Consider the following 57,671-nt stretch of genomic DNA (forward strand, 5'->3'; position numbering starts at 1 on the left):
CAAGCCACATGAACATGATGTTTTCACGAACCGCTTTCGCGATTTGGCGAGAAGAGTAAATGCGCTGTGTGTAGGCATAGATGATGACTTTCATGAGCATCTTGGGGTGATAGCTATCCCGGCCACCCCCGGGATAAGCTTTCGTGAAGAGATTCATATCTAAACGATTGACTGCGTCGTTGATGACGCGAACGAGATGATTTTCGGGGATATCTTCCTGCAAGTCCATTGGCCAGGACAGCTGATCCATGGTATATTCTTTATACATAAGAAGCCTCTCTTTACTTAGAATGGGTGGGTGGTACCTCCATTTTAACAAGGGTTGGCTTCTTTTTGTTTGAGCAATTTATGAACAGGTTAAGGGTAGACGGAGCATTTAAATGATTCTGGAGAAGCGTCAGCGTTCGTTTTTGTGAAGGGATCCCAACCTTACCTCGTTGATTCAAAGGAATCCCTGAGCAATGGCGATCGGAAGAACATTTAAATGAGCAGTATACTGTTTAACCCAGATAAAAAAAGGGGTATCCCATCGTCATTTTAATGACTTATGGGACAGCCCCTGATCAGTCTAGGTGACAGTGAACAATGCGTAGAATTACCGCGTCAGAGGGATCCTCCATTTGAGGCGGAAGTCCGCCCGCTCATCCCAGGTTGTGCCGCGCCGCGCCGCATCGAACAAAGGCTCGATATATGGCGCGAGCTCGCCATAGCTTGGCGTTGCCGCTAGCGCTGCGGCGACGCCATCAAGACAGCCGACGAGTTCGGTGCGATCACCGGCATAGAAAGCTTCGACATACCGCTCTTCCAAAGCCGGGATGTGTGTAAGTGTTAACGTTTCGCGAGCGCATAAAAGCGCCAGAGCGAACGCCGCTTTAGCTGCTGCCGGAGAAACGAGCCAGCTTGGCAGTGTGCGGTATTCGAAGCCGCCGTGCGGCTGCAGTCGAAAATCGCCAAGCACGCCGTAACGGGGACGACGCCCTCGTCCGGCGGGATCTTCTACTAACGCCAGCGGAAGTGCAGCATAGCTATCTAGCAACCGCAACAGCCGCGCGGACAAAGGCACACCGCTTATGTGAATATGCCCGCCGAGCGCCAAGCCTGGAACGGGCATTGCGCCTGCAGCCCAGCGAAGCGTGGGATCGCTTATACGAGACAAGGCGCGAAACAGCAATTGACGCACATGGTCCGCGAGTAAAGCCGGATGCTCGGCAGGCTCCGGGCGCAGCTCAGCTACAGGATAAACTATTCTGCGTCCAATCCTTAGCGCATCGCTTCCTGCCGCCCCGCCAGTCCCTTCTCCTAAAAAGCGCGAAGCCGATGCAATTCGTCCATCAGGACGCACCAGAACGAATTCCGGATCCGCGCCAATTTTAATGCCGCCGGATCGCTTGAACGCATTGTCAGCTGCAACTTGCTGGGCAAAGTGTCGCAGCGCATTGACTATCGTGGCGCTTCCGCATATCGCAGCGCTCAAAGGACGCGCATTACGCACTGCTGCTCGACCATCTGCACCTAAAGCGACTTCAGCCTCGCCAATGTCGAGCCCGATTGCGTACAGTCCGCTCGTCGCTGCCTTGACGACTCGCCGCAGAGCCGCATCTTCCGGCCACTGTATATTATTCCCGCTAGTCCGCTTCGAGCGTACTAATGCCTCATCGTAATATCGTCCTAGCGGTCTAGTCATGGAAGCGGAAAGCGGCCTTCCATGTCGATCAATTCGCGTGATCGCAAGAGGTTCCAAATGAAATAGGACGACGCGATAAATTCGCTCGTCCTCTCTGGCTTCACGCGCCAAACCCGCGAATTGCCAGCGTCTCTCTTTCTCGGCAGCTTTCATAGCAGCAGCTTGTGCCGCACCTTCATTTACGAGCAGCACGCCCCGGAATCGTGACGGATCGAATGGTTTCAGGTGCGTCATGACGACTACTGCATCCCCCGGCACAACTTGCCTATAATCGCCAAATGAACTCCCCGAGGATTCAACTATTGTTCTGTTTAGCGTCGGGTCCACGCTTACCCGCTCGAGCCGTTCATAACGGCCATTCCATATCCATGTCGCAGCCATCGCCGCCACCCTCTTACTTAGCCGATATCCGCCATATTCTAACTCAAACGCCACATACAGCCTACAGCCTCACAATAACGGAAAAAAGTTCCGTTATTCCACCCGCTTTAGCTGCTTCACGCCAAATAGCGGAACTTTCTTTAACTTTCTTCCGCTATTCTCACGCCTACTCGCCAAAATCCACTAACCTTACCTCGCGCCGCCCGAGCGCTAACAGCCCAATTAAACAAAAAGAGGGCTTTCGCCCTCGAATTTGCCGCATAAGCAGCATAAAGTAAAGTACAACAGCGGAACCGAGAATTAGATTTCGTCATCCAAAAGTTCAGGATCCAAATCCTCGTAGTCGCCATCGCCGAGATTGAAATCAAGGTCTTTGACATCCAGGCCGTCCGCACCGCCCGGGAATACAGCAACAAACACCTTCGTCTCGGCAATCATTTCCACCGCATATTCGCGTTCAACGCGAATCGTTACGCCAGTGCCGCTGCTCGAGATGTTCGCCTCGATGCAGTTTGGCTCTTGGATCGCCTCGGCCGACACTTCCTCCGTGGATGCGCGATGCCGCGGGTCTACATAAGACAGCGGAACATGCTCAACATAATGTACGGATTCTTTTGCTACGTCCGTTTGCGAGTTTTTACTGTACGAATACCAAATGTTGACATCGTAAGTACCGATTACCTCAATGCCGTCGCCCGATCGAACCGCTTCATATTGATGGTTGATAATCCATGCGCCCAAAATGCTGGTCGGATGATGAGGCGGGGTTACGGTATGGGTTACAGTGGAAAACTTACGACCTTTGCCGCAGACAGCTTTCGTTATTATTTCTCTGGCTTGAAGCTGTTTATCTGCAATAGTCATCGATTTAACCTCCTCCATACAATCATTCATTTAAAGTGTATGCAGGACATTCGTCTAGGGTGACTGTTTCTTTTCCCGCGCCGCAACGAATTTTTTCCCTCTTTATTCTATGTCTGCCCCTGGTCCAAAATAACTTTTCTTTTTTTCAGCTTTTTTGCCACATCCAAATAGCGTTCCAGCTCATGCATCAGCTTTAACAAAGCGGCTCGCACTTCAAACTCTTCTCGTGTCCGGGGCAGCTCCGTAGCCTTAAATCGCTGCTCTAACGACAGCAGTTTCTTTTCCGTCAGCCCGGTATACACTTCGGACTTTACGTCCTCGGACAGCTGCTCCATCAGCTCAGCGATCAAATCATTCTGCGGCCAGCGCTCGAATACGAACGCGAGCTCCACAAGCATTTGCTGGATGAGCTCCAGCTGCTGCCGCCTCATTTCGAAATAATTGAGCCAATACAGCTCCTGCCCCCAAAGCCGGTTTTCCCGGTTCAGCACCGACCTGCGCGCGCCCTCCTCGATCGCTTCATGGGCTTCAAGAAGCTCGCTGCCGTTCCAAATATGAGAAGGATCGCGAAGCGTCAGCGCCATCTCGGAAAATATCGTATCGAACCGCAGTTCGACATAGTCCTTTAACCCCTCCAGCAGATGCTTGTCCTTTGGCATGTAAATCAAATTAATGACGGTAGCCCAGCCCAGACCGGCGAACAGAAGCATAATCTCGTTGCCGATTATATCGGCGGTTACCTCTTCTCTGCCGAACAAATGAAAAACAATTACCGCGCTGGTCACAATGCCGTCCTTCAGCTGGAAACGGGAGAGCACCGGGAATGTAATCAGAATAAACAAAGCAACTGCCCATATATGAAAGCCGAACACCGTAAAAATGAGCGAGGCGAAAAAAAGTCCCAGCACCGAAGCGACAAACCGGACTAAAGCGCTTCTCAGCCCTTTCAGCCGGCTCACTTCAACGCCGAGAATCGCAAGAATGCCGGCGCCGAGCGGCGGTTCCAGTCCGAAATAGACTGCTGTGTAGATCGCCGCAATCGTCGCCAAAGCTGTTTTTATAATTCGAATCCCCATACGTCCAAATACCTCATTTGAATGATAAAATGGCAAGATTTTGCGAAGCAACTAAATCTTCAAGACCATCCTACCGTTCTCTCCAGCCATTCGTCAACTTTCGCTCAAGCGCAGCAACGAGTTGATACATGACGGTAGCGACCGCCGCGATGACTAGCAAGCTCGACAGCACGAGCGTAAAGTTAAACACTTGAAAACCGTATATGATTAAGTAGCCAAGGCCAAGCTTTGCTACGAGAAACTCCCCTACGATAACGCCAACCCACGCCAGACCGACATTGACTTTTAAAGCGGATATAATGACCGGGAAGGATGCGGGCAAAATAACGAGCCGAAACAGCTGCGCCCTGCTCGCCCCGAACAGCCTCACAACCTTGATGTATCCTTCTTCGATCTCTCGGAACCGGTTATATATATTAATCGTCGTAATGATCACCGTAACCGACAACGTAACGGCAACGATGGACATGAACCCTGGCCCGAGTCCAACAATAAATATAGGGCCGAGCGCCACCTTTGGCATACTGTTCAGTACGACTAAATACGGATCGAACACGCGCGATAAAAACGGAAACCACCATAGCGCGGCCGCTAGCGCCGTCCCTAGCAAGGTGCCGAGCGCAAAGCCGAGCGCAGTTTCCGATACTGTCATGCCGATATGCGGCCAAAGCGAGCCGTCCGCCATCGTCCGCCATAGCTGCCGCAGCAGCTTGGTCGGGTAACTGAACAGCAGCGGATCAATCCAACGGTTGCGTCCTGCCGCCTCCCAAAGCGAGACAAAAAGAACAAGAATCGCAATCTGCGTTGCGCCGACAGCTGCCGTCAGCCGCTTTGCTCTTCTTTTGAACCGGATGTGAAGCTCTGCCATCCAATCCGCGCGCTTGCCCTCACTCATCGCCCGCCAAACCTCCTTCCGCAGCGTCAAGCTCTGCCCACAATCGGTCAAATACCGATTGGAAGCCAGGCAGCCTGCGTGCTTCCATCGGTGAAGCCGCGCGAATGTCGTCCGGCACGACGAGCTCGGCAACGATGCGTCCGGGGTTCGCGGCAAGCACGATAACCCGGTCGCTCATCGCGGCCGCCTCCGCCAAATCATGCGTGACAAGCACCGCTGTTTTGCCAAGCTTGCGCAGCGTCTGCTGCACTAAATCCTCAAGCTGCAGCTTAATGTGCAAATCAAGCGCCGAGAAAGGCTCATCAAGCAGCAGCACATCCGGCTCCGTCGCCAATGTCCGCGCAAGCGCTACCCGCTGCCGCATGCCGCCGGACAACTCATGCGGATAGCGGCTGCCGGAGCCCGGCAGCCCTAGATCCGCAAGCAGGCCGTCAACCTTTTTTAGCGATAATGACGACTTCGTTCCGTTAATCTCCAGACCAAGCGCGGCATTGTCGCGAATCGTCCGCCACGGAAACAAAAAATCCTGCTGCAGCATATATCCGACTTTCGTCGATGGCCCCGACACCGCCTCTCCGCCAAGCATGACGTTCCCGCGCGTAGGCGGAATCAATCCCGCAAGCATGCTTAGAATCGTCGTTTTGCCGCAGCCGCTTGGGCCAACCAGGCTGACGAATTCACCGCTTTGCACGGAAAGTTCAAGCTCCTCGACGGCAAGCGATGCGCCTTTGTCGTTGACATAGACATGAGAGACGCCGAGCAGCTCCAGCATCCGATTTCCGTCAGCCATTGCAGCACCTCCAATGCCTTATTTGCCAGCCGATTCGATCGCTTTTTCCGCGAACGTATTGTTCACGATTTTATCGTGACCCGTTTTTTCTTTCAGCTCGCCTGCAGTTGTCATTACATCAAGCAAATTGTTCCATTCGCCCTCGTCGATGATCGGATCTGTCGCATAAGAGCCTTGCTGTTTATAACGGTCGATCGAGCTGATCAAAATGTCCTTATCGACGTTCTCGAAATAAGGAGCAACGACTTCGGCAATCGTCGCAGCATCGTTTTGCTCAACCCACAGCTGCGCCTTATGGACAGCGTTCGTAAACTTTTGAACTGTCGATTTGTTTTTATCAATAAAGCTTTGCTTCGTCATAAATACGGTGTAAGGCAAATGTCCGCTTTCAACGCCAAACGATGCGACAACGTGGCCTTTGCCTTCTTTTTCGAAGATGGATGCCGTCGGTTCGAACAATTGCACATATTCGCCTGTTCCGGAAGCAAAAGCAGCCGAAATGTTGGCGAATTCAATGTTCTGAATCAGCTCGAGATCCTTATGCGGATCAATGCCGTGCTTTTTAATTGCAAACTCACCGGCCATTTGCGGCATGCCGCCTTTTCTTTGTCCGAGGAAAACAGTCCCTTTCAGCTTATTCCAATCAAAATTGTCGTCCGCTTCGCGAGCGACAAGGAATGTGCCGTCCGTTTGCGTTAATTGCGCGAAGTTGATAACCGGATCATCCGCACCTTGCTGATAGACGTAAATCGAAGTTTCCGATCCTACAAGCGCCACGTCGATCACGCCGGACAACAGCGCTGTCATCGTCTTATCGCCGCCCGCTGTCGTCGTTAATTCAATGTCGAGTCCTTCTTCAGCGAAAAAGCCTTTCTCGATCGCCACATATTGCGGCGCATAGAACAGTGAACGCGTCACCTCGCCGATTTTCACCTTCGTTTTCTCTCCGCCGCCGTTGCCGCAGCCGGCCAATACAGCCGTTGTCAGCAAGACAAAAGAGAGCAGCAGCCCCATCCACACCCGTTTGCCCATGTCCATTCCTCCCGTTGCATTCTTTTGTTAGTTGGTACTCCAGCCTATGCACGGGCGCGCCCAGAGGTGATTAAGTCTCCGTTGGGGATCCGCTGTTATCGGTTCCTGCCGTTCTTCGTTCCATACCTTCGATAACAAATCCGCGGAAATTTAAAAAAGAACATCAAAAAAGCTGTCCTCCGCCAGGGACAGCTTTTTCTCAAATCCAACTATTAAAGCTTATAAATCTCCTTATACTTGTTCTCCAAGTAATTCACCAGATGCTGCGGATCGAGCGGTTTGCCGGTAATGCTGCGGATCAGCTCCGACGGCGTTCTCATCTTGCCGTATTTATAAATTCGCTCCGACAGCCAATCCTTGATCGGATGAAGCTCGCCGCGGCCGACCAGCTCCCAGAAGCCCGGCAGCTCTTTCTCCATCGTATCGGCGATTTGTGCCGCGTACATGTTGCCGAGCGAATATGACGGGAAATAGCCGAACATGCCGCCGGACCAGTGCACGTCTTGCAGAACGCCTTCTGCATCCGAAGGCGGTGTAACACCCAAATATTCCTTATACTTGTCATTCCAGACAGCAGGCAAATCAGCCGCTTTCACGCCTTCATTGAAAATGAGCTTCTCAATCTCGTAACGAATAATGATGTGCAAATTATAAGTAAGTTCGTCTGCTTCAATACGGATCAGCGAAGGCTGAACGACGTTAATGCCGCGATAAAACTGCTCGACTGGAACGTTCAGCTGCCCGGGGAATCGCTGCTGCAAATCGCCGTAATACCGCTGCCAGAACGGCTTGCTGCGGCCGATTACGTTTTCCCAGAATCGCGATTGCGACTCATGGATGCCCATCGATGTGCCTGTGCACAGCGTAGTGCCGATCAGCTCAGGCCTAATATTTTGCTCATACAGCGCATGGCCGCCTTCGTGGATTGTTCCGAACAGCGCGCTTGTCACATCGTCTTCCAAATATCGTGTCGTAATCCGCACGTCCCCCGGATTAAGACCGGTAGCAAACGGATGTACGCTCTCGTCCAGCCGGCCCGCTTCAAAATCGTAGCCCATCTGATTCAAAATAAATTTGCTGTAATCCTTTTGCGCTTCTTTATCGTAAATTTGCCGCAGGAAGGATGTATCCGGCTGATGCGGCGAAGCGGCAATCGCAGCTGCAAGCGGAACCAGCTGCTCGCGAAGCCCGCCAAATACGCGGTCGAGCTCGGCGGTCGTCATGCCCGGCTCATACTGATCGAGCAGCGTGTCATATCGGGTAGCTTTCGCGCCCCAAAGATCAATAAATTGCTGCTGATAGCCGATGACTTTCTCTAGGAAAGGCTGGAAGCTTGCAAAGTCGTTATTCGCCTTCGCTTCCTCCCATTTATTTTCCGTCTGCGCTGCAAGAACGACATATTCCTGATAAAGCTTTTGCGGAATTTTTACACTGCGATCATAGTCTATGCGAGTTTCGGTTACGAGCCGCTGTTCGATCTCGGAAAGCTCGGCATATGTTCCCGTTTCCTCAAGAGCCGTCAGCCACTCGCCCAGCTCCGGCGATGTCGACAGCTTGAACATATCGCCAGACAGCATGCCGATCGCCTCCGAACGAGAATCCATTCCTTTGCGCGGCGCGCCTGTCCTCAAATCCCAATACAAGACGCCAAGGGCCTCTTCATAGCTTTTCACTTTGCGAACATTTTCCAAAAATAACGGAAGCGTTTTATCCATATGTACAGTCATCGCCCAACCGCCTCTCTCTATCATTTGTTGTTATATTTTCTAACATGAACTTTTCTTCCTATCTTGATCTTACCTGCAACTAGTCGTATAATCAACTTTAGCTGTTTGGCCCCGGTGGTCGCAATTGCTTGAAAGCGAGGACTATTTCGATGCATATTTCATTCTCTAAAGCAGCTGTTGCCTACTTGTCGCCCTATCTGTCTAGCGGCGAGAAGCAATTAAAGCTGCTGCATGACACCGAAGGCTGCGGATGCGTTATGAGCGGTGTTCCCGCCCTTCAGCTCGTTCAGGAATCGACGGTTGACGATCGAATGGCGGAAGGCGATCCTTTCCCTTTTCTATACGAGCCTCGGCATGAAGTTTTTTTCGAGCCTGAGCTGCGCATCGATTATAGCTCGGATCGCAATGCGTTTAGCTTGAAGAGCGACAGCCAAATCTATACGCTGAATCTTCGTTTCATTAAGTCTTAGTCAGGATCTGGAGGAGAGAGATAACTATGAATAAACTGGAGCAAGTACTTAGCCACAATAGCACATTTGTAGAAAACAAAAGCTATGAGCAATATCTCACCACAAAATTCCCGGATCGCCGGATGGTTATCGTCACTTGTATGGACGCTCGCCTGACCGAGCTGCTTCCTAAAGCGATGAATTTGAAAAACGGCGACGCTAAAATTATTAAAAGCGCAGGCGGCATCGTTACTCAGCCATTCGGCAACCTGATGCGCAGCGTGCTTGTCGCCGTGTACGAGCTCAAAGCGGACGAGGTGTTCGTTATCGGCCATCACGATTGCGGCATGACGGGCATTAATCCGGAAACCGTAATCGGTCATATGATCGAACGCGGTATTCCGCAACAAACGATTGCTACGCTTCGCAATTCCGGCGTTGATCTTAACCGCTGGCTGACTGGCTTCGACAACTTGAAGGAAAGCGTGGAGAAGAGCGTCAGCATCGTGCGCAATCATCCGCTTCTGCCCTCCAACGTGCCGGTTCACGGCTTGACGATCCACCCGGATACCGGCGCGCTTGACTTGGTTGTTAACGGATATAATCAGCTGCGCTAAGTATAAACGGCTGAAGCCATCTAGTGGCGGCAACAGCAATCGTTTCGCGCAATAACAAAAGGAGCCTCCGCAAGCGCTAGACAGCGCCGGGACGGCTCCTTTTTTTCAACTCCGCAGCTGCCGCTCTTGCGGCAATGACATCGCTGCGGTCGCGAAGCTTATGACGATGGATGACAGATTCGGCAATGTCGGTCGATGATACTCCCCAGACGAGTCCGTATTCCCCGCATAATCGCCGGCATTCCGTTTCTACTTCCGGATCGACGATCTTTAAATCGAGCTCTTCGTACTCGACGGCTTTATTCGCAATCAGTCGCTCCTGCCGATTTTGCAGCTTTGCGAGCAGCATGGCTCCGTCCAGCCCTAACGAAGCCAGACCCGACGGGTTGAGCCGTTTCAGCGCATTCGCATATATTTTACGCGCGCCTGCAGAATTGCCCCGCCGTAAATGATAATGGCCGACAGCCAGCTGGATCAGGCCAACCCACAACTCCGAACGCGGATCATCCGGGTGCTCCTTCCAATACTCCTCGAGCAGCTCATGGCATTCAAAAAAATCACGAGTCGCATGGTATTCCAGCAAATATCGGAAATATGCATTAGGATAGCGTTCAATCACGACACGTTCCCCCCGCAAATGCAAATATTTTTGAAACCTTTGTTAATAATAGCCGTAAAAGAAAAGGATAGCAATGAATGCACCACACAATTCGCTAGGAGGAGAAGTTGCAATGAAGAAGGGGTTACTTGTAATGCTCATTATGACGCTGTTTCTGACGCTCGGTTTCGGCCAGGTAGCAGATGCGGCGAAACGAGGCGGCGGCTTCAAATCGCCGAAGCAAAGCTACACGCAAACGCCAAAGAAATCGGCTTCCGACGATGTCAGCAAGACAAGTTCCGGAACGAAAGCAGGCACAGCCGGTACGGCGGCGGCTACGAAGAAAAGCTTTGGCAGCAGCTTTATGAAAGGGATGCTGGTCGGCGGCTTGGCAGGCTTAATGTTTGGCAGCTTGTTTAGCGGTATGGGCGCACTCGGACAAGTATTTGGCTTTTTGATCAATTTGATCGCAATCGCAGCACTCGTCATGATTATTGTCGCTGCCTTTAAATATATCCGCAATCGCAAACCGGATACGCGGAGACCGTATTAATGATCCGCATTTATACGGACGAAATTATTAACGCCGTTTGCCTTCACATGGCAGATCGCCGCGGCGTGAAACCTCAAGATGTGGAAGTACAGCTTTCATGGGAAGAGGAATACGGCTTCACCGCAGAAGTTTGGGTTAACGGGCGCAGTCAGTATTTAATTGAGGCGAATTTGCTCGAAGCGATCGAGCAGTACATGTACACGCAGTACAATCGCCGCGTGTTCCGCTCCAACATTAAACTGGATGCGGACGAGGAATTTTGGGCCGATATTGCCGAATGATAAAACCGGCTATCAGAATGATTTGGAGATCATAACGTTAAAAAGGGCAACCGCCCGACAGCCGAATGATTCGGCTGCCGAAACGGTTGCCCTTTTTTTTGCTATGCGCGTTTAAATGCAAGCACGCCGTTCACGCCACCGAAGCCGTACGAGTTCGACACGGCCGCTTCTGCCCTGGTTTGTCTGGCGTGCCGCGCGACGAGATCAATATCAGCGGCAGGATCGGGCTCGTCGAGATTGGTAGTCGGCGGGAGCCACTCATGATACAGCGACAGAAGCGTAATAGCCGCCTCTATCGCGCCTGATGCGCCGAGCGGATGGCCGTACAAGCCCTTCGTTCCGCTTACGGCGACCGGACGGCTGCCGAACACGCTGCGAATTACGATTGATTCCGTTACATCGTTAAGCAGCGTCGAAGAGCCGTGCGCATTGACATAGCCAATGTCGCCTGGCGACAGTTCCGCACTGGCCAGCGCCATCCTCAGCGCTCTTGCCGCCTGTGCCCCGTCCGGGAGCGGCGCGCTCATATGGTAAGCGTCATTCGTCAACCCGAAGCCTGCCGCTTCACCGTAAATAACGGCGCCCCTTGCACGTGCATGATGCTCGGCTTCAATTACGAGAACTGCCGCTCCCTCGCCCATGACGAAGCCGTCGCGGTCGCGGTCAAACGGCCGGCTTGCGCTGGAAGGCCGTTCATTGCGCGTCGACATTGCCCGAAGCATATCGAAGGCGCCAAACGATAGAGGCGCTAGCGGAGCTTCCGAGCCGCCTGCGAGCATAACGTCGGCCTCCCCGCGCTTGATTGCTTGCAGCGCGCGGCCGATTGCCACTGCGCCGGATGCGCACGACATTGCGTTCGTCTCGTTCGGTCCGTTGAAGCCAAACTCCATCGCCAGGTTGCATGAAGCCGCCCCGCCGAACACCGAAAAGCCAAGCGTCGGCGATACGGAGCGAAAGCCGCCGTTGTAAAACTGGCCGCATTGCTCTTCAGCGAATGCGATGCCGCCGAGCGCGCTTCCCATAAAAATGCCTGCCCGCTCTGGCTCGACGCTATCCGCCGCTAGTCCGGCATCCTGAAGCGCCAATCGTCCGCTCGCTACAGCCAGCTGTGAGAACCGATCCATGCGATGCGCTCTTTTTTTGTCCATATAGTCCTCGGCTCGAAAATCTGGAATTTGTGCGGCAATTCGGCTTCGCAGTCCTTCTGGAGTAAAACGGTCAATCGCCTTTACAGCGCTATTCCCCTGCCGAACGCCCTCCCACATCGCAGACACGCCATTGCCGATCGGAGTTACGCACCCGATTCCGGTTACGACCGCTCTAATGTTGCCCATATAGTGTCGATGCCTCCTTTGTCCATTCCGAATTCTCGATTGGTTCTCTATACTCGTTAACCTCCGTATGCTCCGCGAGCCTGACCTTACGGTCGCTTATCGCCAATAGCTCCGCATGCTCGGCATGACGCTTTAGTCCTTGCAGCGTCCGCTGCGCGATGGCATGTACGAACAGTCTGCCGATAATACCGGCGGCCAGCCTGCGGCCGAAAGGCGGCTGGCGCCAACGGTGAACGATGGATACGATGACGGAATTATCTTGACTGGCATCTTCCCTCTCGAGCCGCCATTCTACCTCCATTCCGCGCGTTACCCCCCGCACATGCAAGTATTTTACCAACCGGCGCGACTCGTTCACTTCCATTTGGCTTGTCCATCGTACAGGCCATCTGAGCCGATTGAACGGCCTTACCGCTGCCATCTCGACGAGTCCGTTGTTCTTGCTGCTGTCTCCTTGCCTAAAAGTTACGCTCCGGTAATGCGACAGCAGCTCCGGCCAGCTTTCCACCTGTTTGGCAAACTGGAATGCGGTATCTGCCGAACATTGCATTGTAATTTCGTTATAGGTGCGCATCATCAATTGTCACCCTTCCATTTCGATTACATATCCTCTTACAGCCTGACGCAGTCGCCAATTGACTCAGCAAGCCTTGTCGTCAGCATTCGCGAAGCGCCGATCGCTCGCATGCTTGTCCGAAGCAGCCATTCATGCCGGCTCGTCCCTTCTATCAGCTTTTGCATTCGCAGCGGAGCCGCGAACTCGTAGTTCCGCTGCCTCTCGTAGCGATGTAGCGGCGCAAAGCTTCCAGTCCGCATCGCTTCGATCAGCGCATCCGCAGCGAGCTCTGCGCTTCTAACCGCGCGATAGAGCCCTTGACCGGTCATCGGATCGAAATAGCCTGCCGCGTCGCCAGTAAGCAGCAAGCCGTCATATCGGTTGCTTTGGACAATGCGCTCGAAAGGGCCGCACGTCAATACCTCCCCTTCGATTTCAGCCCCGGAAAATCGCTCTCGCAGTTCGGCAATTCGCTGTGCTTGAGCCATCAAGAAGCCGTTTTTGCCAATCTTCGCCGACTCCAGCAGCTGATTGCTTCTGAGCGCAATCGTCATATTGGCTTGTCCGCTGCCTATAGGCGCCAATCCGATCACCGTATCTCCAGTCACAAACAATTCTACTTTGCCGTTCAGTCCTTGAACGCCTTTTATCCTCGCCGTCATTGCCGCTTTGCGCAGCTTGCCAAAACCGCTTAACTTTGCGCTTCGGGCCATTGCCGAACGGATGCCGTCAGCTCCCGCTACATAACGGGCGCTTATTAATAGCTGCTCGCCGTTATGGAGTCTTGCCGCTGTGCCGATGACACGATCATTTTCCCAGAGCAGCCTTTCCGCTCTGCACCGATCCTCGAATTGCACTCCCGCATCGCACGCCTGTTGAACGAGCCAATAATCGAGGCTCTCTCGTCGAATGCCGATGCCTGCGAGACCTGCAGGATATTCCGCTTCAAGCGTCACGCCGCCGCTGTTTAACCGCCAGCCTGACAGCATTTCGAACGGAATGGATGCGGCATTCAGCAAGCCCCTGAAAGAAGCAAGCTTTCCGTCACCATACAATTGACTTAATCGATTAACCGCGCCTGGATTTAACGACTCGCCGCAAGGCTTCCTTCTCGGAAAAGCTGCCGCATCCAGCATGAGCACATTCGCCCCTTGCAGCGCAAGCAGCCTGGCCAGCACGCTGCCGGAAGGACCTGCGCCAACGATGACCGCATCATATGTCGAACGCCTGCCTGTCATCGCCCCCGCTCTCCGTAACACGCAATGGCGATCCGAAACGGAAAATGCCGCTTAACGACCGCATCGACACCCGCGCTGCGAACGAGCTGCGCAGCTTCATTCGCAGTATAAGACCGCTGTACAGACAGCGGTCCGTCATGCTTCGTTACTGGACTGCGCCAGACGTAACGGGCCAGCATCTTGGCAGCGGCGAACGCAAGCGGATGACGTACCAAATCGGTGATAACCCAGCCTGCTCGCGCAACCCGGTTCATCTCCTGCAGCAGTTTGACAGCCGCTTCATCATTCATGTGGTGAAGCGCCAAATTGCAGAACGCGATGTCAAAGCTGCCGTCTTCGAAAGGGAGTGCCGTGCCGTCCGCCTGCTTCACATTGACAGCTGAGTCACCCTCCGTTCTTCGCGAGGCAAGCTCGACGATGCCGGGATGCGTATCGACGCCGGTAATGGAAACTGCCATTCCATTTTTCCGGTATTTTGCCGATAAAGCCATCGGAATGTCCGCCAGTCCCGTTGCAACGTCCAGCATCCTGATTTCGCTTATATCCCGGCCAATCTCGCGAATCATTCGATCCAAATGAGCAAATAAAGCGGGGTTGCCGCCCAAATAACGGTTGACGTTCCAAACCTCTCTCAAGCTGATTTCCAATTCCTCCGGCTCTACATATATGGAGCTTTCTTCGTTGTCGAGCCATTCCTTGGACATTGCCCGAATCATGCTTCAAACCTCCAGTCCGTGCATCATCGAAGTTATTGTTATTGTTTTCCACCTTTTTTATCCGCTTATATCCAAAAACGCTGGAAACATTTGTAGCCGCCGAAAATGCTCCATTTCGCCGCAACCTCTCGCAATCTAGCGCGTCTATTAAATGACAGCGAATAGGAGAGTGATGAAAAAACGTGAAGATGAGGAAATGGACAACGATGGTGTTGGCGTTGCTGACTGCGCAATCCTTGGTTTTATCCGCCTTTGGGGGAGACGCCGCATCAGCTGCCGGAAGCATGACCAAATACCGTGTCTATCAAAACGACAAAGCGCTCAGAGAATTCTCGACAGAAAACCAAGCAATCGCATATGCACAAGGGTTCGAATACAGTCATGTCGAGACCATTACGGGCCGCGGCTGGGTATGGGATAATTTCCCTCGCTACAAAATTTATCAAGGCGGCAATTCGAACGCGAAATGGGAATACCGCTCCTACGAACAGGCTCTTGCAGCAGCAAAGTCGATGAATTACGTACATATCAGAGATTTGGAAAAACCGGGCTGGATCTATCAATCGTATGCCAAGTATCAGCTCTACCAAGGCGACAATACCTATGCCAATTGGGGATTCACAACGATTGCCGCAGCGAAAAAAGAAGCGGGAAAGTGGACGAATTCGCATATCATCGAGCTTTCCTCCAATCAATGGGTGTGGGATAACGTCTCTGACGCGCAAGAGAAGAAGCTGCGCGCAGGCAGCGCGGTCTATCAAATTGAAGTTGATGGAGCCAAAGCGGAAAACACGAAAAATTACGCCTATTTATTCGATGCGATCAAAGCTTCCGTCAATGTGGCGAACAGCGTGGTCATGAATACGAAGACGAACAAAACTGTCCATTCCAACGTCGCCGGCTACACGGTTCAGCAAAGCGGCAAGCCGATCAAAGCTTTTGTCTCTCTAGAAAAAGCTATTCAGTACGCGAACTACTACTCTAATTCTGAAATTGTCTACAAAGGATCCGTCTGGTGGACGAACGCCGCTTATCTGTCGGTCTATCAAGGCGACAAGAAGCTAAAAAGCTTTCATTCCCGTGAATCTGCTGTATCCTACGCGAGAGGATACTCGAATAGCTACGTACAAACGGCTGAAGGCCGCAAGCTATGGAGCAATACGAAAAAACTTATTTACCTCGGCTGGAACGGCACATCCGGCGCATCAACCATCATGGGACATGTTGCCGACACGCAAGGTCTCGATATCGATTCCCCGTCCTGGTTCGAGCTGACGGCTGCGAACGGCCTGTTGAGCAATAGATCGGACCCTGCCGTCGTAAAGTCTTTGCGGGAGCAAGGCATTAAAGTAATGCCGCTCGTTCATAACCAATTCGACAAAAAAATGACAAGCGAATTTTTGGCAAACGCCGATGCGCAGACAACGTTCATAAACGGTCTGACAAGCTGCTTGACCGATATAGGAGCATATGGCGTAAATCTCGACTTTGAGGAGGTTGCCGGCACGGATCGCGCCGCTTATACTGCCTTCGTCAAAGCGTTGGCGGAAGCCGTCCATGCGAAGGGCATGAAAATTTCGATCGACTTGCCGCGAGGCAGCACGAGCTGGAACCATCAAACGGCTTACGATCACGCTGCGCTTGGCGATATCGTCGATACGATTATCATTATGGCTTATGACCAGCATTGGAGCGGCAGCGATACGCCTGGACCGGTCGCCGGTCTGCAATGGACGGAGGACGGACTCTCGCAATTTTTGTCCTACGGCATTCCGCGCAGCAAGCTTATGCTTGGCATTCCTTTTTACGTTCGCGAATGGAAGCTTGACGGAAATGGCAAGCTCGTCGGCAACCGCGCGATCTACATGAAGGAAATCCCTCAGCTCATTACGGACACCGGGGCGATCGGTACGCCTGATCCTGACTCTGGCTTGATGAAGTTTACGTATGTGAAGGACGGCTATACGTACCTCTTCTGGGCGGAAACAGCCCTGACGATTCAAGCCCGCATTCAAATTGCGAAAAAATACGATATTGCCGGCGTCGCCGCATGGCGTCTCGGCTATGAGAGCTCAGACCTGTGGACGATGATGCTCCGCAATAAATAAAAGGGTTGCTGCCCGTCAGGGCAATGTCATTAAGTTAAGGCGCAGGGTTAAAAATCATGAACAAGAGCAGGTTATCGAAAAGATAGCCCGCTCTTTTTTTTGCACAAAAAAGAGAAAGAGGACTTGACAAGTAGTTGGCAACGCAGACCCTTTGAAACACGATGAGGTTTCGCCGATGAACGAGTACGCCAATTCGCTAAAAAACACGCTGACTTCCCTCAACAGCAACATGAGAACACTAATTCTTGTTTGTTGGTGAGGAGGAGTTGCATCCCTCAGGAAGAGTGGCGCAGAACAATAAATGGACTGTACGAAAAGTACCGTAAATCAGTTTCGCCTTAGCAAGGATACGCTGAACCTTACCATAAGAAACGGCGAATTTTTTTGGGTGGAATGCTGGAGCCTGTTAAAGCGTTTAAGTAGTAGGGGTTGGGCGGAGGTCGCACGACCCAAAACATTATTCGGCTCTTAAAAAGGAGAATTTGATAACATTGAAGAAGTGATATTGAACGGAATGAATGATCAAGCCTATTGAAGCTCTTGCTACATAAGAATGGTAAGCACGCAAGGGAGGAAAGATTTTTTTGAGGCCTATAAATGTAAATCTTCGGCAGGAGCATACTGCTGTTATTAATAAACTGATCGAATATATCGACGAACATATTGAGAAGCCTTTAGAATTAAAAGATTTGTCGGAAAAGGCCTTGGTTTCCCCCTATCATCTTCATAGAGTTTTTAAGTCTATTACAGGGGAAACAATACACGCATATGTAAACCGTATACGACTTGAAAAAGCGGCAAGCAAACTTAAACATTCGGAGACGATTGATGTTAGTGAGACGTCCAGACAATGCGGGTTTTCCTCGGTATCCATTTTCTCTCGTTCTTTCCGAAATCATTTTGGCGTTTCTGCTACTGAGTACCGTAAAATGTATTCGATTAATAGCAAATCACGCAAAATTAATAGCAAGAATAATCAACTGCAATCAACATGGCTCGCCTACAATAAGGGTGGCGCCAATGATTTAGAACTGGATATCACAATAAAAAGGATGCGGCCCTGCTACATTGCTTACATCCGAACGAATGGGAGGGTTCTGGAGAAAACATTCGAAGAGAATCGAAACCACCTTGAGACGATGGGAGCGATTTTCGACTGGGCCCGTCAGCATTCGCTCTGGAATCCACCTTTGACATCACTTTTAAGCATTGAGTATCAAGACCCGAGTGTATCTGGTAATAAATATATGCGGGTGGATTGTGGACTGACCCTTTTGAAACCGATTGATTCGACTGGTGAAGTCGGGTGCCGCCTTTTCGCTGGAGGCCAGTACGCAGTTCTGCGTATATTTGACACTACTATGCATGCTAGAGAAAGAGTAAAACAATTTTGGGAAGACTGGCTGCCAAATAGCGGTTTTTATTATACCAGTCAGCCTGTAATCATTCTTCATCAAAATAATCCTTCATGGGAACCTTCATATCGGTACTTTGTCGATTATGCAGTTCCTATTAGTCCAAAACAGTATCCGGGGAAGAATCTTTCACATTATCGTGAGGAAATGAGAACGCCGCCTCCCCGTCCCGATTTGCCCAGGTTAACCCAACTATTTGAGGAGGAACGTCCATGAATCTATTTTTTAACGGTAAGGTTGTCATCTGGCTGCATGTCAGAAATTTTGAAGAGGCAGTAGAATGGTATAAGGAATATCTTGGGCTACCGCTGGCCGATAACATGGGGGATATCGTTTTTTTTCGTTTAAACGACGATCAAACGAAGCTGGCTCTTGTAAAATCCGATCTGGAAAATCCGAAAACTCACGCAGTCCTCGACCTGCAGTCGGACAATATCAAAAAGACATATCAGTTACTTAAAGGACGAGGCGTTAGGGTAGACGATTTGGACAACCCTTACTGGGTTTACCATGAATTTCACCTCTATGATCTGGAAGGTAATAAATTGAAAATCCATGGGTTTTCGAATGACTCAAATGAACACGCTTAGATGAAATGTATCTGAAGCACATCGCCGCGGCGGTTTCGCGCCTTTTTCATGCCAATAACGCTGCCTCGCAGCGTTATTCCACTGCTTCGGCCCTGCGCCGCGGTTATAACGCTTTGCCACAGCGTTATTTCCTCTATCGCGGCGGTTTCGCGCCTTTTTCATGCCAATAACGCTGCCTCGCAGCGTTATTTCACTGCTTCGGCGCTGCGCCGCGGTTACAACGCTGTGGCACAGCGTTATTTCCTCTATCGCGGCGGTTTCACGCCTTTTTCATGCAAATAACGCTGCCTCGCAGCGTTATTTCACTGCTTCGGCGCTGCGCCGCGGTTATAACGCTGTAGCACAGCGTTATTTCCTCTATCGCGGCGGTTTCGCGCCTTTTTCATGCCAATAACGCTGCCTCGCAGCGTTATTCCACTGCTTCTGCGCTGCGCCGCGGTTATAACGCTTTGCCACAGCGTTATTTCCTCTATCGCGGCGGTTTCGCGCCTTTTTCATGCAAGGCTACGTGCCGCAAAACGTCCGGTAGGGCAAATCCGGCGGTTCCGGCAGCACGGCAAATTCAGCATGCCCAGACGCATGCGCATACGGATTCGCCAGTGCCTCCAGCAGCCGATCCATCACGCTGTAATCGCCTTGCTGAACTGCGGCCGCCAGCGCTTCCTCTACCCGATGGTTGCGAGGGATTACCGCAGGATTGCTCGCCCGCATCAGCTGCTGCGATTGCTCCATGCTTTGCGGCTGCCTGCCTAGCCTTGCTTTCCAGCGCTCCCGCCAATCGGCGAATTCAGGCGCTTGTTCGAGCTGCGTTTCCGTCTCCCGATCGAAGGAAAGCGCGATAAACGTGTTCGTATAATCGGCATGATGCTGATGCAGCAAGCCAAGCAATCCGCCAATGAACGCCTCATCCTCAGGCTCTACATTGAATATGCCTAGCTTTGCCCTCATGCCCGTCAGCCAGCTCTGTTGGAACAACCCGCTAAACTCTGCTAGCGCGTCTTCCGCCAGCTTTACGGCTTCCTCATCATCCTCGTGAAGGATCGGCAGCAGCGCTTCGGCAAAACGCGCCAGGTTCCATACCCCGATATAGGGCTGGTTGCCATACGCATATCGTCCGTTGCTGTCAATGGAACTGAACACGGTTGACGGATCGTACGCATCCATAAATGCGCAAGGACCGTAATCAATCGTCTCCCCGCTGACAGCCATATTATCGGTGTTCATCACGCCGTGAACAAAGCCGACGAGCTGCCATTTCGCGATCAAATCCGCTTGCGCTCGAATCACCCGTTTCAACAACGCCAAATATCGATTGTCTTCATCTTCAGCCGCCGGAAAATGGCGTTGCAAAGCATATTCGGCAAGCGCCTCCAGATCTTCTTTCATCCCCCACTGCGCTGCATACTGAAACGTGCCTACACGCAAATGGCTAGCTGCAGTACGGACAAGCACCGCGCCGGGAAGCGCCGTCTCGCGCATGACCGCCTCTCCTGTGGATACGACGGCTAAACTTCGCGTCGTCGGAATGCCCAGCCCATGCATCGCCTCGCTGATGATATACTCGCGCAGCATCGGCCCAAGCGCCGCCCTGCCGTCGCCGCCGCGGGAATAAGGCGTCCGCCCCGATCCTTTATAGGCAATATCGATCCGCTCGCCGCTCGGCGTAAGCTGTTCGCCAAGCAGCATCGCCCGTCCATCGCCTAGCTTCGTAAAATTGCCGAACTGATGGCCCGCATAAGCTTGAGCCAATGGCAGCGCGCCTTCCGGAATCGCATTGCCCGCAAAAACTTGCGCCCCCTCTTCCGTTTCCAGCGCCTGAGCATTCAACCCCAACGATTGCGCTAATGCATGATTCAATCGAACAAGCTTTGGCGAGCGTACGGGCACAGGATTTTGTCTGGCAAAAAATATTTCGGGCAGCGCCGCATAACTGTTATCGAAATGCCAGCCGGCTCCTTCAAGTTTTGTATGATTCATAGTGTGCTCCTCAATTAATTAAAGTCTCTTCATGCTTCTTACGCTTCCCTTTTCGCCATGATGTCATAAACCAACAACCCCACAACATGAAAAAAAGAGGCAGCGTAATCCAAAATTGGGTTGCGTAGAACAGCCAGCCGTCGATAAACAGCCAATCGCCTGAATTCGTAAAAGGGCTGCACAAAATAAAGGATAATATTTCAAGGCTGAATGCTGCAATCATCATACTTGCAATGATCTTATGCCTATGTCGATATGCCATGAAAATCGACATTAGAAAAACAACCTGCAATGCTAATTCAAACACAAACAACCCAGCATTCATTCGTTTGCCCTCCGGTGTTAGCCTTTAAATGCAGGCATTAAATCAAGAATACTAGCTACTTATTCAATTGTACAATAAAAGGCCTCATTTGCATCCTCGTACCCGTGAATTAAAGCATGACGTAAAATCTGAAACATTGTATACTTGTATACAAGATACATATTATCAACTTGGCAACTTAAAGTTGCCAGACATGAAGGGAGATTTTTTTCGCCAATGAGCCAGAAAAAACGTTTTAATAACGACTGGTTTTTCGTTAAACAACCTTTGCTTACCGAATATGACGCCGTTGCTTCAGGAAGCTTTGATTGGCAAGCCGTAACCTTGCCTCACGACTGGCTCATCTATGACGCCAACAATTTGTACGAGAACGGTCAAGGCTGGTACCGTAAACATTTCGTCATCGACGAAATCGCTCCAAAGACATTAACATCGCTCCGTTTTGAAGGGGTCTATATGAACGCCTCCGTTTATGTAAACGGGCAATTCGCCGGCGAATGGAGGTACGGCTATTCGACCTTTGAAATCGATATTACGCCTCACATAAAACCGGGATCTAATGAAGTATACGTTCAAGTTATTCATGAGTCCCCCAACTCCCGATGGTATTCCGGTGCAGGCATTTACCGTTCCGTATGGCTAGTCCGCCGGCCTGATACCCACCTTGTTGCGGACGGCATCTATATTTCGGCTGTTAAATCTGAAGAAAGCTGGAACGTCGAAGTAGAGGCCGAAATCCGTTTTACCGAAGGCACGGGTTCCGAATACAAGCTTCGCCATAGCCTCTTGGATGCATCCGGCAGCGTCGTAACCGGCAGCGAAACGGACGTCTCGTTAAGCGCATCCGGTACAATAAACGCGAGCTCCACTCTCGCTGTTTCCGCTCCTCAGGTGTGGGATATTATCAATCCAGTCTGCTACTGGCTGAATACCGAACTCTTAAAGGACGGTGCGGTTATCGACGCGGAAACGGAACGGTTCGGCTTTCGCACAATCGAATTTGACAGCCAAAAAGGCTTCTTCCTTAACGGCCGCCATGTCAAATTAAACGGCGTTTGCCAGCACCATGATTTAGGCTGCCTCGGAGCGGCCGTAAACAAAACGGCGCTTAGAAGACAAATCACGCTCTTGCAGGAAATGGGTGTTAACGCAATTCGCACTGCGCATAACATGCCGGCAGTTGAGCTGATGGATTTAGCCGATGAGATGGGCGTATTAATCGTTTCGGAAGCTTTCGATATGTGGGAACGGAAAAAGACGACCTATGACTACGCCCGCTTTTTCTCTGAATGGCATGAGCGAGACGTTGCAAGCTGGGTTCGCCGGGACCGCAATCGCCCAAGCATGCTCATGTGGAGCATCGGCAACGAAATCTATGACACGCATGCCGACGAACGCGGCCAAGAAATCACCGTCATGCTGCGCGATCTCGTACTCATCCATGATCCGAAGAAAAATGCATATGTGACGATAGGCTCCAATTATATGGCTTGGGAAAATGCGCAAAAATGCGCCGAGCTCGTTACTATTGCCGGATACAACTATGGCGAAAAACTGTACGAGCAGCACCATAACGATCATCCGGACTGGATCATTTACGGAAGCGAGACCGCCTCTACCGTACAAAGCAGAGGCATTTATCACTTCCCGCTGGCGCAGTCCGTCTTGGCCGATGACGACGAGCAATGCTCGGCACTTGGCAACAGCTCGACCAGCTGGGGAGCTAGAAGCACAGAGGCCTGCATTATTGCTGACCGCGATGCGACCTTCTCGCTCGGACAGTTTTTGTGGACCGGCTTTGATTATATCGGAGAACCGACCCCTTATCATACGAAAAACTCTTACTTCGGCCAGATCGATACAGCCGGCTTCAAAAAAGATTCCTTCTATATTTATCAAGCGGAATGGACGAGCTACAAAACGAATCCGATGGTTCATATTTTCCCGTACTGGGATTTTTCTGAAGGCCAATTAATCGACGTACGGGTTTGCTCGAACGCGCCGCGCATCGAACTGTTTTTCAACGATGTATCGGAGGGAACTTTCGATATCGACCATGTGAGCGGCCAAAAGCTGCTAGGCGAATGGCGCATCCCTTATACCGAAGGCACGCTTCGGGCAGTCGCATACGATGAGCACAACAAGCCGATTGCGACCGATGTTCAAGCGTCCTTCGGCAATGCGGCTGCCGTCGTATTAACGCCTGACAAGCAAACGATCTCAGCCGACGGCGAGGATCTTATTTTTATAGAAATCTCCGCTGCAGATTTGCAAGGCCGTCCGGTCGCCAATGCCAACAACCGCATTCATGTTGCCGTTGAAGGTCCGGGCCGTCTTGTCGGGCTCGATAATGGCGACAGCACCGATTATGATTCGTACAAAGGAACGCATCGGCGGATGTTCAGCGGCAAGCTGCTGGCCGTCATTGCGAGCACCGCGGAAGCAGGCTCCATTGTTGTTAGAGCAGCCTCCAATGGGCTGACAGCCGGAGAGCTTACGCTTAATGCTGTTGAAGCGGATGCACCCGAAGCGAAAGGCGAAGGCTATTCCCTATTTGCTTTTACAGAAACCGAGCATACGGAAACGGCTGACAACGAAATTCCGGTGCGCAAGCTCGAAATTGTGTGCCCGCAGGGCACAACGTTTTCGCCGGACAACCGCTCGCTGCCTGTCAGGGTCAACCTGCATCCGAGCGATGCAACCTATCAAGACGTACAGTGGCGCCTTACGAATGCGGCAGGCGTCGACACCAACATTGCCACAATCGAGACAAACGGGCACGAAGCGGTCATCTCTGCGCTTGGAGACGGTGACATTTATATACGCTGCGGAACGACGAACGGCGCGGATAAAACGAAGCTGTACTCCCTGCTGGAGCTGAAAATCGACGGCCTCGGATACGCGCACCTAAATCCGTATTCGTTCGTCTCCGCAGGCAACCATAACGATGCAAGCAGTAAAAACTTGACGAACGGCAATGAACGGGGCGTCGCTACGGCTAGAGACGGCGAAAGCTGGATCTGCTTCGACCGGATGGACTTCGGCAGCTTCGGCTCCGATGAAATTACGCTGCCGATCTTCTCCTTGGACAGCGAGCAATTTCCGCTTGAGATTTGGAAAGGCACGCCGGGAGAAGAAGGCGCCGAAATGCTGACGCGCGTGACCTATCATAAGCAAACGATATGGAATGTTTATCAGGAGGAAACGTACCGTCTGCCTAAACGTTTGACAGGCGTTACGTCGCTTACTTTTGTGTTGAAGCGAAAAATCCATCTGAAAGGGTTTCAATTCAAACCAATCCAAAAAGCATATGAGCGTTTGAGCAGCATTGACTATAGCCAAATTTACGGAGATTCCTTCACGCTTTCCGATGGCGCAATCGAACATATCGGCAACAACGTTTCGATCGTGTACGAGGATATGGATTTCGGCGTGACGGGCAGCTCAAAGCTCGTTCTGTGCGGGCATTCGCCGCTGGACAACAATACGCTGCATATTATGTTCAACAGCCCTCATGGGGAGTCCAAACAAATTGTCGAGTTCGCCTATTCCGACGGCTATTGCGAACGGGAATTTGAACTGGAGCGTATAGCCGGCCCGCAAAAGGTGACGTTCATATTTTTGCCAGGCAGCCAGTTTGACTTCAAATGGTTTCAATTTGTGCAAGACTAACGGATTGCACAGCCCCATCCAGCCCCACGATATAAGCGGGTCCCGGAAGGGGCTTTTTCTTATCCTTGTTATTACAGCGGCAAAAACAGCGAAAATCGGCTCCCTCTTCCCAGCTGCGAGCTTACTTTGATATAACCGTTCTGTTCGCTTATTATTTTTCTGGCTAAGTACAGGCCGATGCCGACACCTTCTGTTGACGAAGCGTTATCCCCGCGATAAAACCGTTTGAAAATCGCATTAAACTCCCGCTCCTCCACGCCAATCCCTTCATCTTCAATGTCGATACGGACAAAGAGCTCGTATCGGGTTACCGCAATCGTAACTTTCCCGCCTTTTCGCGAATATTTGATCGCATTATCGAGAAGGTTGCCGATCGCTTCGCCGGTCCAACGCGCATCATGCTTGAGCAATAGACTCTTTTCACCTTGCAGCAGCAGTTCTATCTCTTTGCTTTCAGCTAGCAGATATACCTCCTTCAACGCGGCAAGTACGGTATCGACGATATCCTGCTTCTCCAGGCGGATCGCAATAATGCCGCCTTCCAAACGAGACATTTTGATTAAGCTTTCCATTTGCCATGTCAGCCGCTCGGCTTGCCGCATCAGCACATCCGTAAATTCCTTTCGTATGTCCGAAGATAAATCTGGATCCGACAATAAGGCCAAGTACATATTTAAATTTGCCAATGGCGTTTTTAATTGATGCGCGATATCAGAAATGAGCGATTTAATTTCATCGCCCTCCTCTTTATACTTCAATTGCCTCGACTTCATCGTCCTTGAGAGCTGTATGACCTGATGCTGCAGCTTGGAGAGCAAACTGTCCTCATAAGCAGAGAACAGCTCCCGCTCCTCCAAATCGCTAAGCGACTGGATCGTCTGCGACAGCTTCTGTACAACATCGGACATTTTACTTCGGACAGACCATGTATAGCCAGCAAACAGAACGGCTATTGCTGCAGCAAAGACAGCCGCCGCAGCCCATACGAGCCCGCTGGCGCCGAGCCGCCATAATACAATAAAAAACAGGCTGCATGCGATCGCATACAGCCCCGAGCTAACCGCAACGATGCGGATCATCGAGCTTTTCATTCGTCACTCTCCCCACGTATAGCCAATACCGAATACGGTTTTAATAAAGACAGGTTTTTTAGGATCATCCTCTATTTTACTCCGCAGCCTCTTGATGTTGACGCTAAGCGTGTTCTCGTCAACAAAAGCGCCGTCTATATCCCACAGCTTATCGAGCAGCATTTGGCGGGTCAGCACCTGCTTGCTGTTCTCCGTCAAAACCGCCAGCAGCTTGTACTCCGTTGCCGTTAGCTTTACTTCAACATTGCCTTTATATGCTTTCATTTTATTATAATCAATCTCAAAATCTTTATAGGCAAATCGATTAATACGATTATCCGCGCTCGCGCCTCCTCTTCGCAGCACCGCCATGATGCGCTGCGACAGCACCGCTATGCTGAAGGGCTTTGCAATATAATCGTCAGCTCCGGCTTGAAAGCCCTCGATCATATCGGGCTCCGCATCTTTCGCTGTCAGAAACAGTATCGGCAGTTCCGAGTATCGGCGGATTTCCTTGCATAGCTCCAGCCCGTTCCCATCCGGCAAATTAATATCGAGTATGATCAGATCAGCTTCTTCATTGCCGAATGCACGCAGCCCTTCTTGAGCGGAGTAAGCTGAAACTACATCAAAGCCTTGTTTCTTTAGCGCAAAGGTTAATCCTTCATTCAGCGGCCGGTCATCTTCGACGATGAGCAGCTTAGCCATCCCAAACACCTCAATTCCATTATGCGGATTCACGCAGCCTATCCACGACAGTAAGCTTTCTCGATTTATTATACGCGATTAACGGGACGGTCAAGCAAACGAGAAAGGCGACTGCGAAAGTGATCAGCAACGGCATTGTCGGAAATGTATAAATGGCATAATCAGCTTCTTGGCTGAATAGCCAATAGGCGCCATAGCTGATTAGAGTCCCCAGCGTCGAAATAAGCGCCAGCGAAATGACAGCGTAGCCCGTCCCTTCCAATAGAAGCATTTGTTTAACCTGATTGCGAGTCATCCCGATACTCTCCATGACTGCAAGTTCGCGTTTTCGGACAAACACGCTCGTATACATCGTTCCAACAAAGTTCAATAGTCCGATGAGCGCCAAAATGAATGAGAGCGCTCCGCCGCCAATATAAAATACGGTCTTCGCCGATTTCATGATTTGCGCCCACTGCCATTTGGAAGTCAATTTCAACTCGCGGTCTCCATTTACGAGCGAATCCAGCTTTTTCCCCACTTCCGGCCAATTCTTTTTGTCGACGGACAACGCCAGTTTGTAAAGTGCCGGATCTTTAGCCGCTTCCTTAAGCACCTTATCGCTTACATAAACGTTCGGAGCTAACCCCATCACCGATACCGAGTAATGCGGAGGAGCGAAGCCGCCGATTTCGAGCTCTCGGACCTCCTCACTGCCCGGCATTTGATAACGGAATCGCTCGCCGAGCGAAAAATCGTCCGCATTGCCTTCGAGCAAAGCAATTTCCCCTTTCTCGAATCGTTCAAGATCGATCGGCTCTGCCAATTCGGCATTCATTTGTTCGATGGACTTGCTGTCCAATCCGATCATCCTAGACCCGAACAGCTTCATCTCTTCGATTTGCTTATCGGTTGGACGTTCGGATCCCGTCATTCGAGAAAAGGAATCGACATGCTTGCTGAAAACAGCAGGCTCATAATCAAGCTCGGCCTTTTCCAAATATACGGCGCGGGTTTCCTTGACGCCTTCTAATTCTCGTATAGTTTGAACCATTTGATCAGTCAGTTTATGCCGTTTCGCTTCATCTTCTTCCCATAAGGCATCATCATTTTCCAGCTGGAAATCATCTTTGACATACTGCTCGATAAAATTGTCCGTATTCATGCTAAGAATAAGCGTGTTTATCGTCAGAAAGGTGGTTAGACCAAGAAATAAAGACAATAAGACAGTAAATGCACGTTTTCGGTCGCGAAATATGTTGCGAAGCGCCATACGATGCACCTTTGCTCCATGCCGCCCCTTTTTCGTCGAGCCCCGTTCATACTTGGATGCTTCAATCGGCGAGATGCTTCCCGCAATACGCGCCGGCTTCCGGTATCCAGCCCATGTCGTCAACCATGCAAATAACGCAGAGCCCGCAAAAATAACCGGATGGAACGAAATCTCGGTACCTGTCTCAATCGCCGTCGTCCCAATTGCAAGCGGAACAATGAAAAATGAAGTGAGCGCTCCCGCGGCAAGCCCGATTACAATGCCGATCAGCGCCAATCGGCGGGCTTCGCCGTTGACCATTTGCTTTACTTGCCTGCGTGTCATGCCGATTGTTTTCAACAGTCCGTAAAATTTCGTTTTCGTTGTAACGGAAATGTAGATCATATTGTAAATGAGCAAATAACCGCTAAACATCACGAAAATAATGAGACCGACGATGCCGGCCATTGTTGTCCAATCGGACGCTGAATTGCCGTCATCCGGCGCAAATATATACGGTTCCTGCTCTTGTTCTAAGTTCAAATCGCGCTTTAATCGATCCATCAGCTGTTCGGCATTGCCGTCATGAAATGACACCGATGCAACGCTGTTTGCCGAACCGGCGTATTCTGCAGACGCTGCGAACTGCGGCGAAACCAGAATAGCGCCGGGCTGATCCATTCGAAGCTGGGAATAGTCATTGTACCAGCCGATAAGCGTAAATGTTCCCGTCATCGTCTCTGACGCCAGTTCCCCGTCGCCCGCTAGCCTTTGATAGGTAAGAGGCAGCGTCATGCCTGCTTTGGGCTCTTTAATGCCTAGATGCTCCAAAATCCAGGTCGGAATAATAACTTCATCGGCTTTTTCCGGATATCGCTCGGCATTCATGCCCAGAAGTGGAGCTCTCATTTGCTTCCATTCCACATCATCATATAGATACATCGCCGCTTGCCAGTCGTTTGCCTCTTGCTCCGGCGGTACAAGCGAACCTATAATCTTATTGGTTCCGGCATGCTCGACATAAGACAGCTTCTTTAGCTCCTCCAGCTGCTTGCTCGTCGGGTTCGAAAATGCAGCATCCGCCGTCGTCCCGATCAGCTTCATTTTTTCTGCTTCAAATGATTTCATTGTGCTCATTCCGATACTAAAAACGGTTGTAAGCAGCCAGGTTGTAAGCACGATCGCCAAAATGATAATGGCATTGCCGGATCGGTTCGCCTTTAAGCTTCGATTGACTAATTTGCCTATAATCGCCTTGTTGGTATTAGAAAACATCATTTCGTATTCCCTCCAACCACTTTTCCGTCCCCAATGCGGATCGTTCGATCGGCAAGCTGCGCGATTTCTTCATTATGGGTAATCATCACAATCGTCTGATTGAATTGTTTGCTCGTCAGCTTCAATAAGCCCATTACATCTTGGCTTGTACGGCTGTCCAGATTGCCGGTCGGCTCGTCCGCCAACACAATAGACGGCTTCGTTATCAATGCTCTAGCGATCGCAACGCGCTGCTGTTGACCGCCTGACAATTGGTTCGGCAGCTGATTCAGTTTGTCTGCGATGCCAAGCGTCTTTACAAGATGATCCAAATAGCCGGTGTCGACTCTGTTGCCGTCCAACTCGATTGGCAATACGATATTTTCGTACACATTAAGAATGGGCACGAGATTATACTGCTGGAATACGAAACCGATTTTGCGTCTGCGGAAAATGGTCAATTCGTCGTCGTTCATTTCAAAAATCGATTTGCCGTCAACCATTACTTGCCCGGCTGTCGGCCGGTCAAGGCCGCCAAGCATATGGAGAAGCGTTGATTTTCCGCTTCCGGACGTTCCGACGATCGCAACAAATTCGCCCTCGGCGATTTCGATTTCGACGCTATCGAGCGCTGTCATTTCATTTGGCTGTTTGCCGTATTTTTTAATTAGGCTAGTCGTCTTTAACAGGTTCATTATTTCGTGCTCCTTCGGCTTAGTTTTCATGAATAAGCCCTATTTTAACCTCCGTTTCTTACAGCCTCGTGACAAAATAAAATCCTCTCCCTGAATGCAATATTCGCATTCAGGAAGAGGATTAGCGGTTATATCAGTTTATGCTTGTACCACTCTTCCCCTCTGAACCGCCACATAAAGACGGCTCCGCGTATGCCCCATTCCAGATTCATTGCAATCCAGACGCCGAGAATGCCCCATCCGAACGTAATGCCGAGCACATACCCGAGAATGACGCGGAACAGCCACATGGTCAGCATGGAAGACGTCGATGTGAAGCGGGCATCTCCTGCGGCTCTTAATGCCGAAGGCAATATAAAGCTGACCGCCCACAACGGGATTTGAACGATGACCGTAATAATCATAAGCAGAAAAATATCGTCTGCAATTTCAGCCGGCGGGCTAAATATCCCGACTAACGGCGCATAGAACGGCATAAGCAGTACACCAGTCAACACCATAAATGCGGAGCCAAGCCATAGAAAGGAACGTATAAATTTGCGGGCATCCTGTATATTTCCGCTGCCGATGCTTTGGCCAACGACCGTCACGATCGTCAATGACAACGCAGACGCCGGAATTTGAAAAATCATAATTAAGGTTCCGGCAATCGCATTCGCCGCGATAGCATACGTGCCAAGACCGACGATAAATACTTGCGTCAACAGCTTCCCGCCGTTGAAAAACATTTGCTCAGCCGCGAACGGCAGCCCGATAAACATAATTTTGCGCAGCATTGACAGCGGGATGCGAAACAGATCGCGGATGCGCAAATGCAGCGTCGTATCGATTTTGAACAAATAATAAAGCGCGCAAGCGGCGCCGGCGAATCTGGCGATATTAATCGCCAGCGTCATCCCCCACACGCCCATATCGAGAACCTGGATATACAACACGTTAAGCAGCATGTACAGCACGTTCATAATAAGGGACAAGAAAAGCGATACTCGGCTTTTGCCTATGCCCCTAAGCGCGCCGCACACCGCCTGCACAACCGCTAGTCCCGCGAAAGAAACAGCGCTGCCGATCAAATAGATTTTGGCGCTATGCAGCACATCAGGAGAAGCCGCTCCGAACAAAATGCGCATGAGCGGGCTGTGCAGCGCAATGATGAGCACCCCGATCGCAATCGACAGCAACGTTACGGAAACGATGCTTCCCGACGTTGCGCGGGCTACCATCTGATCGTTGCCGCTTCCCTTGTACTGTGCGACGACGACCGTTCCTCCCGTTGCCACTGCTATAAACACATGAATAAGAAAAATATTTAACGAGTCGACCATATTAACGGCACTGACAGCATCTACGCCCGACGAGCTGATCATGGCTGTGTTCACTAAATTCAATCCAATAATGAAAGCCTGGTCGATAAGTATAGGCAGGAATAAGGCATACATTTGGCGATAATTCATCGACTCGCCGGAAAAATATCGATTCAAATAGTGCTGTGTCCTTAGCTTAAGCTGCGTCAAATGATCACATTCTTTTCGAAGTAGTTGGAAACGGATACCCTATTTAATCACTTGAAGGGTACTACTGTAAGCGGATTCTGTCAAATCGGCAAACGGGCAAAAAACAGAAGGATTGCCAGCTATTCGCCGCGCAATCCTTCTGTCCGATTCTATTTGAGATTTATTCGCCTTTTACAGCATGTCCAACCATATTTTAAGCGCCGTTGCCATAATCAGCACCGCTAAAATGACCTGCAGCACTTTCGTATTCATTTTTTTGCCGGCCGCTGCGCCAAGCGGCGAAGCAATCAGGCTTGCGACAACCATAATAATAGCCGGCCAATATTCGACCTGACCCGTCGTCACTTTGCCGACGGTGGAGCCGATTGATGAAATGAACGTAATCGCAAGCGAGGAAGCGATTGTCATGCGGGTCGGTATTTTCAATACGACGAGCATAATCGGAACGAGCAGAAACGCTCCCGCCGCGCCGACAATTCCGGCCCCAAGGCCAACAACGAGCGCTAGTCCCGCAGCAAGCCCTTTATTGAATTTCACTTGATCCAGCGGTTTCTCGTCAATCCCTTTTTTCGGGATGAACATCATGACGGCGGCAATTGACGCGAGCAGGCCGTAAATAATATTGATGCCGGATTCGCTCATCATTTTCGATCCGAAGCCGCCGACAAAGCTGCCGATCAAGATCGCGCCGCCCATATAGGCGATCAATGTTTTATTTAAATATCCGCCCTTGCGGTATGCGAACACCCCGCCAATCGTAGCAAACAGCACTTGTACGGCGCTGATGCCGGAAACCTCATGCGCTGTGAATGCGGCAAGGCCGAATAACGGCGGTATATACAGCAGCATCGGATATTTAATGATGGATCCGCCGATGCCAACCATTCCGGAAATATAAGATCCAATGAAGCCGATTAGAAAGATTACAACGATATACGTTAAGCTTAAATCCATACGCGCCTCCCCCTTCTCTGTTGATTATCTATTGTTAGCGGACGGCGCAGCGATTCGGACCGATTTCCATTTCGCGCTGCTGTTCTTCGTTCGGTGTAATTTTCCCCATATTCGTCTGGCGAATTTCAACGTAAGCGTTCGGCTGCGGCGGCAAATTTTTTGTAACCGTTGTTCTGAATTGCTCCTCATCCTCCACGTTCAGTCCGTGGTTGGTCGCATAGAGCTCACCCAGCTTGCGTGCTGCCGTACCGTCATCATTCAATTCATCCATTGTCATAAAGTGCGCTGGCAAAACGATCAAATCTTCATGCAGCTCTTTGTATCTGGAGTACAGCGTTTCGCGCAAATCACCGACCCAATCCTCGGCGAGCCCGGCAAGGTCAGGACGTCCGATCGAATCGATAAACAAAATATCTCCAGTCAGCAAATAACGATCGTCTATGACGAATGAAGTGGAGCCGATCGTATGGCCCGGCGAATAGAGCGCGCCGATGCTGATTTTGCTATGGCCGATCGCTACATCAGTACCGTCTGTCAAAGGCTCGTACGAGAATACAACCTCGCCTGCATCCTTTGGCGGAAGCCAATACGTTGCGCCTGTTTTCTCGGCAATAACTCTTCCGCCGGAAATGTGGTCGGCATGCAAATGCGTATCGAAAACATGTTTAATCGTGGCACCCAAGCTATTAGCAAAATCGATATACACATCCGTCATTCGCGTCGCATCGAACAACGCAGCTTCGCCGTTCGATACCGCCATGTAGGAGAGACAGCCTTTGCCGATCCGCACGAATTGGTAAAGCTCGCCGCCTTCGCCGAGATCGCCGACTTTTAACGGAACGAGATGCTCGCTCCAAGCTTTCATGCCGCCTTTCAAATATGCAACATCGCGGCCTTGCTCATGCAGCATTTCCGCAACCATGATCGACGAGCCTTCTTTCGCGCAGACGACCAGCACCTTTTGATCCGCAGGCAATTGATCGATAATTTCCTCCACGCCGTCGATCAAATCGAAATAAGGAACGTTAAGATGGGTGATGCCTTCCCCTTCAATTTTCCAATCGGCAAAATCGGTCTCATTGCGAACGTCAAGAATAAACAGTTTTTGTTTTTGAATCGCTATTTCAGCCACTTCCTGCGACAACATTGCTTTGATTGTCATTTCATTATTCCTCCAGTTCATCTATTAGATAATTGTTGATCCTTCTTTTTGCGGTTAGGAATGGATGACTAGAGCTTATTAGCAATCGTTAGCTGTTAAAGCCCTTCGTTTCCCCTGTCCAGCCGCTCATTCCCGGCAGTACGTTATATACCTGTTCAAAACCGTTTGCGGCAAGCTTCTGGCAAGCCAAGTCGCTGCGTGTTCCCGTGCGGCATATGACATAAATTTCGCTTCCTTTGTCCAGCTCGCCTAGCCGAGTATCCAATTCACCGAGCGGGATCGATACAGCCCCGGGTATATGGTTGAACTGATGCTCCGCCGACTCCCTCACATCAAGGACGACAACCGGCTTTCCTTCTTGAAGTTTCTCGGTCAAAAATGCGTTGTTAACCGCATTCGCAAAGCGATGCTCTGCGCCGTCTTCTCCCGAGCTTTTGCGCAAGTAATGCTTCAAAACCTCGCCTTCTTCAATCGTGCCGATATATTGCTGCCCTGTGCTTTCCGCCCACGCCTGAATGTCCGCCTTCGAGCCTTTGTCCGTTGCCGCTACTTCCAATACTTGACCCGTTTCCAGGTCCTTCATCGCTTTTTTCGTCTTTACAATTGGCATAGGACATGCCAAGCCTTTCGCATCCAGCGTCACATCTGCTTTAATGGTTGTCATAGATTGCAAGACCTCCGCTCTATAATTACCCCATGGGGTATAAATTTATTTAAAAAAAATTAGATGAACAGATTTACATTGCCTTCTTGAGCATCAGCTAAATAAGCCGCAACACCGGCATATTCGATATTGTCCAATAGCTCTTCTTTCTGTAGCCCCAGCAAATCCATCGTCATTGTGCAGGCAACCAGCTTAATATCTTGTTCCTTCGCCATTTCGATCAATTGCGGAAGCGTCAGCGCATTATGCTTCTTGATCACATCTTTAATCATTTTCGGCCCCATGCCAGCGAAATTCATATTGGAAAGGCCTAACTTATCGGCGCCGCGCGGCATCATTTTGCCAAACATTTTTTCCATAAATCCTTTTGGTTTCGGAAGCATCACTTCCTCGTCCTTGCGAAGCGTATTCAAGCCCCAAAACGTGTGGAAAATCGTCACTTCGTGATCATAAGCGGCAGCCCCGTTGGCAATAATATAAGCGGCCATAGCTTTGTCATAGTCACCGCTGAATAAAACGATAGTCGTTCTTTTTGTTTCCGTCATTGTTGGAATGACCTCCTATTTGTGATTGTATACCCTAACGGGTATTATTTAAGGCAAAAAAATATAATTACCCTTTTTTCATCCAGAACGTAAGCACTTCACCGTCTTCTTTATGCTCCATCAGTTCGTTGCCGCTTGCTTTCGCCCATGCCGCCAAATCGTTTTTAGCGCCTTTGTCTGTTACTTGAATTTCTAACACCTGACCGGATTCCAATTCATTCATCGCTTTCTTCGTTCTTACGATCGGCATTGGACAAGCCAGCCCTTTTGCGTCTAATACTTTGTTTGCTTTCATTATTCATTACCTCCGAAATATTATTTTGTATACCCATAGGGGTATATTAAACGATACAGAAAGGGGTGTCAACCCCTTTATTAATTAGTTGATCCGCTTATCTGCTTTTGACAAGCAAGTTAACAGCTTCAAGCACGAGCTTTTCCGTATCCTTGCCGTTTTCTTCTCCATGCTTTACACACTCTACCAGGTTAGAGCTGACGATTAATCCGATCGTGCGGTCGATCGCCGTTCTTGACGCTGAAAGCTGCGTAATGACTTCTTTACAGTCTTTGTTTTCTTCCATCATTTTCAGAATGCCCCGCAGCTGCCCTTCAATCCGTTTGATGCGATTTTTCATTTGATCGTTATAATCCATTCGGCTTCTCTCCTTTCTGAAACAGCTTGTTTCTGTCCTTATAATATACCCCATAAGGTATATTGGTCAAACGTAAAAAATGGTTGCTCCGTCATTTCAGCAGCTTCCGCACAAGCTCAAGCGTCCTCGCGCTATACGGAGGGAACAGCAGCGTTAAATGGATCTTGTTGCTTTTCTTCAATACGCTGCGCGCATGCGAGAAAGTCGAAAAGCTGAACCGGCCATGATAGGAGCCTATGCCGGAGCTGCCTACGCCGCCAAACGGCAATTCGGGATTGGCTAAATGCGTAATTGTATCGTTAATGCTGACGCCTCCCGATGATACCTCGGCCAGCACCTTTTGCTCCGTATGCTTGTTTGCCGTAAATAAATATAAGGCTAGCGGCTTTGCCAGCTTCTTGATTGATGCGATCGCATCATCCAAACGAGCGTAGCTTATTACAGGCAATATCGGGCCAAAAATTTCGTCCGCCATGGAAGCCGATTCCCATGTCGCAGCTGTCAAGGTCGGCTCAATCAAGCGGTTTTGCTCATCGGTATTGCCGCCATAAATGATTTCCGATTTGTCTTGATCGAGAATGGCCTTCAAGCGGTGGAAATGCCTTGTGTTGACAATCCGCCCGAAATCGTTGCTTTGTGCAATATCAGTTCCGTAAAACTGCCGGATAGCGGCAATCATTTCGTTCAGCAACGGCTCCTTGACCGATTCGTGCACGAGCAAATAATCCGGCGCTACGCAGGTTTGCCCCGAATTAAGCATTTTCCCCCATACGATCCGCTGCGCGGCAATCTTCAGATTAGCGCTCTCATCTACAATGACCGGACTTTTCCCGCCCAGCTCCAAAGTAACCGGTACGAGGTTTTTCGCGGCCGCCGCCATTACAATTTTGCCAACCGGAACGCTTCCCGTGAAAAAAATATAATCAAAAGACGCATGAAAAAGCGACGTATTCGTTTCTACCCCGCCTTGTACCGTGCGAACATAAGAGGAGTCAAATGTCGCTTCAATCATTTCCTTGATGACGCCAGCTGTGTTCGGCACAAGCTCGGACGGCTTCAGCACCGCACCGTTCCCGGCGGCTATCGCGCCAACGAGCGGCTCGATAAGCAATTGAAACGGATAATTGTAAGGCCCGATGATTAGTACGGTACCGTATGGCTCGTAAATTATCGAGCTTTTCGCAGGCTGCAGATAGATTGGCGTTGCCGCCCGTTTCGGCTTGGCCCATTTGCGGATATGCTTGATCGTATGCCGGATGCTGCTAAGCACGAACCCAACTTCAGATGTATAGGTCTCGAAAGGATGCTTGCCGAGATCCAATCGCAAAGCTTCATTAATACGATCTTCAAAGCGTAATATGCCCGCTCTTAGCTTCTTCAATTGTTCGATTCGAAAATCGATGCTGAGTGTCTGTTTTGAATAAAAAAAACGGCGATGCTCCTCCAGCAAACGATCGACATCAGCAGGCTGCAATTCAATCGGGCTCATAATATCGTTCCTTTCCCTATCCGACTATTTGAATGGAGTTCAAAGTGGCATGAATGCTATTGAAGCCTTTTTGCTCATTGTCGAACATTTAGTCAAATTTTGCAATAACACCCTTTGTGCGAATTTACAATAATATGAAATTGCAGAGAAACCAAATGGACTTTCGCATCGTATATACTTGTATCACCTAATTAAGGGGGAATTTTTTCATGTCCATGTTCAAAAAAATGCTTGCCAGCGTCGGAATCGGCGCAGCGAAAGTCGATTTGCTGATCAACGATTCATCCATTGCCGCAGGCGATTATGTTTCAGGCGTCGTTCGCATTGAAGGCGGACGGGTAAATCAAGAGGTGGATGACGTTTATGCTTTTATTAAAACTAGGTACATAAGAGAACATAACGATACGAAGGTTCATCATGATGCGGTAATAGCGAAATATTTATTGGCGGGCAAGTTCACGGTAGAAGCGGGTCGGGTATACGAATTCCCGGTTAGCTTTCAAATACCGGTCAATACGCCGGCAACAATTAACCGTACGCCAGTGTGGATTCAAACCGGCCTGGACATTAAGGATGCTGCCGACCCTGGCGATCAGGATTATTTGCAAGTATCGCCGCATCCTCACTCGGAAATCGTGCTGGAAGCCGTTGAACAGCTAGGCTTTACATTGCGTGAAGTAACTTGCGAATACGCGCCGCGTCTTGGACAGGGATTGCCGTTCGTACAAGAATTCGAATTTGTACCGAGAGGCCAATTCCGCGGCGAACTTGATGAATTGGAAATCATATTCCACCCATCCGAGCACGGCCTCGAATTGCTCATTCAGATCGACCGCAAGGTTCGCGGGCTTTCTAGCTTCTTCTCCGAAATGATGGAAACGGATGAAAGCCTCGTCCATTACACATTGGAAAAAGCCGATCTCCAGCAAGGCGCAAGCGCAATTGCGCGAGACTTGTCTAATCTCATTCGCCGTTACGTGTAATTATTGAAATCATTGTCGAGCAGGCTCGCAATAAAAGGTGTCTCCGTGAGCGGGGACACCTTTTTTGTCTAACCGTTGTTAATGATTTCAGCGTGCATCAATGCTTCCGCTTCATCCCATCGAACGCTGAAACCTTTCCCCTTCGCGCAAAAAATGGACGTCGACGTATAGCCCGGATCGGCGTTTTTATCATACTTTTTCTCCGCAATGACGGCTTCAAACGGCTGGCAAAGCTGATAGCCGCTAAACGTTAGCGAAATGCTTCCCTTCCCTTTTGTGTAAGCGGCCAGCTCTGCGCTATATGCCATCATCGCCGCAACAGGAGCCTCTCCTCTCACGACCGCGAACTCGCCATCCATTTCCGGCGGCTCCATCGTTCCTCGAGCAAATTGTATATCGGCGAGCACTTTTCCGATTTGCTCCGTATGAACTTTGATTTGATACGCATAAAACGGCTCAAGAAGACGATTGTCCGCTTTCTCCAGCCCTTGCCGCAACGCTCGCAGCGCCGCTTCCCTGAAATCGCCGCCGCTAGTATGTTTGTTATGAGCCCGTCCTGTTATGAGGGTAACGACAATATCGGCAATCGGCGATCCCGTTAACAATCCGCGATGATCCTTCTCCATGAGATGCTGCTCAATCAAATGCTGATAGCCGATGTTTAAATCGTCTACATGGCATTCGTTTTTAAACGTAATCCCGCTGTTTCTCGGTCCTGGCTCAAGCTTCAAATGAACTTCCGCATAATGGCCCAAAGGCTCGAAATGACCGTACCCGTATGTTGGACTCATTATCGTTTCCTTATATAAAATTTCCGGCGCCCCAAAGGTCGCCGAGAATCCAAACCGGCTGCTTACAATTTGCTCCAGCACCTCAAGCTGGATCGCTCCCATGACATGAACAAGAAGCTCTTGCAGCGCTTCGTCCCAAACAACGCCAAGCGAAGGGTCCTCCGCTTCGAGCAGCCGAAAGCAGCGATTGGCCTCTTTCACCGAAACGGCTGGATCGACAAATACTTTCGCTTTAAGCGCAGGAACGAGCTCATATACCGAGCGTTCATGCTGCATATCGCCAAGTCCGTCTCCCGGAGCGGCCGCGGATATGCCGGTTAAAGCGACAAGCTGGCCGGCTTCCGCATAATCAATGGAACTAAACTTCTCTCCGCTATATATCCGTATCGACGTTACTTTTTCCGATCTTTTCTCTCCGCGATTGTCGATGAATTCGATCTCGTCCCGTACATTCAGCTTGCCTTGAAGCAGTTTTACGAATGTCAGACGCGTGCCCTGCAGCTCGTGGCGTATTTTGTATACCCGTGCGGCGAACCGATTTTCTCGCTTCGCTGCATATTCCGTTAGAGTCAGCAGCTCCATGTTAGCGATAAATTCAGCAATTCCCCGATCAAGCAATGCTGACCCGGACATGACCGGAAATAAGTTGCCGCGTTGCATCGATTGGAAGATGCTATGGATCGCCGATTCATTCGTCGTATTGCCTTCAAGGTAGCTTTCCAGCAGCGCATCATCCCGTTCTGCTGCAAAGGCAAGTACAGCTTCTGGGACACCGTCTGCCAAGTTGCCGAACAAATCAATGGCATCGGGAGTTAACGTTTTTCGAATTTGACCTAGAACGGCAGCCGGATCAGCGCCTTCGCGATCGACTTTATTGATAAAGAACAGTGTTGGTATACGCCGTTTGCGCAGCAGGCCCCACACCGTTTCCGTATGGCTCTCTATCCCTTCAACAGCGCTAATGATGATGACGGCGTAGTCCATCGCTTGCAGCGCTCGTTCCATTTCGGCAGAAAAGTCGACATGCCCCGGCGTATCCATGATTACGTACTCCGATTGCCCGCAGCGCATGACTGCTTGATCGGCAAAGATCGTAATGCCGCGCGCCCGCTCCAGCTCATGGCTGTCGAGAAAAGCGTCTTTGTGGTCGACTCTGCCGCGGCTCCGAATACTGCTTGTATGGTAAAGCAGCTGCTCGGCAAAAGTCGTTTTCCCCGCGTCAACATGTGCGAGCAAGCCGATCGTTTTGTACATTTTCATCTCTGTCTGAACGTTCATTAGCTGATCACTTCCCTAAACCATTCCGTTATTCAGATGCTTTGACAAGCGGCGCGAACTCCGCTGACACTTGCTCCGCAAGCATTGAAGGCACTAGCTCCATTTGCGTGCCTAACCTTCCGGCGCTCACAATTATCGTTTCCAGCGCAGCGGCACTGCTGTCGATATAAGTCGGATACAGCTTCTTCATCCCTACCGGCGAACAGCCGCCTCTAATATAGCCGGTCCATTTCAGCAGCTCTTTAACCGGCAGCATTTCGATCTTTTTCACGCCTGCCATTTTTGCCGCGGCCTTTAGATCAAGTTCTTCGGCAATAGGAATGACAAATATGTACAAGCTATTGCCGTGATGCGTGACGAGCGTTTTGAAAACCGCGCTTGGCGGCTTGCCGATTTTTTCTGCCACTGCGATTCCGTGAACTTCGCCGTTCTCATGATCAAATGTAAAAATGCGATAGCTGACTTGCGCTTTATCAAGCATGCGCATCGCATTCGTTTTCGTTTCCGCCACCTTGCACGACTCCTATCTTAAACTTGAATGCTCCGAAAAATGTTCAAGCGAGTATAATTCATAAATTTTCAACATTGCGCAATATTTGAAATACCGTATGGACATGCTACAATGATATCGTTAATGACATAATAATCCAAGGAGTGAGTTTGATGTCGCTGGATGTTTACTTGAATTTTAACGGAAATACGCGCGAAGCGGTGCTCTTTTATGCAGAAGTGTTCGGTACGGAACCACCGCAAATTATGACGTTTGGCGAAACGCCGCAAGATCCAAGCTACCCGCTTCCGGAAGAAGCGAAAAATTTGGTTATGCATACGAGACTCAACATTCTCGGCAGCAACGTCATGTTCTCCGACGTCTTCCCAGGTATGCCGTTTACTGCCGGCAACAACATCAGCCTCTCCGTCGTCAGCCAAAACTTGGAAGAAGTCCAGTCGCTGTTTCACAAGCTCAAAGAAGGCGGCAATATCCGCATGGAGCTGCAAGAAACGTTCTGGAGCAAATGTTATGGCAGCTTGACGGACAAATTCGGCATCGAATGGCAGTTCAACTTCGGCGAATAACCTTATTTATTAGTAAGACCAAACAAGCCCCGGTCAATCTGTGCAACGACGAAAGCTCGCTGCGCAGATCAAGCCCGCGGGCTTTTTTTTCGCATCCTGCGCCGTTTTAGTGTAATATAGTTTTATTACATCAATAGGAGCTGTTTGAACGATATGGCGAACGAAGAAGTAATTTTAACCGCTGAAGGCTTGGCCAAGCTGGAACAAGAGCTCGAAGAGCTTAAAACCGTCAAGCGTGCGGAGCTTGCGCAACGTCTGAAGGTAGCGATTAGCTACGGCGATTTGAAAGAAAACAGCGAATACCATTCCGCAAAAGACGATCAAGCGTTTATGGAAACCCGCATACAAACAATCGAGCGCATGCTGAAAAAAGCTCGTGTCGTCAGCAACTCGGATACATCAAAAGTACAAATTGGCTCCGTCGTCGTCCTGAACGATATCGAAATGGCGGAAAAAATCGAATACCGGCTGGTCGGCCCTGCTGAAGCAGACGTATTCGACAACAAAATCTCGTATGAAAGCCCGCTCGGCGTCGCCCTGATCGGCAAATCGGTAGGCGATACAATTAGCGTATCCGCTCCGGTAGGCGTCATCAAATATGAACTGCTGGAAATTAAAGCGTAACAGCTCAGCTAGCGAAAAAACCTGTCTTTTTGTAATGGAAGCCGTAGACTCCATTGCAAGGACAGGTTTTTTTGTGTCTGTTCAATGTTTGGACCGATGAGCGAAGTGACGTTCGCTCATAAAGAAATTGATTTCGCTAACTGTGATTAGCGAAGCCGCTTCGCAATTTTACGAAGCTATCTTCGTTATTTGTAAGGAATACGAAGAGTTATGTGCAGTTAGCGAATCGCTGTTCGCTAATAAGGAACTTCCGTTCTCCGTTAGCGAACAACGATTCGTTAATCGAGCTGCTCCAACCGTTCTCTGCAAAATTAGCGAATACTAGTTCCTTATAAAGCGAAGCAGGTTCGTTAACAATAGGTGTGCTATATGTACGCTGGATGGATATGTGTGTTTGAGTAACTTTGAGTAATTCCGTTAATCGAGCAATGTGAGTAATGTGAGCAATTCGAGCAATTTGAGTAATGTGAGCAATTCGAGCATTTTGAGTAATCCGAGTAATTTGAGTAATGTGAGCAATTCGAGCATTTTGAGCAATTTGAGTAATGTGAGCAATTCGAGCATTTTGAGTAATCCGAGTAATTTAAGTAACTTTCGAGTAGCTTGAGTACTTTTGTTTCCTTGGTCCTTTCAAATCCAAATTTGCGAAGCCGCTTCGCAATTTTACGAAGCTATCTTCGTTATTTGTAAGGAATACAAAGAGTTATGTGCAGTTAGCGAATCGCTGTTCGCTGATAAGGAACTTCCGTTCTCCGTTAGTGAACAGCGATTCGTTAGTGGAGCAGCTCCAACCGTTTCTCTGCAAATTAGCGAATATTAGTTCTTTAAAAAGCGAAACAGGTTCGTTAAGAGACGTGTTAGAGGTATGAGGAAATTCCAATGGCTAATTATGGAACCCAGAACGTAGCGGTAGTGGGCTGAATGATTCCGGAGAAGCGAAGCGTTCGCTTTTGTTCTCGGACTCCTTCCTTTGACAAAATCTCATTCATCGAGTTCGAGAACAATGGCGATCGGAGGAACATTCAGACTGCGCATTGGACCGATTCCACTATTGGTAGTCGGTATTCATAATGGTTTCCCCACACCATTCCCCGCTATCCCTGCTTGAACATATCAATAAAGTAGCGAGCGCTGTTCGACAGATAGCGATCCTTCAACCACAGTATGCCGACTTCCGATTGAAAATCAGCGTCCGCAATCGTCAGCATGCGGATCGTCGAAAGCGGGAACGACGCCATAACCGATTTCGGAAAAACGGTAGCGCCGATACCGGCAGCCACAAGCGCCATAATGATGGCGACGCTGGAGCATTCGCAAATCACTTTAGGCTCAAAGCCGTGCGCCCTTGCTTCGATCATTACCTGATGGTGCATCCCGGTCGTCCGATCGGTTTTGAGCGAAAGAAACGGAAGATCCGCCAGCTCCCTCATATTCATCGTCGTCTTTGCCGGGTCTGGAACCCACTGTGCGGGCAAAACTGCAACAAAGGGATCCGACGGCAGTGGTAAAACAGACAGCGGCTCCATGTCCGGCGAAGGCTCGAACGGCAGCCTGGCAACGATCAACTCAATGTTTCGCCGCTCCAGCTCATACCCGAGAAGGTAATGATCGCCCTCAGCAATTTTAAAAGTGACTTGCGGATACAGCTTGCGAAACCGTTCAATCGCCGGCGGCAGCAGCGAGATACAAGAAACAACAGCGCCAAGCGCCAGCACTCCCCTAACGCCGGCGTCAAGCTCCTTGACTTCCTTAATATTTTCTCCAAATTGATGCAGCAGCTCCTCCGACTTTTGACGCAACAGCTCTCCGGCGTGAGTGAGTGTTAATCCGCGACCGCTGCGGTCGAACAACGTCACGCCAAGCTCTTGCTCCATTAGCTTCAGCTGTCTGCTTAGCGGCGGCTGCTCCATATTTAATGCTTTGGCTGCCCTCGTTATTTGGCCTTCTTTGGCAATTGCTAGAAAGTATCGCAGCTGGCGTAAGTCCATCCTGCTCCCCATCCTTTACCTATACCCGCAAGGTATGAACATTAGATAAAACTGATACTTTAAATATACCTGCTGTAATGGTACGATTCAACTAAGTATCTAATGAGGAGCTGTGTAACGAGATGAATACGAGCATACGCGTTGAATTGTCGAACAATAAAAAAACGAAGCCAGCCGTATCCGAGCTTGGCTTCGGCAAATATTATACGGACCATATGTTCATTATGGATTACGATGCATCGATTGGCTGGCATGACGCTCGCGTCGTTCCCTATCAGCCGATTACGCTCGATCCTGCGGCAAAAGTTTTCCACTACGGTCAAACCGTATTTGAAGGTCTGAAGGCATACAAAACTGCGGACGGAAAAATCAGATTGTTCCGCCCGAGCAAAAATTTCGAGCGGTTGAACCGCTCCAACGAACGTCTTAGCATTCCGCATCTTGACGAGGAGCTTGCGCTTGAAGCATTGAAACAACTTATTCTCGCCGATCAAGATTGGATTCCGACGGCTGAAGGCACTTCGCTCTACATTCGTCCATATATCATTGCGACCGAAGCAGCGCTTGGCGTTTCCCCTTCCAAGCAATACAAATTTATGATCATTATGTCGCCGGTAGGTTCTTATTACGCTGAGGGCATTCATCCGGTTAAAATTTTCGTCGAATCCGAATACGTTCGCGCAGTTAAAGGCGGCGTCGGCAACGCGAAAACAGCAGGCAACTACGCAGCGGGTCTGAAAGCGCAAGAGAACGCTGCAGCTCAAGGCAGCTCGCAGGTTTTGTGGCTTGACGGCGTGCACCGCAAATTTATCGAAGAAGTGGGCAGCATGAATGTGTTCTTCAATCTGAACGGCACCATTGTCACGCCTGCGCTGAACGGCAGCATTCTGGACGGCATTACGCGCGATTCCATCATCGGACTGATCAAGCATTGGAACATTCCGCTTGAAGAACGCGCATTGTCGATCGACGAGCTTGTTGAAGCGCACAGCAACGGCACGCTTATTGAAGCGTTTGGTACTGGCACAGCTGCCGTTATTTCACCGATTGGCGAATTAATGTGGCTTGGCAGAAAGCTGTCGATCAACAACGGCGAGACCGGAGAGCTTTCCGCCAAGCTGTATGACACGCTGACTGGCATCCAAACCGGCAAAATCGAAGATCCGTTTGGCTGGATGGTTATACTTGAGAATGAGGATGTTGCTAATCGCGCTTAAGCGCCGTAGCTTTTTGTAACCATTTGATCCAAGCTTTTAAATTGATAGCCTTGTCTTTTGGCCTCCTCGATAATTGCGCCTAACGCGCCGGCATTATCCTTCGATACCGTATGCAGCAGGATGACTGCTCCGGGATGAAGCTGTTTAATGACCTGCTCGAAGGCGTACGAGGGGCCTTTTTGGCTATTGACGTCCCAATCTTTGTAAGCGACGGACCAGAACACATTCGTATACCCCGACGCTTTGCTCACCGCAAGCACATGATCGTTGAAAATTCCTCTAGGCGGACGCAAATAATCCATCGCCTGCTGTCCGGTTAAAGCGGTTACTTGCGCCTTCACCTTTTCCAGTTCGGAACGAATTTGCTCAGCGGACAGCTGCGACATATCCGGATGGCTCCAGGAATGATTGCCGACAAGATGACCTTCCGCCGCCATTCGTTTCACTAGCTCAGGCTGGTCCTTCACATAATGCCCGGTAACGAAAAACACAGCCGGCACTCCCTTTTCTTTAAGCACATCCAATACTTGAGCGGTATAACCGTTCTCATATCCGTTATCGAACGTTAAATAAAGCTCCTTCTGTGCGGTATTGCCTAAAAAAATCGCGCCGTGTTTTACGACGATGTCTTTAAAGCCCTCTTCGTTTATGGACGGAAGCTGGCCGCCGACGCTTTTTTTAAAGCCAAAGTGAAACACGCCCGCCGCTCCGTAAGAGGTTTGAGCAAATAATACAAATGCTAACAACGCTAAGGCTACCGACCATCTTTTTGTTACTTTCATTGTTCCCATATCCCCTTTTGCTCAATGATTTCTCTTACTTTTCCCAACGAAAAGCGAATGTATGAAGCGGCGGAAGCTATTGACAAAACTCGTTGCTTTGAATATAGTTGTTAAAGCAACTATATATAAATCAGGATGTGATGCAATGCGCAAATTAGGCTTGGACGATTCCATCGGATTTATGCTAGGCATCGCCCATCGCAAATTATCGCTGTTGTTTATGATGCGAATGAAGCAATACGATATTACGCCGGAGCAATGGTCGGTATTGTACCGAATTCGCGAGCAGGACGGCATGATCCAGAAGGATATTGGCGACCGCGCCGGCAAGGATAAGCCGACAACGACTCGAATACTCGACACTTTGGAGGCTAAAGGATACATTACGAAGCAATTAGGCAAAAACGACCGCCGGTCTTTTCATGTCTACATTACGGAACAAGGCATAAAAGCCGCTGATGAAATCGCCTTAATTGAATATCAGGTCGTTTCCGATATGTCGGAAGTGCTTGCTCCCGACGAGTATGAGCACCTGGCTCAACTGCTCATCAAAATCAGCGACCACACGACAGCATGGATTGAAAAAGAAAAGGAGCAGTGAACTTCATCATGGTCAGACATCAAGAGAAACTTTGGACAAAAGATTTTATAGTGCTTACACTCAGCTATCTGCTGCTGTTTTTAAGCTTGCAAATGCTGTTATCTCCCTTTCCGGCTTATGCGAAAGAACAGTTTCATCCCGGCAATTTTACGCTTAGCCTCGTAACGAGCCTCTTCGCCCTGGCCGCTATTGCGACTCGCTTTGCGACAGCTCCGATGCTAAGAATCGTGAGCCGCAATACGATTTTATATTTCGGCCTGGCGCTTGCTTCCGCAAGCACGCTGCTATACCCGCATGCCGACTCGATGGCTCAGCTGTTGATTTTGCGCACCTTGTTCGGTATTGGCTTCGGGATGACAAGCACCGTACTGCCAACGCTTGTCTCTCAAATCATTCCCTCTCAACGCATTGGCGAAGGCATCGGTTATTTCGGCTTGTCAACCAGCATTGCAATGTCAGTCGGCCCAATGATCGGTTTGTCCGTCATCCAGGAGTACGGATTCTCAACGTTGTCCGCTATGGGTACCGTTGCCGCATTCGCCATTATTCCGCTTTTGTTGTTTACTCGCAGCATACCTTCGCAGCCTGCTGCTCCTGTTGCTGCAAGCGATACAGCACAGACGAATAGTAAAAAGCCTGCTATGGGCAGAATGCTCCTGCCTGCTTTGCTTAATATGCTGATGTCGATATCGTATGGCGGTCTCCTTGGCTTCCTCGCCCTGTACGGTCAAGAGAAGCATCTAGATCAGATCGGGTTGTTCTTCCTGTTTCTAGCCTTCACAGTGCTCATCGTACGCCCGATATCCGGCAAAATCTTTGACCGCAAAGGTCCAGCTCCGGTTCTCATCCCAGGAGCACTGATCGTCATTGCCAGCATGCTTATTTTGTCCTACGCCGACTCGATGCTGCTCGTCATCATTTCTGCGCTGCTGTACGGATTCGGATTCGGCGCTATTCAGCCGACAACGCAAGCCTGGATGCTTCGTGAAGCTTCGCCAGAGCGGCACGGGATGGCGAACAGCCTCTATTACAATTCGATTGATTTAGGCGTTGCACTCGGCTCCATGCTGCTTGGACTCGTCGCTGCCGCAACCAGCTATTCCGTTATGTATCGCTGCGCTGCAGGCGTCCTTGGCCTGTTTCTCGTTATTGTTCTCATCCAGCAAGCTGCGGAACATAAAAAAAGCAGCGGACAATCCGCTGCTCCTGCTCAAACTCAAGCTATGTCGTAAACTTCATCAGCTGTCCATGCAAGTTGGCGGACAACGACTCGAGCTGCTTCGACAGCTCGTACAGCTCGCCGCTTATGGACAGCTGTTCTTTTGTGAGCGAGGCCACTTCCATCGAAGCGGCCGCGGACTGCTCCGATACGGCGCTCACATTGCTGATTGTAAGAACCAGAAACTTTTGCATTTCGCCGAGTTGATGAATGGACGACGTAGAACTGGAAATCTCTTGCATCACCTGGTTCATCTGGTTCTCCATATGGCTGAATGTGCTTGCGGCTGTGTTTACTGCGCTGCTTTGCTCCTGAAGCAGCGGAGCTACAGATTGAAGCTCTGCTATGGTCGCTTCCATTTCCTGCTCGATCTGATTTGTCATATCGCTGACCGTGACGATCGATTGCTTCGACTGTTCAGCCAATTGACGGATTTCTTCCGCTACAACCATAAAGCCCTTGCCGGCAGCGCCGGATCTTGCCGCTTCAATAGAAGCGTTTAATGACAATATGTTCGTTTGGCGGGCAATGGCATTCATCACGTCAAGCAGCTTGCGAATGGAAGCGGTGCTGTTTTTCAACTGGTGAATACGTGTCAACAGCTGATGCGATTTTTGAGCGGTTTCATCCGTAAGCCCAACTAGCGTAACCATTTGCGTTGCCGCTTCCCGGCTAGCCGATTGGAATCGATCGGAAGATACGTTCAGTCCCTCATTTGTTGATGCAACTTCCTCCATCGTATTGCGAATAGTGTCTACGCTCTCCATCCCCTTTTCCGCCTCATGGGCAAGCTGCATTGCCCCGTTTGCAATTTGACCTGTCGCATCGTCAATATGCTGGGACGAGTGGCGCATCGTCCGCGATACTTCAATCAATCGCTCGGCACGATCCGTAACTTGGCGAGCCGAATCGTTCGTTTCATTAACCAAGCTGCCGATTTGCTGCATCATCCGGTTAAAGCTTCCGCCAAGCCGAGCGATCTCATCATTGCCTTTATTCGCTGCCCGGACAGTAAGGTTGCCGTTCTCCGCTTCCTTCATCAAACCGAATATTACCGCAAGCGGCCTAGCGACCAATCGAACGAGGTAATAACCGATAAGTACGGCAACGAACGCTGCCAAGCCGCACATCGCAAAGGTGAGAATTAGTATCGTATTCGTTCGCGTCAGCAATTGCTTCGTCAAGCTCGTCCCTTCAAGCGTCCAGCCCGTTACAGCGGAAGGCTGTCTAACGACTAATTGGCCGCTCGTATGCGCCGGACCTGCCGCACCGATTTCCAATGCAGCATCCGAGCTGTATACGACTTTCTCGTCAGCAGTCAAAATCGTCATGCTGCCGCCCTCGCCAAAGTTCAATTTGGAAAAGGTTTCGCTCAGAAGCTTGACCGGAAATTCCATAATGATAATATATTCCGAGTCGCGCTGTTTCATATTTTTTAGCAAACGGGCTACTGCAAAGCTTGGTTCGCTGGCGAATCCGAAAAGCCCTTTCGCTTTCGTTGCAATAAATACGACTTCTCCATCCGCTTTAAGCACTTGCTCCAAATCTGCTTTTATCGCATCGTTCATATCGGCTGAACTGGCGCCGGACGATGAAATGATTCGCGATTTATTCAAGCTTTTCGGAATGAGCCGCAGTGAGCCGATGGACGGATTCGAGGCACGAACGCTGTCCAGCTTGCCGCGAATGTTCGTTTCCATCGCAACCTTCTCATACGTGCCAGTGCTCGAACTGTTAATATTGTTGAACTGAGCTTGCAGCTCTTTATCAATCAGCATCTGCCTCGTCAAACCCGTAAAGCTCGAGAGCGTTGCATCCATTTTGTCCGCAGCCATTCCCAGCGTTTGCTGCTGCGCTTGCGATACTTCATCTTTAATGATTTGTTTGGAAAGTGAATACGACACGACTCCAAGCACCGATACGAGCAAAACTATGCCGATAAATGTAATAAGAAATAATTTAGTACCGATTGATCTTTGTCGATTGTTCCTAGCATTCAACTTTACCATCACCGCTCAACTCCCCGTAAATAGTCAGCACATATGTAAGCGCTTTAAGTCATTCATTTCTATTACAAATATTACATCTAGTAAAACGTTTGCACAAGTATTTATTAAAAATCGACGAATATATGGTATAAAATTGTCATATCGGCTTGTTTTCGACAGCAGCTACTTACAATTTGCGCATACGTTTGCACATCGCGATTGTAACCAACGACTTTTTTTTCAACAAAAAGACGATGCACATTTAACAGCTGCATCGCCATTTGCTGAACCTCATCCTATTTTAAAGCTTGTCCAATCGGTACACATAGCCGCAAAACTTGCATTTGAACAACAAGCCGTCTTCTCCGATCATGTAGGTCATACGATCGTCATCCTCCAGCTCGATGTATTCTCTGCCGTTCTCATCGCGGTCTCCAGTGGCAAAAAAAGCAGTGCGATTGCCGCACTCGCATTCAAAACTCATTACCATAGCTGCTTTCCTCGCTTCCTTTTCCAATAATGCTTGACAATGATACAAAACGTATCATACATTACTAATAGTGGTTGTCATTAATGATGTAAGGAGCTATTCCAAATGACGATGGGAGAACGATTAAGGGAACTTCGCGTCCAACGCAACTTATCACAGGAAACTGTGGCCCGAATTATCGGCATCACTCGTTCTGCGTACAGCCACTACGAGATCAACAACCGGCAGCCTGTCTACGACACCCTGATCAAGCTTGCCGCCTTCTTTCACGTAACGATCGACTATATTATTGAAGGCGACGCATCAGGCTCCGACTTCCGGAAGGCTTCCTCGGACACGCTTGAAATCGTTAGGCTGCTGGAACAAATGGATCACGACAAGCGCAAGCAATCCATCGGTAAAATGATGGACCTGATCCGCGAGGCTGAATAACCGTAATCGCCTTTTGATACGGTTATTCAGCCGTTTTTTAATGCGATCTTCAAGCCTTCAACCCCTCGTTCAGACCCTCCCGCCTTTTTCTCGAACAAAATCACTCCTTCCAATTGCTTCAACCAGCTTGCTTCGCTATAATTATTGGATGACTTTATTATATTACAAATTTCGCTATAAGGAAGGATTGCTATACGATGTATGTTGCAGATAAATGGACAGACTATGAGGTAATCGACACTGGCGCGGGAGACAAGCTAGAGCGTTGGGGAGCGTATACGCTTCGCCGCCCGGACCCGCAAATCATTTGGCCGATTGCAAATGAAACCGGATTATGGAAAAATGCGGACGGACACTACCACCGCAGCTCCTCAGGCGGCGGACAATGGCAGTTCAAGACGAGCTTGCCTGAACGTTGGACGATTGCGTATGGCGATTTGAAATTCCACATCAAACCGACCAATTTCAAGCATACCGGCTTGTTCCCTGAGCAAGCGGTCAATTGGAGCTGGATGATGGATAAAATCAAGAGCGCTAATCGCCCGATTCGCGTCCTTAATTTGTTTGCTTATTCCGGAGGCGCTACTGTCGCAGCCGCTTCCGCAGGCGCTGAGGTTGTCCACGTCGACGCAGCAAAAGGCATGGTGCAATGGGCCAAAGAAAACGCCCAGCTGTCCGGCCTCGAAAATGCGCCGATCCGCTATATTACAGACGATGTGTTCAAATTCGTGCAGCGCGAGCAGCGTCGCGGCAGACAGTACGATGCGATTATTATGGACCCTCCGTCCTATGGTCGCGGAACGAACGGCGAAACGTGGAAGCTGGAAGACAATTTGTATCCGTTCCTCGAATTTTGCACGACGATTTTGTCCGATAATCCGTTGTTCCTTCTCATTAACTCCTATACAACAGGTTTATCGCAATCGGTTCTGCACAATCTGCTTCATATGACGATGCACAAAAAATACGGCGGCCAAATCAATTGCGGTGAAATCGGTCTTCCGATTACTGCATCAGGCCTTCATTTGCCTTGCGGCATCCTTGGCCGCTGGGAGTCGAACTAATGGCTTCCTTACGTGAGGGTATGCCTGCAATCAAAGTGCTTTACGAGGACAATCATATGATTGCCGTCGTAAAGCCTCCCGGCATACCCTCGCAAGAGGATGAAACCGGCGATCCCGACATGCTCACGCTAATCAAAGAGGATCTGAAGGAACGGCATAACAAGCCGGGCAACGTATTTCTCGGCTTGGTTCACCGGCTCGACCGCCAAGTGGGCGGAGCCATGGTATTCGCCAAAACGTCCAAAGGCGCTTCCCGGCTTTCGGAGTCAGTGCGAAACCGCTCCTTCGGCAAAAGCTATATATGCGTCGTTCACGGCGCTCCGGCTTCAAAGTCCGGCAGACTGCGCCATTTCATCCGAAAGGATGCCAAACGCAATCAGGTTACAGTCTACGATACTCCGGCACAGGATGCGAAAGAAGCGATTCTGGACTACGAGGTCGTTGCAAATCACGGCGGATTCTCGCTTGTCGCTGTAGAACTTCATACTGGAAGACCGCATCAAATTCGGGCGCAAATGGCCAAAATCGGCTGTCCGCTCGTCGCAGACCGCAAATACGGCGCGCCGGCAACAGCTAAAGTGAGCGACCCTGCTTTATGGTCTACGTCCGTTTCGGTGCCGCATCCGGTTACCAAAGACAGAATCGTCTTCCGTTCCCTTCCTGACGGCTCGCCGGTATGGAGCTGGTGGACACAGTTGCAGTTGGAATCAGCGGCAAATCTGTTTGTAAAGGAAGGTTCGTCCCCCGATGCGCCTTAAACGCAAAAAAAGAAAGCATTTGATCATTAATTTCATACTCTTGCTGTTCTTGGCAGCAGGAGTATTGTTTCTTATATGCTCAACATGGCGCGATGACGTTTCTACAGAAGCAAAGAAGCCGCTTACGGCCGCAAGCGAGTTGCCTGAACCTTCTCTCCTGTCCCTTTCTCCCGATATTCCGTCTGTCGCACCTACAGAAACCGCAACTGCCACGGAAACGCCTATTCCAGATCCGCCCTATGTCGAAGCGGCATGGATGGCTGTCGGCGATATTATGATGCACCGCCCGCAAGTGCCAGGCGCTTATGACAAATCGACGAAGACGTATGACTTTACTTCTTATTTTACGGAAGTAAAGCCAATTCTTGCGGAAGGCGATTGGGTAATCGCCAATTTGGAAACGCCTGTTGCCGGGGCGGCTTACGGCTATACCGGCTATCCGAGCTTCAACGCTCCCGTTGCGCTGCTGACGGCGCTTGAGGACGCAGGATTTAACATGCTGACAACAGCTAACAATCATGCGCTCGATAAAGGCGAGAAAGGGCTCCTTCGAACGCTGAACAATTTAAAAAAATTCAAGTTCGCCGTTAAAGGCACAGCCGCCACGCAAAAAGAAGCCGAACAATCGGTCATCGTCGCGCATAATGGCATCAAAATGGGATTGCTGTCTTATACATACGGCACGAACGGCATTGCGCTTCCCAAAGGCAAACCGTTTATGGTCGCCATGATCGACGAGGATAAAATCGTTAAAGATATACAAAAAACGAAAGACGATGGAGCCGATTTCGTTACGGTTGCTCTCCATTTCGGAACCGAGTATCAAACGCAGCCGAATAAAGAGCAGAAACAGCTGGCTCGAAGACTGGTCGCTGCGGGCGCCGATATCATCGCCGGTTCCCATCCGCATGTCATCCAACCCTACGAAGTGCTGGAGACCGTCGATGATGACGGAAGCGAAAGAAAAGGTCTTATTATTTATTCCATGGGCAATTTTATTTCCAACCAGCGTGACGACACGAAAGATTACGGCATTATTTATAAAGTACTTATCCGTAAAAACAAAGCCGACGGCAGTATCGAGCTGGGCGATATCGAGACGATACCGACATGGGTTCATCGCTATCAGCCTGATAGCAATTACCGTTACCGTATACTTCCGATCGAACAGACGCTTGCGGCAGCGACGACGGACGAACTGCTCTCCAAAGCCGATTACTCGAATATGGCCCGGACGCTTGAGGAGCTTCGCGAACGGCTGCAATCGATGCTTAAATAATAAAAGCACAGCTAAAGGGCAATTATACAAGCCCTGGCTGTGCTTTTTTACAATTTAAGCGTTTGCGACCTTGCCAAGCAAATAGACGAGCAGCTGCTGGTTATGAGCAGAGATTCGGTCGAGCGACTCGACGATTAGCTTGTTTCGTACTTCCTTCCCCCGCTCCGCTTCCGCTTTGCCTTTATCGGAAACAGACACCCATACGATTCGCCGGTCATTCTCGTCTCTTGTGCGCACAATCAATTCGTTGCGCTCCATCCGGTCCAGCAGCGTCGTAATCGCTGCCGGGGTCGTTGAAAGATGCTGAAGCAAATCCGAAGGCTTCATCGGTTCGAATTGCAGCAGCAACTCGAGCACATTAAGCTGCCCCTCAGTCAAAGGCGCCAAACCTTCCTCCAAGCTCATTTTCCACTCACGCGTCAACTTCGTCCATAATCGAGTGAATTCATCAGAAACCATACCGACACCCGCTTCCTGTCCGATTTTCTCCATGTTCCTAATTATACCATTAGACATTGTCGAATTAAAGATTAACCCAATTAATAATTTGTGTCATTAATCGAGAACGTCTTGAACGTTTTGACAAAACTAGACATACAATGACCATGGGCGATTTACCTATTTGTCAAAAGGATTAAATAAATGGCGGATGGATCGGAAATCAAGTGAGATTATAATTGAGCTCCGATCAAATCCTGATGATAGGAAGTGATCTCATGGAAGAGCACAAAGCAGAAATCATTCGGAAAATTAAAGCATATGGCATAATAAAAGACCCGCAATGGCTGGACCGCCCGGATGAGCTGGTGCCATTGTGGGTCATGCTGGACGCTATCATTAAACTAATCGAACGATTTGATCCGCCTAATCGGCCTTATGATTGACGGACAGCGACGGACGAACAAATACAGTCGTAATGACATCGTTCTTCTCAACCGGAATAAGCTGTTTGCCGATCGACTTCCTGTCTTCAATTGGCGCTTTCTCGGACGAAGCAGCCAGGTGCGCCCCGGAAGCTGTAAGCGCAACGATGTCGACCGCATCTTTGCAATAGATTGCAGCGGCAAGGGCATCGCCGTTTGGTCTGACGCGCTTGCCTTCTTTAAACTCAAACGTCTGAACGCCTTTTCCGCCTCTGCCTTGCACCGGATAGTCAAGCAGCAGCGAGCGCTTCGCATAGCCGATGTCCGAAATGACGAGCAACTCGCCCTCGTCGTCGGAAACAAGATCCGCTGCCACCAGCTCATCATCGTCTTTCAGCTGCATGCCGCGCACGCCCGCAGCGACGCGACCCATCGGATTGACATCGTTCTCCGCAAACCGGATGCTCATACCAAGCTTGCTGACGAGCATTAATTGCTTCGCGTTATCGCTCGTTAAGACGCTTATAATCTCATCGCCGTCGGCAACTTTGCATGCCGCAATAGCAGTCGAACGCGTCGTCATATATTCTTTCAGCTCTGTCCGCTTCACTTGTCCGCGCTTCGTAACGAAGACGAGCGAAACGCCTGGAGCGTTAAAATCTTTAATCGGAATAATGTTAATAACGGAGTCATCCTTCGGTATCGGTACAATATTTACGATTGCAGTTCCGGTATCCTTCCATTTAAACTCCGGAATTTGATGCACAGGGAGCAAATAATATTGGCCTTTTCGCGTAAATAACAACAAATTGTCAATCGTATTTACTTCGTACAAGCTGTTGATTATGTCGCCGTCCTTGACGCCGGCCGTTTCCAGCTCGCCGCCCGATCGAGTAAACGACAGCATGCTCGTACGCTTCATATAGCCTTCGCGAGACAGCGTCACCAAAACATCCTCCGGCGTAACCATCACTTCGAGATTGACTTTAAGCTCTTCCACTTCTCCGCGTATTTCCGAACGGCGATCGATGCCGTATTTGTCGCGGATTTCGATAAGCTCCTCCTTAATAACGGAGAGAAGCTTTTTCTCGCTGTCCAGAATCGAACGCAAGTAAGCGATGCGCTTCATCATTTCCTTCAATTCTTTTTCCAGCGATGTAATCTCAAGATTCGTCAGACGGTACAATTGGAGCGTTAGAATCGCATCGGCTTGCCGTTCGCTGAAGCCGAACTTTTCCACGAGATTGTTTTGAGCATCAGCGCGGTTTTTCGACGCTTTGATCGTCGCGATTACCTCGTCGAGAATGTTCAGCGCTTTAACGAGCCCCTCAACGACATGCGCACGGTCTTCCGCTTTCTCCAGCTCATATTGCGTCCGATAAGTGACAACTTCCTTCTGGTGGTCAATATAAGCGCTTAAAATCTGTTTAATGCCTAGTTGAAGCGGCGCTTTGTTTACAATCGCAACCATATTGAAGTTGTAGGTGACTTGAAGGTCGGTTTTTTTGAGCAAATAAGCAAGAATGCCGTTCGCGTCAGCTTCTTTCTTCAGTTCGACGACGATGCGCAAGCCGTTGCGTCCGCTCTCGTCGCGCACCTCTGCGATACCTTCAACCTTTTTCTCCAGACGGATATTTTCCATCGCCGTTACAAGCCGCGATTTGACGACTTGATACGGAATTTCCGTAATCGTAATTTGCTGGCGTCCGCCGCGCATATCCTCGATTTGCACCTTGGAGCGAAGATAAATGCGGCCTTTGCCCGTCGCATAGGCTTCGCGGATGCCTTCCTCGCCCATAATAACGCCGCCTGTCGGGAAATCCGGCGCTTTAATAATCGTCATCAGCTCTTCAAGCGGCATGTCGGGACGAGCCATCATAGCGATACAGCCGTCGATGACTTCACGCAAATTATGCGGCGGAATTTCCGTTGCAAAGCCGGCTGAAATACCCGATACGCCATTGACCAGCAGGTTTGGATAACGCGATGGCAAAACAACCGGCTCTTTCGTCGTATTGTCAAAGTTATCCTTGAACAATACAGTCCGCTTGTCGATATCGCGGAGCAGCTCCATCGCGATCGGCGACAGCCGTGCTTCCGTATAACGCATCGCCGCTGCCGGATCATCGTCCATGGAGCCCCAGTTGCCGTGGCCGTCGATCAGCACATGGCCCATCTTCCACGGCTGCGCCATCCGCACCATGCCTTCATAAATCGAAGAGTCGCCGTGCGGATGATAATTGCCCATTACATCGCCGACCGTCTTCGCCGATTTGCGGTACGGTTTATCCGGCGTATTGCTGGAGTCGTACATCGCGTACAAAATACGGCGCTGTACCGGCTTCAAGCCGTCGCGAACGTCAGGAATCGCCCTGTCTTGAATAATATATTTCGAATAGCGTCCGAAGCGGTCGCCAACGACCTCTTCCAAATACGCCGGTAAAAATTGTTCGAGCATGCCCATTGCCTTGCCCCCTATTCCTCATACTCCGTGAAGTCGACATTTTCCAAAATCCATCGTTTGCGCGGATCGACCTTGTCGCCCATCAATGCGGAAACTCGGCGTTCCGCTTTCGCCGCGTCTTCAATTTGCACTTGAAGCAGCGTCCGCGTCTCCGGATTCATCGTCGTCTCCCACAGCTGCTCCGGATTCATCTCTCCGAGACCTTTATACCGCTGCAGCTCGAAGCTTTTGCCGAATTCCTTCAAATAGTTTTGCAGCTGCTCGTCCGTCCATGCATAGCGAATCGTGTCCAGCTTGCCGGATTTGCGCGAAATTTTATAAAGCGGCGGCTGCGCGATATAGACGCGGCCAGTGTCGATAAGCGGCTTCATGTAACGGTAGAAGAACGTAAGCAGCAGCACTTGAATGTGCGCGCCGTCCGTATCGGCATCCGTCATAATAATAATTTTGTTGTAATTGCTTTCCTCAACGTCAAATTCCGGACCAACGCCAGCGCCGATCGAAGAAATAATCGCTTTATACTCATCGTTCTTAAGAATGTCCAGCAGCTTCGCTTTCTCCGGATTCATCGGTTTGCCTTTCAGCGGCAAAATCGCCTGATGCTTCGAGTCGCGGCCTTGCTTTGCCGAGCCGCCCGCCGAATCCCCTTCGACAATAAACAGCTCATTGCGAGCAAAATCTTTCGATTGCGCCGGCGTCAGCTTGCCGTTCAAGTTCGAGCTTTCGCTCTTCTTCTTGCCGCTGCGGATCTCCTCGCGCGCTTTACGGGCCGCTTCACGAGCCCTGGAGGCTTGTACCGCTTTTTTCAGCAGCGACTGCGCAACTTGCGGGTTTTCTTCCAGAAACACCTGCATTTTGTCCGTTACAACGGCATCAACTGCGCTCCGTGCGGATGCGCTGCCGAGCTGATCCTTCGTCTGGCCGACGAATTCAACCTCGCCCATCTTAATGTTGAT

At 50.0% G+C, this 57,671-nt stretch carries 56 protein-coding genes (1 of these 56 running past the window's edge); 20 read left to right on the forward strand and 36 right to left on the reverse strand.

Annotated features, from left to right (window positions below; translation table 11 throughout):
• From GOM71_RS05370 to GOM71_RS05405, 8 genes are all read right to left on the reverse strand, one after another.
• Positions 1-268 (reverse strand): transposase (locus tag GOM71_RS05370; protein WP_173275254.1); only part of this gene is annotated, 268 nt, incomplete at its 3' end.
• A 327-nt stretch (positions 269-595) separates the two neighbouring features.
• On the reverse strand, positions 596-2,065 hold the full coding sequence (locus tag GOM71_RS05375) for a putative amidoligase domain-containing protein (RefSeq protein WP_156278741.1): 1,470 nt from the start codon (positions 2,063-2,065) through the stop codon (positions 596-598).
• Positions 2,066-2,365: 300 nt separating this feature from the next.
• The gene (locus tag GOM71_RS05380; RefSeq protein WP_156278742.1) at positions 2,366-2,929 is read right to left on the reverse strand and encodes an outer spore coat protein CotE; all 564 of its coding nucleotides are present in this window, start codon (positions 2,927-2,929) and stop codon (positions 2,366-2,368) included.
• 107 nt (positions 2,930-3,036) lie between these two features.
• Complete coding sequence (locus GOM71_RS05385) at positions 3,037-4,005, reverse strand: aromatic acid exporter family protein (RefSeq protein ID WP_156278743.1); 969 nt, start codon at positions 4,003-4,005, stop codon at positions 3,037-3,039.
• 70 nt (positions 4,006-4,075) lie between these two features.
• Complete coding sequence (locus tag GOM71_RS05390) at positions 4,076-4,900, reverse strand: ABC transporter permease (RefSeq protein ID WP_156278744.1); 825 nt, start codon at positions 4,898-4,900, stop codon at positions 4,076-4,078.
• Positions 4,893-5,690 (reverse strand): ABC transporter ATP-binding protein, encoded by a 798-nt coding sequence (locus GOM71_RS05395; RefSeq protein WP_156278745.1) that lies wholly within the window; start codon positions 5,688-5,690, stop codon positions 4,893-4,895. The genes GOM71_RS05390 and GOM71_RS05395 overlap by 8 nt, the downstream gene beginning before the upstream one ends.
• 18 nt (positions 5,691-5,708) lie before the next feature.
• Entirely contained in the window at positions 5,709-6,722 is a 1,014-nt protein-coding gene (locus tag GOM71_RS05400) for an ABC transporter substrate-binding protein (RefSeq protein WP_156278746.1), read from the reverse strand.
• A 212-nt stretch (positions 6,723-6,934) separates the two neighbouring features.
• Positions 6,935-8,449, reverse strand: a complete 1,515-nt coding sequence (locus tag GOM71_RS05405) for a carboxypeptidase M32 (protein WP_156278747.1) — start codon at positions 8,447-8,449, stop codon at positions 6,935-6,937.
• A 128-nt stretch (positions 8,450-8,577) separates the two neighbouring features.
• Here GOM71_RS05405 and GOM71_RS05410 point away from each other — a divergent pair, with 128 nt between their 5' ends.
• Complete coding sequence (locus tag GOM71_RS05410) at positions 8,578-8,919, forward strand: iron-sulfur cluster biosynthesis family protein (protein ID WP_253944718.1); 342 nt, start codon at positions 8,578-8,580, stop codon at positions 8,917-8,919.
• Between the two features lie 26 nt (positions 8,920-8,945).
• Positions 8,946-9,515 carry a beta-class carbonic anhydrase gene (locus tag GOM71_RS05415; RefSeq protein WP_156278748.1) on the forward strand — a complete coding sequence of 190 codons (570 nt, stop codon included), beginning with the start codon at positions 8,946-8,948 and terminating at the stop codon, positions 9,513-9,515.
• Positions 9,516-9,591: 76 nt separating this feature from the next.
• On the opposite strand, the gene GOM71_RS05420 is transcribed toward GOM71_RS05415, so the two are convergent.
• The gene (locus GOM71_RS05420) at positions 9,592-10,134 is read right to left on the reverse strand and encodes a DUF309 domain-containing protein (protein ID WP_367649473.1); all 543 of its coding nucleotides are present in this window, start codon (positions 10,132-10,134) and stop codon (positions 9,592-9,594) included.
• A gap of 112 nt (positions 10,135-10,246) precedes the next feature.
• Here GOM71_RS05420 and GOM71_RS05425 point away from each other — a divergent pair, with 112 nt between their 5' ends.
• Together GOM71_RS05425 and GOM71_RS05430 are read left to right on the forward strand one after the other, a co-directional pair.
• Positions 10,247-10,666, forward strand: a complete 420-nt coding sequence (locus GOM71_RS05425) for a hypothetical protein (RefSeq protein WP_156278749.1) — start codon at positions 10,247-10,249, stop codon at positions 10,664-10,666.
• Positions 10,666-10,947: a YxcD family protein gene (locus tag GOM71_RS05430; protein ID WP_156278750.1), complete on the forward strand. Its 282-nt coding sequence runs from the start codon at positions 10,666-10,668 to the stop codon at positions 10,945-10,947. Before GOM71_RS05425 ends, GOM71_RS05430 begins: the two co-directional genes overlap by 1 nt.
• A 101-nt stretch (positions 10,948-11,048) precedes the next feature.
• Here the strand turns inward: GOM71_RS05430 and GOM71_RS05435 are convergent, their stop codons facing one another.
• Genes GOM71_RS05435 through GOM71_RS05450 form a run of 4 tightly spaced genes read right to left on the reverse strand, consistent with a single transcriptional unit; the run spans position 11,049 to position 14,791 of the window.
• The gene (locus tag GOM71_RS05435; RefSeq protein ID WP_156278751.1) at positions 11,049-12,281 is read right to left on the reverse strand and encodes a beta-ketoacyl-[acyl-carrier-protein] synthase family protein; all 1,233 of its coding nucleotides are present in this window, start codon (positions 12,279-12,281) and stop codon (positions 11,049-11,051) included.
• Complete coding sequence (locus GOM71_RS05440; RefSeq protein ID WP_156278752.1) at positions 12,268-12,858, reverse strand: SRPBCC family protein; 591 nt, start codon at positions 12,856-12,858, stop codon at positions 12,268-12,270. Before GOM71_RS05440 ends, GOM71_RS05435 begins: the two co-directional genes overlap by 14 nt.
• A gap of 35 nt (positions 12,859-12,893) precedes the next feature.
• Positions 12,894-14,075 carry an NAD(P)/FAD-dependent oxidoreductase gene (locus GOM71_RS05445; RefSeq protein ID WP_156278753.1) on the reverse strand — a complete coding sequence of 394 codons (1,182 nt, stop codon included), beginning with the start codon at positions 14,073-14,075 and terminating at the stop codon, positions 12,894-12,896.
• Complete coding sequence (locus GOM71_RS05450; RefSeq protein WP_156278754.1) at positions 14,072-14,791, reverse strand: methyltransferase domain-containing protein; 720 nt, start codon at positions 14,789-14,791, stop codon at positions 14,072-14,074. The genes GOM71_RS05445 and GOM71_RS05450 overlap by 4 nt, the downstream gene beginning before the upstream one ends.
• A 188-nt stretch (positions 14,792-14,979) precedes the next feature.
• Here GOM71_RS05450 and GOM71_RS05455 point away from each other — a divergent pair, with 188 nt between their 5' ends.
• The 4 genes from GOM71_RS05455 (at position 14,980) to GOM71_RS24050 (ending at position 19,074) form a co-directional block, all read left to right on the forward strand.
• The gene (locus tag GOM71_RS05455; RefSeq protein WP_156278941.1) at positions 14,980-16,899 is read left to right on the forward strand and encodes a glycosyl hydrolase family 18 protein; all 1,920 of its coding nucleotides are present in this window, start codon (positions 14,980-14,982) and stop codon (positions 16,897-16,899) included.
• Positions 16,900-17,483: 584 nt separating this feature from the next.
• Positions 17,484-18,530: an AraC family transcriptional regulator gene (locus GOM71_RS05460; protein WP_156278755.1), complete on the forward strand. Its 1,047-nt coding sequence runs from the start codon at positions 17,484-17,486 to the stop codon at positions 18,528-18,530.
• Positions 18,527-18,904: a VOC family protein gene (locus tag GOM71_RS05465; RefSeq protein WP_156278756.1), complete on the forward strand. Its 378-nt coding sequence runs from the start codon at positions 18,527-18,529 to the stop codon at positions 18,902-18,904. The genes GOM71_RS05460 and GOM71_RS05465 overlap by 4 nt, the downstream gene beginning before the upstream one ends.
• 5 nt (positions 18,905-18,909) lie before the next feature.
• A complete protein-coding gene (locus tag GOM71_RS24050; RefSeq protein WP_216651712.1) occupies positions 18,910-19,074 on the forward strand; it encodes a hypothetical protein in 165 nt (54 codons plus the stop codon).
• Positions 19,075-19,408: 334 nt separating this feature from the next.
• Here the strand turns inward: GOM71_RS24050 and GOM71_RS05470 are convergent, their stop codons facing one another.
• Both GOM71_RS05470 and GOM71_RS05475 read right to left on the reverse strand, forming a co-directional pair.
• A complete protein-coding gene (locus GOM71_RS05470; protein ID WP_156278757.1) occupies positions 19,409-20,881 on the reverse strand; it encodes a protein adenylyltransferase SelO in 1,473 nt (490 codons plus the stop codon).
• 10 nt (positions 20,882-20,891) lie between these two features.
• The gene (locus tag GOM71_RS05475; RefSeq protein ID WP_156278758.1) at positions 20,892-21,206 is read right to left on the reverse strand and encodes a hypothetical protein; all 315 of its coding nucleotides are present in this window, start codon (positions 21,204-21,206) and stop codon (positions 20,892-20,894) included.
• Positions 21,207-21,422: 216 nt separating this feature from the next.
• Here GOM71_RS05475 and GOM71_RS05480 point away from each other — a divergent pair, with 216 nt between their 5' ends.
• Positions 21,423-24,878: a glycoside hydrolase family 2 TIM barrel-domain containing protein gene (locus tag GOM71_RS05480; RefSeq protein WP_156278759.1), complete on the forward strand. Its 3,456-nt coding sequence runs from the start codon at positions 21,423-21,425 to the stop codon at positions 24,876-24,878.
• A 71-nt stretch (positions 24,879-24,949) separates the two neighbouring features.
• Here the strand turns inward: GOM71_RS05480 and GOM71_RS05485 are convergent, their stop codons facing one another.
• The 12 genes from GOM71_RS05485 to GOM71_RS05540 all read right to left on the reverse strand — a co-directional run bounded on the left by GOM71_RS05485 (position 24,950) and on the right by GOM71_RS05540 (position 36,817).
• Positions 24,950-25,969, reverse strand: a complete 1,020-nt coding sequence (locus tag GOM71_RS05485) for a sensor histidine kinase (RefSeq protein WP_156278760.1) — start codon at positions 25,967-25,969, stop codon at positions 24,950-24,952.
• Between the two features lie 3 nt (positions 25,970-25,972).
• Positions 25,973-26,689 (reverse strand): response regulator transcription factor, encoded by a 717-nt coding sequence (locus GOM71_RS05490; RefSeq protein WP_216651713.1) that lies wholly within the window; start codon positions 26,687-26,689, stop codon positions 25,973-25,975.
• A complete protein-coding gene (locus tag GOM71_RS05495) occupies positions 26,676-29,165 on the reverse strand; it encodes an ABC transporter permease (RefSeq protein ID WP_156278762.1) in 2,490 nt (829 codons plus the stop codon). Before GOM71_RS05495 ends, GOM71_RS05490 begins: the two co-directional genes overlap by 14 nt.
• Positions 29,162-29,839 (reverse strand): ABC transporter ATP-binding protein, encoded by a 678-nt coding sequence (locus tag GOM71_RS05500; RefSeq protein WP_156278763.1) that lies wholly within the window; start codon positions 29,837-29,839, stop codon positions 29,162-29,164. The genes GOM71_RS05495 and GOM71_RS05500 overlap by 4 nt, the downstream gene beginning before the upstream one ends.
• A gap of 128 nt (positions 29,840-29,967) precedes the next feature.
• Entirely contained in the window at positions 29,968-31,350 is a 1,383-nt protein-coding gene (locus GOM71_RS05505) for an MATE family efflux transporter (protein ID WP_253944719.1), read from the reverse strand.
• Positions 31,351-31,521: 171 nt separating this feature from the next.
• Entirely contained in the window at positions 31,522-32,304 is a 783-nt protein-coding gene (locus tag GOM71_RS05510) for a sulfite exporter TauE/SafE family protein (RefSeq protein ID WP_156278764.1), read from the reverse strand.
• Positions 32,305-32,338: 34 nt separating this feature from the next.
• Complete coding sequence (locus tag GOM71_RS05515) at positions 32,339-33,466, reverse strand: MBL fold metallo-hydrolase (protein ID WP_156278765.1); 1,128 nt, start codon at positions 33,464-33,466, stop codon at positions 32,339-32,341.
• 88 nt (positions 33,467-33,554) lie between these two features.
• A complete protein-coding gene (locus GOM71_RS05520) occupies positions 33,555-34,130 on the reverse strand; it encodes a sulfurtransferase TusA family protein (RefSeq protein ID WP_156278766.1) in 576 nt (191 codons plus the stop codon).
• A gap of 59 nt (positions 34,131-34,189) precedes the next feature.
• Positions 34,190-34,675, reverse strand: coding sequence for a DsrE/DsrF/DrsH-like family protein (locus GOM71_RS05525; RefSeq protein ID WP_156278767.1), 486 nt, complete (start codon positions 34,673-34,675; stop codon positions 34,190-34,192).
• 67 nt (positions 34,676-34,742) lie between these two features.
• Complete coding sequence (locus tag GOM71_RS05530; protein ID WP_156278768.1) at positions 34,743-34,970, reverse strand: sulfurtransferase TusA family protein; 228 nt, start codon at positions 34,968-34,970, stop codon at positions 34,743-34,745.
• Positions 34,971-35,067: 97 nt separating this feature from the next.
• A complete protein-coding gene (locus GOM71_RS05535) occupies positions 35,068-35,328 on the reverse strand; it encodes a metal-sensitive transcriptional regulator (RefSeq protein WP_156278769.1) in 261 nt (86 codons plus the stop codon).
• Between the two features lie 91 nt (positions 35,329-35,419).
• Positions 35,420-36,817, reverse strand: coding sequence for an aldehyde dehydrogenase (locus tag GOM71_RS05540; RefSeq protein WP_156278770.1), 1,398 nt, complete (start codon positions 36,815-36,817; stop codon positions 35,420-35,422).
• Positions 36,818-37,026: 209 nt separating this feature from the next.
• Here GOM71_RS05540 and GOM71_RS05545 point away from each other — a divergent pair, with 209 nt between their 5' ends.
• A complete protein-coding gene (locus tag GOM71_RS05545) occupies positions 37,027-37,800 on the forward strand; it encodes a sporulation protein (RefSeq protein WP_156278771.1) in 774 nt (257 codons plus the stop codon).
• A gap of 68 nt (positions 37,801-37,868) precedes the next feature.
• Here GOM71_RS05545 and GOM71_RS05550 read toward each other — a convergent pair whose 3' ends face one another.
• Both GOM71_RS05550 and ybaK read right to left on the reverse strand, forming a co-directional pair.
• On the reverse strand, positions 37,869-39,869 hold the full coding sequence (locus GOM71_RS05550) for an elongation factor G (RefSeq protein WP_253944720.1): 2,001 nt from the start codon (positions 39,867-39,869) through the stop codon (positions 37,869-37,871).
• 28 nt (positions 39,870-39,897) lie between these two features.
• Positions 39,898-40,380, reverse strand: a complete 483-nt coding sequence (gene ybaK, locus GOM71_RS05555; protein ID WP_367649474.1) for a Cys-tRNA(Pro) deacylase — start codon at positions 40,378-40,380, stop codon at positions 39,898-39,900.
• A gap of 152 nt (positions 40,381-40,532) precedes the next feature.
• On the opposite strand from ybaK, the gene GOM71_RS05560 reads away from it, so the two are divergent.
• Both GOM71_RS05560 and greA read left to right on the forward strand, forming a co-directional pair.
• Positions 40,533-40,946: a VOC family protein gene (locus GOM71_RS05560; protein WP_156278772.1), complete on the forward strand. Its 414-nt coding sequence runs from the start codon at positions 40,533-40,535 to the stop codon at positions 40,944-40,946.
• 153 nt (positions 40,947-41,099) lie between these two features.
• Entirely contained in the window at positions 41,100-41,570 is a 471-nt protein-coding gene (greA, locus tag GOM71_RS05565; protein ID WP_156278773.1) for a transcription elongation factor GreA, read from the forward strand.
• Between the two features lie 1,094 nt (positions 41,571-42,664).
• On the opposite strand, the gene GOM71_RS05570 is transcribed toward greA, so the two are convergent.
• Positions 42,665-43,558, reverse strand: coding sequence for a LysR family transcriptional regulator (locus GOM71_RS05570; RefSeq protein WP_156278774.1), 894 nt, complete (start codon positions 43,556-43,558; stop codon positions 42,665-42,667).
• Positions 43,559-43,680: 122 nt separating this feature from the next.
• Here GOM71_RS05570 and GOM71_RS05575 point away from each other — a divergent pair, with 122 nt between their 5' ends.
• Positions 43,681-44,775 (forward strand): branched-chain amino acid aminotransferase, encoded by a 1,095-nt coding sequence (locus GOM71_RS05575; RefSeq protein WP_156278775.1) that lies wholly within the window; start codon positions 43,681-43,683, stop codon positions 44,773-44,775.
• Here the strand turns inward: GOM71_RS05575 and pdaA are convergent.
• Positions 44,772-45,566, reverse strand: a complete 795-nt coding sequence (gene pdaA, locus GOM71_RS05580) for a delta-lactam-biosynthetic de-N-acetylase (protein ID WP_156278776.1) — start codon at positions 45,564-45,566, stop codon at positions 44,772-44,774. The two genes, GOM71_RS05575 and pdaA, sit on opposite strands and share 4 nt — an antisense overlap.
• A gap of 136 nt (positions 45,567-45,702) precedes the next feature.
• Between pdaA and GOM71_RS05585 the strand changes: the two genes are divergently transcribed.
• A complete protein-coding gene (locus tag GOM71_RS05585) occupies positions 45,703-46,158 on the forward strand; it encodes a MarR family winged helix-turn-helix transcriptional regulator (RefSeq protein ID WP_156278777.1) in 456 nt (151 codons plus the stop codon).
• A gap of 8 nt (positions 46,159-46,166) precedes the next feature.
• Entirely contained in the window at positions 46,167-47,390 is a 1,224-nt protein-coding gene (locus GOM71_RS05590; protein ID WP_156278778.1) for an MFS transporter, read from the forward strand.
• Here GOM71_RS05590 and GOM71_RS05595 read toward each other — a convergent pair.
• Complete coding sequence (locus GOM71_RS05595; protein WP_156278779.1) at positions 47,380-49,386, reverse strand: methyl-accepting chemotaxis protein; 2,007 nt, start codon at positions 49,384-49,386, stop codon at positions 47,380-47,382. The two genes, GOM71_RS05590 and GOM71_RS05595, sit on opposite strands and share 11 nt — an antisense overlap.
• Before the next feature lie 280 nt (positions 49,387-49,666).
• Positions 49,667-49,849, reverse strand: a complete 183-nt coding sequence (locus GOM71_RS05600; protein ID WP_156278780.1) for a hypothetical protein — start codon at positions 49,847-49,849, stop codon at positions 49,667-49,669.
• 111 nt (positions 49,850-49,960) lie between these two features.
• Between GOM71_RS05600 and GOM71_RS05605 the strand changes: the two genes are divergently transcribed.
• The 4 genes from GOM71_RS05605 (at position 49,961) to GOM71_RS05620 (ending at position 53,388) form a co-directional block, all read left to right on the forward strand.
• Complete coding sequence (locus GOM71_RS05605) at positions 49,961-50,287, forward strand: helix-turn-helix domain-containing protein (RefSeq protein WP_156278781.1); 327 nt, start codon at positions 49,961-49,963, stop codon at positions 50,285-50,287.
• A 197-nt stretch (positions 50,288-50,484) separates the two neighbouring features.
• A complete protein-coding gene (locus GOM71_RS05610) occupies positions 50,485-51,351 on the forward strand; it encodes a class I SAM-dependent methyltransferase (RefSeq protein ID WP_156278782.1) in 867 nt (288 codons plus the stop codon).
• Positions 51,351-52,109 carry an RluA family pseudouridine synthase gene (locus GOM71_RS05615; protein WP_253944721.1) on the forward strand — a complete coding sequence of 253 codons (759 nt, stop codon included), beginning with the start codon at positions 51,351-51,353 and terminating at the stop codon, positions 52,107-52,109. The genes GOM71_RS05610 and GOM71_RS05615 overlap by 1 nt, the downstream gene beginning before the upstream one ends.
• Positions 52,110-52,158: 49 nt before the next feature.
• Positions 52,159-53,388, forward strand: coding sequence for a CapA family protein (locus tag GOM71_RS05620; protein WP_253944722.1), 1,230 nt, complete (start codon positions 52,159-52,161; stop codon positions 53,386-53,388).
• Positions 53,389-53,442: 54 nt separating this feature from the next.
• Here the strand turns inward: GOM71_RS05620 and GOM71_RS05625 are convergent, their stop codons facing one another.
• Complete coding sequence (locus GOM71_RS05625; RefSeq protein WP_156278949.1) at positions 53,443-53,847, reverse strand: MarR family winged helix-turn-helix transcriptional regulator; 405 nt, start codon at positions 53,845-53,847, stop codon at positions 53,443-53,445.
• A 257-nt stretch (positions 53,848-54,104) separates the two neighbouring features.
• On the opposite strand from GOM71_RS05625, the gene GOM71_RS23755 reads away from it, so the two are divergent.
• Positions 54,105-54,272: a hypothetical protein gene (locus tag GOM71_RS23755; RefSeq protein WP_173275260.1), complete on the forward strand. Its 168-nt coding sequence runs from the start codon at positions 54,105-54,107 to the stop codon at positions 54,270-54,272.
• On the opposite strand, the gene parC is transcribed toward GOM71_RS23755, so the two are convergent.
• Both parC and parE read right to left on the reverse strand, forming a co-directional pair.
• Positions 54,253-56,715: a DNA topoisomerase IV subunit A gene (gene parC / locus GOM71_RS05630; protein WP_156278784.1), complete on the reverse strand. Its 2,463-nt coding sequence runs from the start codon at positions 56,713-56,715 to the stop codon at positions 54,253-54,255. The two genes, GOM71_RS23755 and parC, sit on opposite strands and share 20 nt — an antisense overlap.
• 11 nt (positions 56,716-56,726) lie before the next feature.
• Positions 56,727-57,671, reverse strand: the 3' end of a protein-coding gene (parE, locus tag GOM71_RS05635; protein ID WP_156278785.1) for a DNA topoisomerase IV subunit B. The gene runs 1,026 nt beyond the window's last position; the window shows 945 of its 1,971 coding nt (coding positions 1,027-1,971); its start codon lies beyond the right edge, outside the window; it ends in the stop codon at positions 56,727-56,729.

The sequence above is a fragment of the Paenibacillus sp. NEAU-GSW1 genome (genome assembly GCF_009737085.1).
In the GTDB taxonomy this organism is placed as follows: domain Bacteria; phylum Bacillota; class Bacilli; order Paenibacillales; family Paenibacillaceae; genus Pristimantibacillus.

What these genes read in the sequence shown, in the direction of transcription:
- GOM71_RS05375 (WP_156278741.1), bottom strand. Translation starts at nt 2,065, where the DNA reads ATGGCTGCGACATGGATATGGAATGGCCGTTATGAACGGCTCGAGCGG.
- GOM71_RS05380 (WP_156278742.1), bottom strand. Translation starts at nt 2,929, where the DNA reads ATGACTATTGCAGATAAACAGCTTCAAGCCAGAGAAATAATAACGAAA.
- GOM71_RS05385 (WP_156278743.1), bottom strand. Translation starts at nt 4,005, where the DNA reads ATGGGGATTCGAATTATAAAAACAGCTTTGGCGACGATTGCGGCGATC.
- GOM71_RS05390 (WP_156278744.1), bottom strand. Translation starts at nt 4,900, where the DNA reads ATGAGTGAGGGCAAGCGCGCGGATTGGATGGCAGAGCTTCACATCCGG.
- GOM71_RS05395 (WP_156278745.1), bottom strand. Translation starts at nt 5,690, where the DNA reads ATGGCTGACGGAAATCGGATGCTGGAGCTGCTCGGCGTCTCTCATGTC.
- GOM71_RS05400 (WP_156278746.1), bottom strand. Translation starts at nt 6,722, where the DNA reads ATGGGCAAACGGGTGTGGATGGGGCTGCTGCTCTCTTTTGTCTTGCTG.
- GOM71_RS05405 (WP_156278747.1), bottom strand. Translation starts at nt 8,449, where the DNA reads ATGACTGTACATATGGATAAAACGCTTCCGTTATTTTTGGAAAATGTT.
- GOM71_RS05415 (WP_156278748.1), top strand. Translation starts at nt 8,946, where the DNA reads ATGAATAAACTGGAGCAAGTACTTAGCCACAATAGCACATTTGTAGAA.
- GOM71_RS05425 (WP_156278749.1), top strand. Translation starts at nt 10,247, where the DNA reads ATGAAGAAGGGGTTACTTGTAATGCTCATTATGACGCTGTTTCTGACG.
- GOM71_RS05430 (WP_156278750.1), top strand. Translation starts at nt 10,666, where the DNA reads ATGATCCGCATTTATACGGACGAAATTATTAACGCCGTTTGCCTTCAC.
- GOM71_RS05435 (WP_156278751.1), bottom strand. Translation starts at nt 12,281, where the DNA reads ATGGGCAACATTAGAGCGGTCGTAACCGGAATCGGGTGCGTAACTCCG.
- GOM71_RS05440 (WP_156278752.1), bottom strand. Translation starts at nt 12,858, where the DNA reads ATGATGCGCACCTATAACGAAATTACAATGCAATGTTCGGCAGATACC.
- GOM71_RS05445 (WP_156278753.1), bottom strand. Translation starts at nt 14,075, where the DNA reads ATGACAGGCAGGCGTTCGACATATGATGCGGTCATCGTTGGCGCAGGT.
- GOM71_RS05450 (WP_156278754.1), bottom strand. Translation starts at nt 14,791, where the DNA reads ATGATTCGGGCAATGTCCAAGGAATGGCTCGACAACGAAGAAAGCTCC.
- GOM71_RS05455 (WP_156278941.1), top strand. Translation starts at nt 14,980, where the DNA reads ATGAGGAAATGGACAACGATGGTGTTGGCGTTGCTGACTGCGCAATCC.
- GOM71_RS05465 (WP_156278756.1), top strand. Translation starts at nt 18,527, where the DNA reads ATGAATCTATTTTTTAACGGTAAGGTTGTCATCTGGCTGCATGTCAGA.
- GOM71_RS24050 (WP_216651712.1), top strand. Translation starts at nt 18,910, where the DNA reads ATGTATCTGAAGCACATCGCCGCGGCGGTTTCGCGCCTTTTTCATGCC.
- GOM71_RS05470 (WP_156278757.1), bottom strand. Translation starts at nt 20,881, where the DNA reads ATGAATCATACAAAACTTGAAGGAGCCGGCTGGCATTTCGATAACAGT.
- GOM71_RS05475 (WP_156278758.1), bottom strand. Translation starts at nt 21,206, where the DNA reads ATGAATGCTGGGTTGTTTGTGTTTGAATTAGCATTGCAGGTTGTTTTT.
- GOM71_RS05480 (WP_156278759.1), top strand. Translation starts at nt 21,423, where the DNA reads ATGAGCCAGAAAAAACGTTTTAATAACGACTGGTTTTTCGTTAAACAA.
- GOM71_RS05485 (WP_156278760.1), bottom strand. Translation starts at nt 25,969, where the DNA reads ATGAAAAGCTCGATGATCCGCATCGTTGCGGTTAGCTCGGGGCTGTAT.
- GOM71_RS05495 (WP_156278762.1), bottom strand. Translation starts at nt 29,165, where the DNA reads ATGATGTTTTCTAATACCAACAAGGCGATTATAGGCAAATTAGTCAAT.
- GOM71_RS05500 (WP_156278763.1), bottom strand. Translation starts at nt 29,839, where the DNA reads ATGAACCTGTTAAAGACGACTAGCCTAATTAAAAAATACGGCAAACAG.
- GOM71_RS05510 (WP_156278764.1), bottom strand. Translation starts at nt 32,304, where the DNA reads ATGGATTTAAGCTTAACGTATATCGTTGTAATCTTTCTAATCGGCTTC.
- GOM71_RS05515 (WP_156278765.1), bottom strand. Translation starts at nt 33,466, where the DNA reads ATGACAATCAAAGCAATGTTGTCGCAGGAAGTGGCTGAAATAGCGATT.
- GOM71_RS05520 (WP_156278766.1), bottom strand. Translation starts at nt 34,130, where the DNA reads ATGACAACCATTAAAGCAGATGTGACGCTGGATGCGAAAGGCTTGGCA.
- GOM71_RS05525 (WP_156278767.1), bottom strand. Translation starts at nt 34,675, where the DNA reads ATGACGGAAACAAAAAGAACGACTATCGTTTTATTCAGCGGTGACTAT.
- GOM71_RS05530 (WP_156278768.1), bottom strand. Translation starts at nt 34,970, where the DNA reads ATGAAAGCAAACAAAGTATTAGACGCAAAAGGGCTGGCTTGTCCAATG.
- GOM71_RS05535 (WP_156278769.1), bottom strand. Translation starts at nt 35,328, where the DNA reads ATGGATTATAACGATCAAATGAAAAATCGCATCAAACGGATTGAAGGG.
- GOM71_RS05540 (WP_156278770.1), bottom strand. Translation starts at nt 36,817, where the DNA reads ATGAGCCCGATTGAATTGCAGCCTGCTGATGTCGATCGTTTGCTGGAG.
- GOM71_RS05545 (WP_156278771.1), top strand. Translation starts at nt 37,027, where the DNA reads ATGTCCATGTTCAAAAAAATGCTTGCCAGCGTCGGAATCGGCGCAGCG.
- GOM71_RS05550 (WP_253944720.1), bottom strand. Translation starts at nt 39,869, where the DNA reads ATGAACGTTCAGACAGAGATGAAAATGTACAAAACGATCGGCTTGCTC.
- GOM71_RS05560 (WP_156278772.1), top strand. Translation starts at nt 40,533, where the DNA reads ATGTCGCTGGATGTTTACTTGAATTTTAACGGAAATACGCGCGAAGCG.
- greA (WP_156278773.1), top strand. Translation starts at nt 41,100, where the DNA reads ATGGCGAACGAAGAAGTAATTTTAACCGCTGAAGGCTTGGCCAAGCTG.
- GOM71_RS05570 (WP_156278774.1), bottom strand. Translation starts at nt 43,558, where the DNA reads ATGGACTTACGCCAGCTGCGATACTTTCTAGCAATTGCCAAAGAAGGC.
- GOM71_RS05575 (WP_156278775.1), top strand. Translation starts at nt 43,681, where the DNA reads ATGAATACGAGCATACGCGTTGAATTGTCGAACAATAAAAAAACGAAG.
- pdaA (WP_156278776.1), bottom strand. Translation starts at nt 45,566, where the DNA reads ATGGGAACAATGAAAGTAACAAAAAGATGGTCGGTAGCCTTAGCGTTG.
- GOM71_RS05585 (WP_156278777.1), top strand. Translation starts at nt 45,703, where the DNA reads ATGCGCAAATTAGGCTTGGACGATTCCATCGGATTTATGCTAGGCATC.
- GOM71_RS05590 (WP_156278778.1), top strand. Translation starts at nt 46,167, where the DNA reads ATGGTCAGACATCAAGAGAAACTTTGGACAAAAGATTTTATAGTGCTT.
- GOM71_RS05595 (WP_156278779.1), bottom strand. Translation starts at nt 49,386, where the DNA reads ATGGTAAAGTTGAATGCTAGGAACAATCGACAAAGATCAATCGGTACT.
- GOM71_RS05600 (WP_156278780.1), bottom strand. Translation starts at nt 49,849, where the DNA reads ATGAGTTTTGAATGCGAGTGCGGCAATCGCACTGCTTTTTTTGCCACT.
- GOM71_RS05605 (WP_156278781.1), top strand. Translation starts at nt 49,961, where the DNA reads ATGACGATGGGAGAACGATTAAGGGAACTTCGCGTCCAACGCAACTTA.
- GOM71_RS05610 (WP_156278782.1), top strand. Translation starts at nt 50,485, where the DNA reads ATGTATGTTGCAGATAAATGGACAGACTATGAGGTAATCGACACTGGC.
- GOM71_RS05615 (WP_253944721.1), top strand. Translation starts at nt 51,351, where the DNA reads ATGGCTTCCTTACGTGAGGGTATGCCTGCAATCAAAGTGCTTTACGAG.
- GOM71_RS05625 (WP_156278949.1), bottom strand. Translation starts at nt 53,847, where the DNA reads ATGGTTTCTGATGAATTCACTCGATTATGGACGAAGTTGACGCGTGAG.
- GOM71_RS23755 (WP_173275260.1), top strand. Translation starts at nt 54,105, where the DNA reads ATGGAAGAGCACAAAGCAGAAATCATTCGGAAAATTAAAGCATATGGC.
- parC (WP_156278784.1), bottom strand. Translation starts at nt 56,715, where the DNA reads ATGGGCATGCTCGAACAATTTTTACCGGCGTATTTGGAAGAGGTCGTT.